Origin of the sequence: Spongiivirga citrea (assembly GCF_010671565.1) — a bacterium.
Taxonomy (GTDB): domain Bacteria; phylum Bacteroidota; class Bacteroidia; order Flavobacteriales; family Flavobacteriaceae; genus Spongiivirga; species Spongiivirga citrea.
Window position 1 is genome coordinate 115,343 of sequence record NZ_JAABOQ010000004.1, and the last position, 57,671, is coordinate 173,013.

At 33.4% G+C, this 57,671-nt stretch carries 62 protein-coding genes (2 of these 62 running past the window's edge); 57 read left to right on the plus strand and 5 right to left on the minus strand.

All coding sequences use genetic code 11. The features are described 5' to 3' along the window. Together fahA and GWK10_RS09905 are read left to right on the plus strand one after the other, a co-directional pair. Positions 1-1,181 carry the 3' portion of a fumarylacetoacetase gene (gene fahA / locus GWK10_RS09900; protein WP_164032135.1) on the plus strand. Its footprint begins 97 nt before the window's first position, so 1,181 of the gene's 1,278 nt are visible here — the last part of the coding sequence; its start codon lies off the left edge, out of view; it ends in the stop codon at positions 1,179-1,181. Positions 1,182-1,274: 93 nt separating this feature from the next. Next, positions 1,275-2,438, plus strand: a complete 1,164-nt coding sequence (locus tag GWK10_RS09905) for a hypothetical protein (RefSeq protein WP_164032137.1) — start codon at positions 1,275-1,277, stop codon at positions 2,436-2,438. Positions 2,439-2,661: 223 nt separating this feature from the next. Here the strand turns inward: GWK10_RS09905 and ytxJ are convergent, their stop codons facing one another. Beyond that, positions 2,662-3,054: a bacillithiol system redox-active protein YtxJ gene (gene ytxJ, locus GWK10_RS09910; RefSeq protein ID WP_164032139.1), complete on the minus strand. Its 393-nt coding sequence runs from the start codon at positions 3,052-3,054 to the stop codon at positions 2,662-2,664. A 307-nt stretch (positions 3,055-3,361) separates the two neighbouring features. Here ytxJ and clpB point away from each other — a divergent pair, with 307 nt between their 5' ends. From clpB to GWK10_RS10020, 22 genes are all read left to right on the plus strand, one after another. Continuing rightward, entirely contained in the window at positions 3,362-5,959 is a 2,598-nt protein-coding gene (gene clpB / locus GWK10_RS09915; protein ID WP_164032141.1) for an ATP-dependent chaperone ClpB, read from the plus strand. Between the two features lie 136 nt (positions 5,960-6,095). Beyond that, positions 6,096-6,470, plus strand: a complete 375-nt coding sequence (locus GWK10_RS09920; RefSeq protein WP_164032144.1) for a hypothetical protein — start codon at positions 6,096-6,098, stop codon at positions 6,468-6,470. A 112-nt stretch (positions 6,471-6,582) separates the two neighbouring features. Then, positions 6,583-7,776 (plus strand): tyrosine-type recombinase/integrase, encoded by a 1,194-nt coding sequence (locus GWK10_RS09925; RefSeq protein WP_164032146.1) that lies wholly within the window; start codon positions 6,583-6,585, stop codon positions 7,774-7,776. 50 nt (positions 7,777-7,826) lie between these two features. Beyond that, positions 7,827-8,333 carry a GNAT family N-acetyltransferase gene (locus GWK10_RS09930; protein ID WP_164032148.1) on the plus strand — a complete coding sequence of 169 codons (507 nt, stop codon included), beginning with the start codon at positions 7,827-7,829 and terminating at the stop codon, positions 8,331-8,333. A gap of 334 nt (positions 8,334-8,667) precedes the next feature. Continuing rightward, positions 8,668-8,991 (plus strand): helix-turn-helix domain-containing protein, encoded by a 324-nt coding sequence (locus tag GWK10_RS09935; RefSeq protein WP_164032150.1) that lies wholly within the window; start codon positions 8,668-8,670, stop codon positions 8,989-8,991. Between the two features lie 9 nt (positions 8,992-9,000). Further along, on the plus strand, positions 9,001-12,141 hold the full coding sequence (locus GWK10_RS09940) for an N-6 DNA methylase (RefSeq protein WP_164032152.1): 3,141 nt from the start codon (positions 9,001-9,003) through the stop codon (positions 12,139-12,141). Between the two features lie 375 nt (positions 12,142-12,516). Beyond that, a complete protein-coding gene (locus tag GWK10_RS09945) occupies positions 12,517-12,936 on the plus strand; it encodes a VOC family protein (RefSeq protein ID WP_164032154.1) in 420 nt (139 codons plus the stop codon). 173 nt (positions 12,937-13,109) lie between these two features. Next, positions 13,110-13,691 carry a DUF998 domain-containing protein gene (locus GWK10_RS09950; RefSeq protein ID WP_204263114.1) on the plus strand — a complete coding sequence of 194 codons (582 nt, stop codon included), beginning with the start codon at positions 13,110-13,112 and terminating at the stop codon, positions 13,689-13,691. A 169-nt stretch (positions 13,692-13,860) separates the two neighbouring features. Then, entirely contained in the window at positions 13,861-15,801 is a 1,941-nt protein-coding gene (locus GWK10_RS09955; protein WP_164032156.1) for a hypothetical protein, read from the plus strand. After that, positions 15,794-17,506 (plus strand): hypothetical protein, encoded by a 1,713-nt coding sequence (locus GWK10_RS09960; protein ID WP_164032158.1) that lies wholly within the window; start codon positions 15,794-15,796, stop codon positions 17,504-17,506. The genes GWK10_RS09955 and GWK10_RS09960 overlap by 8 nt, the downstream gene beginning before the upstream one ends. A gap of 157 nt (positions 17,507-17,663) precedes the next feature. After that, complete coding sequence (locus GWK10_RS18460) at positions 17,664-18,299, plus strand: cyclic-phosphate processing receiver domain-containing protein (RefSeq protein ID WP_239540740.1); 636 nt, start codon at positions 17,664-17,666, stop codon at positions 18,297-18,299. Positions 18,300-18,472: 173 nt separating this feature from the next. Further along, on the plus strand, positions 18,473-19,336 hold the full coding sequence (locus GWK10_RS09970) for a hypothetical protein (RefSeq protein WP_164032160.1): 864 nt from the start codon (positions 18,473-18,475) through the stop codon (positions 19,334-19,336). A gap of 298 nt (positions 19,337-19,634) precedes the next feature. Further along, positions 19,635-20,111, plus strand: coding sequence for a hypothetical protein (locus GWK10_RS18295; RefSeq protein ID WP_204263115.1), 477 nt, complete (start codon positions 19,635-19,637; stop codon positions 20,109-20,111). A gap of 259 nt (positions 20,112-20,370) precedes the next feature. Continuing rightward, on the plus strand, positions 20,371-20,745 hold the full coding sequence (locus tag GWK10_RS09980) for an ArsR/SmtB family transcription factor (protein ID WP_164032162.1): 375 nt from the start codon (positions 20,371-20,373) through the stop codon (positions 20,743-20,745). Further along, positions 20,742-21,341 carry a mercuric transport protein MerTP gene (merTP, locus tag GWK10_RS09985; RefSeq protein WP_164032164.1) on the plus strand — a complete coding sequence of 200 codons (600 nt, stop codon included), beginning with the start codon at positions 20,742-20,744 and terminating at the stop codon, positions 21,339-21,341. Before GWK10_RS09980 ends, merTP begins: the two co-directional genes overlap by 4 nt. Continuing rightward, positions 21,341-21,547: a GDCCVxC domain-containing (seleno)protein gene (locus GWK10_RS18465; RefSeq protein WP_164032166.1), complete on the plus strand. Its 207-nt coding sequence runs from the start codon at positions 21,341-21,343 to the stop codon at positions 21,545-21,547. The genes merTP and GWK10_RS18465 overlap by 1 nt, the downstream gene beginning before the upstream one ends. Before the next feature lie 189 nt (positions 21,548-21,736). Beyond that, a complete protein-coding gene (locus GWK10_RS09995) occupies positions 21,737-22,372 on the plus strand; it encodes a CPCC family cysteine-rich protein (protein WP_204263116.1) in 636 nt (211 codons plus the stop codon). A 130-nt stretch (positions 22,373-22,502) separates the two neighbouring features. Then, entirely contained in the window at positions 22,503-22,991 is a 489-nt protein-coding gene (locus GWK10_RS10000; protein WP_164032168.1) for a hypothetical protein, read from the plus strand. Between the two features lie 2 nt (positions 22,992-22,993). Then, on the plus strand, positions 22,994-23,578 hold the full coding sequence (locus GWK10_RS10005; RefSeq protein ID WP_164032170.1) for an NAD(P)H-dependent oxidoreductase: 585 nt from the start codon (positions 22,994-22,996) through the stop codon (positions 23,576-23,578). A 135-nt stretch (positions 23,579-23,713) separates the two neighbouring features. Beyond that, positions 23,714-24,190, plus strand: a complete 477-nt coding sequence (locus tag GWK10_RS10010) for a DUF6252 family protein (protein ID WP_164032172.1) — start codon at positions 23,714-23,716, stop codon at positions 24,188-24,190. A gap of 149 nt (positions 24,191-24,339) precedes the next feature. Further along, positions 24,340-25,473, plus strand: a complete 1,134-nt coding sequence (locus GWK10_RS10015; protein ID WP_164032174.1) for an OmpA family protein — start codon at positions 24,340-24,342, stop codon at positions 25,471-25,473. Positions 25,474-25,663: 190 nt separating this feature from the next. Then, positions 25,664-26,221 carry a hypothetical protein gene (locus GWK10_RS10020; RefSeq protein WP_164032176.1) on the plus strand — a complete coding sequence of 186 codons (558 nt, stop codon included), beginning with the start codon at positions 25,664-25,666 and terminating at the stop codon, positions 26,219-26,221. A gap of 305 nt (positions 26,222-26,526) precedes the next feature. On the opposite strand, the gene GWK10_RS10025 is transcribed toward GWK10_RS10020, so the two are convergent. Genes GWK10_RS10025 through GWK10_RS10035 form a run of 3 tightly spaced genes read right to left on the minus strand, consistent with a single transcriptional unit; the run spans position 26,527 to position 28,956 of the window. Next, a complete protein-coding gene (locus GWK10_RS10025) occupies positions 26,527-27,363 on the minus strand; it encodes an RNA polymerase sigma factor (protein WP_164032178.1) in 837 nt (278 codons plus the stop codon). A 12-nt stretch (positions 27,364-27,375) separates the two neighbouring features. Further along, positions 27,376-27,963 (minus strand): hypothetical protein, encoded by a 588-nt coding sequence (locus GWK10_RS10030; RefSeq protein ID WP_164032181.1) that lies wholly within the window; start codon positions 27,961-27,963, stop codon positions 27,376-27,378. Between the two features lie 6 nt (positions 27,964-27,969). After that, positions 27,970-28,956, minus strand: coding sequence for a quinone oxidoreductase family protein (locus GWK10_RS10035; RefSeq protein WP_164032183.1), 987 nt, complete (start codon positions 28,954-28,956; stop codon positions 27,970-27,972). A gap of 543 nt (positions 28,957-29,499) precedes the next feature. Here GWK10_RS10035 and GWK10_RS10040 point away from each other — a divergent pair. From GWK10_RS10040 to GWK10_RS10200, 33 genes are all read left to right on the plus strand, one after another. After that, positions 29,500-30,942 carry a serine hydrolase domain-containing protein gene (locus tag GWK10_RS10040; RefSeq protein WP_164032185.1) on the plus strand — a complete coding sequence of 481 codons (1,443 nt, stop codon included), beginning with the start codon at positions 29,500-29,502 and terminating at the stop codon, positions 30,940-30,942. A gap of 155 nt (positions 30,943-31,097) precedes the next feature. Then, positions 31,098-32,042, plus strand: a complete 945-nt coding sequence (locus tag GWK10_RS10045) for a hypothetical protein (protein WP_164032187.1) — start codon at positions 31,098-31,100, stop codon at positions 32,040-32,042. 148 nt (positions 32,043-32,190) lie between these two features. Further along, the gene (locus GWK10_RS10050; RefSeq protein ID WP_164032190.1) at positions 32,191-32,676 is read left to right on the plus strand and encodes a hypothetical protein; all 486 of its coding nucleotides are present in this window, start codon (positions 32,191-32,193) and stop codon (positions 32,674-32,676) included. A gap of 338 nt (positions 32,677-33,014) precedes the next feature. Next, entirely contained in the window at positions 33,015-33,455 is a 441-nt protein-coding gene (locus GWK10_RS10055) for a VOC family protein (RefSeq protein WP_164032192.1), read from the plus strand. A gap of 246 nt (positions 33,456-33,701) precedes the next feature. Further along, positions 33,702-34,475: a DUF6090 family protein gene (locus tag GWK10_RS10060; RefSeq protein ID WP_164031931.1), complete on the plus strand. Its 774-nt coding sequence runs from the start codon at positions 33,702-33,704 to the stop codon at positions 34,473-34,475. A gap of 127 nt (positions 34,476-34,602) precedes the next feature. Further along, entirely contained in the window at positions 34,603-35,106 is a 504-nt protein-coding gene (locus GWK10_RS10065) for a hypothetical protein (RefSeq protein WP_164032194.1), read from the plus strand. A 152-nt stretch (positions 35,107-35,258) separates the two neighbouring features. After that, positions 35,259-36,752 carry a S41 family peptidase gene (locus GWK10_RS10070; protein ID WP_164032196.1) on the plus strand — a complete coding sequence of 498 codons (1,494 nt, stop codon included), beginning with the start codon at positions 35,259-35,261 and terminating at the stop codon, positions 36,750-36,752. A gap of 378 nt (positions 36,753-37,130) precedes the next feature. After that, a complete protein-coding gene (locus tag GWK10_RS10075; protein WP_164032198.1) occupies positions 37,131-38,576 on the plus strand; it encodes a serine hydrolase in 1,446 nt (481 codons plus the stop codon). Between the two features lie 167 nt (positions 38,577-38,743). Then, positions 38,744-39,442: a hypothetical protein gene (locus GWK10_RS10080; RefSeq protein ID WP_164032200.1), complete on the plus strand. Its 699-nt coding sequence runs from the start codon at positions 38,744-38,746 to the stop codon at positions 39,440-39,442. A gap of 10 nt (positions 39,443-39,452) precedes the next feature. Further along, positions 39,453-39,869 (plus strand): VOC family protein, encoded by a 417-nt coding sequence (locus tag GWK10_RS10085; RefSeq protein ID WP_164032202.1) that lies wholly within the window; start codon positions 39,453-39,455, stop codon positions 39,867-39,869. Positions 39,870-40,013: 144 nt separating this feature from the next. After that, entirely contained in the window at positions 40,014-41,105 is a 1,092-nt protein-coding gene (locus GWK10_RS10090) for a ligand-binding sensor domain-containing protein (protein ID WP_164032622.1), read from the plus strand. 126 nt (positions 41,106-41,231) lie between these two features. Next, complete coding sequence (locus tag GWK10_RS10095; protein WP_164032204.1) at positions 41,232-41,735, plus strand: GNAT family N-acetyltransferase; 504 nt, start codon at positions 41,232-41,234, stop codon at positions 41,733-41,735. A gap of 120 nt (positions 41,736-41,855) precedes the next feature. Then, positions 41,856-42,650 (plus strand): cation transporter, encoded by a 795-nt coding sequence (locus GWK10_RS10100; RefSeq protein ID WP_317164681.1) that lies wholly within the window; start codon positions 41,856-41,858, stop codon positions 42,648-42,650. A gap of 258 nt (positions 42,651-42,908) precedes the next feature. After that, a complete protein-coding gene (locus tag GWK10_RS10105; RefSeq protein WP_164032205.1) occupies positions 42,909-43,376 on the plus strand; it encodes an MGMT family protein in 468 nt (155 codons plus the stop codon). A 157-nt stretch (positions 43,377-43,533) separates the two neighbouring features. Next, on the plus strand, positions 43,534-43,791 hold the full coding sequence (locus GWK10_RS10110) for a hypothetical protein (protein WP_204263118.1): 258 nt from the start codon (positions 43,534-43,536) through the stop codon (positions 43,789-43,791). Positions 43,792-44,080: 289 nt separating this feature from the next. Then, positions 44,081-44,299 (plus strand): hypothetical protein, encoded by a 219-nt coding sequence (locus GWK10_RS10115; RefSeq protein ID WP_164032207.1) that lies wholly within the window; start codon positions 44,081-44,083, stop codon positions 44,297-44,299. A gap of 160 nt (positions 44,300-44,459) precedes the next feature. Further along, complete coding sequence (locus tag GWK10_RS10120) at positions 44,460-44,837, plus strand: DUF2200 domain-containing protein (RefSeq protein WP_164032210.1); 378 nt, start codon at positions 44,460-44,462, stop codon at positions 44,835-44,837. Positions 44,838-45,086: 249 nt separating this feature from the next. Further along, positions 45,087-46,727, plus strand: a complete 1,641-nt coding sequence (locus GWK10_RS10125; protein WP_164032212.1) for a carboxypeptidase-like regulatory domain-containing protein — start codon at positions 45,087-45,089, stop codon at positions 46,725-46,727. Positions 46,728-46,872: 145 nt separating this feature from the next. Continuing rightward, positions 46,873-47,466, plus strand: a complete 594-nt coding sequence (locus GWK10_RS10130) for a Crp/Fnr family transcriptional regulator (protein ID WP_164032214.1) — start codon at positions 46,873-46,875, stop codon at positions 47,464-47,466. A gap of 53 nt (positions 47,467-47,519) precedes the next feature. After that, positions 47,520-48,164 (plus strand): hypothetical protein, encoded by a 645-nt coding sequence (locus tag GWK10_RS10135; protein ID WP_164032216.1) that lies wholly within the window; start codon positions 47,520-47,522, stop codon positions 48,162-48,164. Between the two features lie 22 nt (positions 48,165-48,186). After that, positions 48,187-48,642, plus strand: coding sequence for a DoxX family protein (locus GWK10_RS10140; RefSeq protein WP_164032218.1), 456 nt, complete (start codon positions 48,187-48,189; stop codon positions 48,640-48,642). Beyond that, positions 48,642-49,181 carry an NADPH-dependent FMN reductase gene (locus tag GWK10_RS10145; protein WP_164032221.1) on the plus strand — a complete coding sequence of 180 codons (540 nt, stop codon included), beginning with the start codon at positions 48,642-48,644 and terminating at the stop codon, positions 49,179-49,181. Before GWK10_RS10140 ends, GWK10_RS10145 begins: the two co-directional genes overlap by 1 nt. A gap of 175 nt (positions 49,182-49,356) precedes the next feature. Continuing rightward, positions 49,357-50,010 carry a DUF2306 domain-containing protein gene (locus GWK10_RS10150; protein ID WP_164032223.1) on the plus strand — a complete coding sequence of 218 codons (654 nt, stop codon included), beginning with the start codon at positions 49,357-49,359 and terminating at the stop codon, positions 50,008-50,010. Between the two features lie 145 nt (positions 50,011-50,155). Then, positions 50,156-50,902, plus strand: a complete 747-nt coding sequence (locus tag GWK10_RS10155; protein WP_164032225.1) for an amidohydrolase family protein — start codon at positions 50,156-50,158, stop codon at positions 50,900-50,902. A gap of 215 nt (positions 50,903-51,117) precedes the next feature. Then, a complete protein-coding gene (locus tag GWK10_RS10160; protein WP_164032228.1) occupies positions 51,118-51,825 on the plus strand; it encodes a TIM barrel protein in 708 nt (235 codons plus the stop codon). A 93-nt stretch (positions 51,826-51,918) separates the two neighbouring features. Further along, entirely contained in the window at positions 51,919-52,311 is a 393-nt protein-coding gene (locus tag GWK10_RS10165) for a DUF1428 domain-containing protein (RefSeq protein ID WP_164032230.1), read from the plus strand. Between the two features lie 213 nt (positions 52,312-52,524). Continuing rightward, the gene (locus GWK10_RS10170; RefSeq protein ID WP_164032232.1) at positions 52,525-52,950 is read left to right on the plus strand and encodes a VOC family protein; all 426 of its coding nucleotides are present in this window, start codon (positions 52,525-52,527) and stop codon (positions 52,948-52,950) included. A gap of 83 nt (positions 52,951-53,033) precedes the next feature. Beyond that, positions 53,034-53,384 carry a ribose-5-phosphate isomerase gene (locus GWK10_RS10175; RefSeq protein ID WP_164032234.1) on the plus strand — a complete coding sequence of 117 codons (351 nt, stop codon included), beginning with the start codon at positions 53,034-53,036 and terminating at the stop codon, positions 53,382-53,384. Between the two features lie 176 nt (positions 53,385-53,560). Further along, complete coding sequence (locus GWK10_RS10180) at positions 53,561-54,436, plus strand: glycoside hydrolase family 16 protein (protein ID WP_164032236.1); 876 nt, start codon at positions 53,561-53,563, stop codon at positions 54,434-54,436. A 220-nt stretch (positions 54,437-54,656) separates the two neighbouring features. Continuing rightward, a complete protein-coding gene (locus GWK10_RS10185; protein ID WP_164032238.1) occupies positions 54,657-55,070 on the plus strand; it encodes an EthD family reductase in 414 nt (137 codons plus the stop codon). Between the two features lie 267 nt (positions 55,071-55,337). Further along, positions 55,338-56,030, plus strand: coding sequence for a cyclase family protein (locus tag GWK10_RS10190; RefSeq protein ID WP_164032240.1), 693 nt, complete (start codon positions 55,338-55,340; stop codon positions 56,028-56,030). Positions 56,031-56,051: 21 nt separating this feature from the next. Next, the gene (locus tag GWK10_RS10195; protein WP_164032242.1) at positions 56,052-56,558 is read left to right on the plus strand and encodes a DUF4440 domain-containing protein; all 507 of its coding nucleotides are present in this window, start codon (positions 56,052-56,054) and stop codon (positions 56,556-56,558) included. A gap of 52 nt (positions 56,559-56,610) precedes the next feature. Continuing rightward, positions 56,611-56,850, plus strand: a complete 240-nt coding sequence (locus tag GWK10_RS10200) for a DUF1059 domain-containing protein (RefSeq protein ID WP_164032245.1) — start codon at positions 56,611-56,613, stop codon at positions 56,848-56,850. A 60-nt stretch (positions 56,851-56,910) separates the two neighbouring features. Here GWK10_RS10200 and GWK10_RS10205 read toward each other — a convergent pair whose 3' ends face one another. After that, a protein-coding gene (locus tag GWK10_RS10205) for a PorP/SprF family type IX secretion system membrane protein (protein ID WP_164032247.1) crosses the window boundary here: on the minus strand, positions 56,911-57,671 show its 3' portion. Its footprint extends 661 nt past the window's final position; only the last 761 of its 1,422 coding nucleotides appear in the window; its start codon lies beyond the right edge, outside the window — the gene reads right to left on this strand; it ends in the stop codon at positions 56,911-56,913.

Sequence of the window (57,671 nt, forward strand, 5' to 3'; positions counted from 1 at the left end):
TAACGCCAGATGATGTAATTACAATAGGAACTAGAATCGGAAATCACGCCATTGATCTAGGTGCATTACACCAGCTAGGTTATTTTGATGAAATTCCATTAACGGATGATATTTTTCTTCAAGACACCCTTAATGATTTTATATCGGATGGCAAAAAGACATGGCGTTTAGTGCGAAATCGGATTGGTGATATCTTTGATAGGGATAACCCTGCACTGCGCGACAATAAGGTTCATAAAGACATTATCATCTTTAGGATGGATGAAATAGAAATGCAACTACCTGTTCAGATTGGTGATTATACCGACTTCTATAGTAGTAAGGAGCATGCAACTAATGTAGGAACTATGTTTCGTGATCCTAAGAATGCATTAATGCCCAATTGGAAACACCTTCCTGTAGCATATCACGGTCGAAGCTCATCAATTATACCTTCAGGCATTCCTGTTCATAGACCCAATGGTCAAACCATGCCTCTAGGCGCCGACACGCCGGTTTTCGGTCCTTCAAAACGAGTAGATTTTGAACTAGAAATGGCATTTATCACCACCGATGCTAATAATTTAGGAGAACCCATTTCTGTAAATGAAGCTGAGGACTATATTTTTGGGGTTGTGTTATTTAATGACTGGAGTGCACGCGATATTCAGAAATGGGAATATGTACCATTAGGTCCGTTTTTAGCGAAGAATTTTGCTTCATCAATTTCTCCATGGATTGTAACATTAGATGCTTTAGAACCATTTAGAGTCGCGACACCAGAGCAAGACCCTAAACCAATGGAGTACTTGCAATTTTCAGGAAAGAAAAGTTATGATATTAACCTAGAAGTTTCCCTACAGCCCGAAGGAGCAAAGGAAACCGTTGTTTGTAAATCGAACTTTAAATATATGTACTGGAATATGTGTCAACAATTGGCACATCATACCGTAAATGGTTGCCCTGTAAATTCTGGTGACATGATGGGGTCTGGAACAATTTCTGGTCCTACACCGGACTCCTACGGTTCGATGTTAGAACTAAGCTGGGGTGGTAAAAACAAAGTAATCTTAAACGATGGCTCCGAACGCACTTTTATTGAAGATGGTGATACTGTAATTATCAGAGGATTTTGCCAAAATGAACATGTTAGAGTCGGGTTCGGAGAGGTAAGTACTAAACTATTACCTCCATTTAAATAAATTTTAATATACTGATTATCAATTATTTATAAATTAATTTTCAGTTTGGCATCCTATTTGAAAGTGTAGCTGAATAACTTAAACTAAAAAGAGATGAAACAACTATTACTCCTTTTCGTAACTGCTAGCCTAATTGTGGCATGTAGCAGTGTGAAACAAACCGAAAAGGCGGTTGCGACTGGTAATTATGACCAAGCGATCGAGACGGCTTTAAGAAATTTAAGAACAAACAAAGACAAGAAGAGAAAGCAACCTTACATTGTGTTGCTTGAAGATGCATTTGCAAAAGCAGCGTCAAGAGATCTTGAACGAGTTAACTTCTTGACACAAGAAAATAACCCTGCTAAGCTAGAGGAGTTGTATAACACCTATTTGAGGTTGCAGTCAAGACAGGATAAAATAAGACCTATTTTACCACTTGCTGGTGCCAGTTTTAAGATGGAAAATTATACCAATAACATCTTAAATACCAAAGAATCACTTGCATCGTATTTATACGGTAATGCCAATAAGCTTATGCAAACCAATGATAAATTGGATTACAGACAGGCATATGAAGATTTTGAGTACTTAAACAAGGTTAATCCTGGTTACAAAAATACTAGGGAATTAATGAAGGAAGCCTTACTAAGAGGTAGAGATTATGTATTGATCAAGATGTCGAACGAGTCTGATGTTGTGATTCCTCAGCGATTAGAAGAAGAGTTGATGAGTATCGACACCTATCAGTTAAATGATCTTTGGAGCGAGTATCATAATGAAAAGCAGAAAAACTTTAATTATGACTACCAAATGGAATTGGCTTTTAGAAATATCAACATTAGCCCTGAGCAAATTAAGGAAAGACAGCTGGTTCAAGAAAAACTAGTTCCAGATGGATATGACTATGAATTAGACGGCAATGGAAATGTAAAAAAAGACAGTTTGGGTAATGATATTAAGGTGGAAAAATTCACTAAAGTAACATGCCAGTATTATGAGTTTACACAATTTAAAGCAACGCAAGTTACAGCTAACGTAAACTTTACTGATCTTAATACAAAGCAACTAATTGAGAGTTTTCCTATAGCAAGCGAATTTATATTCGAACATATTTATGCTAATTATCAAGGTGATAAAAGAGCACTTGCTACTGATTTGTTGAACTATATTAACGCAAGATCAATTCCTTTCCCAAGTAATGAGCAAATGGTTTATGATACAGGAGAAGACTTAAAAGCGAAATTGAAGAGTATATTGAATCAGAAGCCGATTTAATTCGGTGACAATTAGAATAAGGAATGGGTTATTGAGCTATTTAATTAGCTTGATAACCCATTTTTAGTTTGGTGATTTTTGTTGGGATATTATTTATTAATCTGGGGTGGGATCCCTCCGTCTCCGATAAATCGGAGCCACCTCCCTTTACTTAAGGGAGGAGTTTTTAGATAATTGGAAGAACAATATTATTTACTGCCTACTGCTAACTGAATACTGAAAACTAAACTCGTTCCGCTAGCTGCTGTGTGCTAATATCGCCGTGTGAGGTATGGAATACCACTTCACCGTTTCTAAAAATAAGGAGTTGTGGTGACTGGTGAAAAACACCAAATCTCGATGCTATCTCATTAGATATCGGTCTAAATTGTAAAAGATCTAAGTAATACACGTCGGCTACGTCTTCGGGAATATCATAGCTACCCTCAAACTGACGAATAACCATACTGCTTATACCGCATCGGGTTGAATGTTTAAAGATCGCTACGGTTTTGGTTTTAGAAGCCTCAACAATCTCGTCTAATTGAGTCATATCATTAAGAGGTATCCAATTAACAGATTTTGCACTTCGCTCACCACTGTCGTCAGAATTAAACAATTTATTAAAAAATCCCATATTTTTATTTTGTATTACCAATCACAAAAATAAAGAAGTCTCTCTTATTTACGGTTGCAATTCTATTTTCCTTTTAGTTGAAGTAAGTTTTAAATTATTGGGCTTTTTGCCATGAAAAAGCTAATTAATATCCCTATATCAAACCAATTAAACCTAGTTTTATAGGTGCGATAGTCGACATTACTATTTAGACCTTACAAAGCGACAAAAAGACAGTTTTTTCAAGACTTTAACCGTCATTTTGTCCTGTGGGTTGTATTGGTACAAAGATTGACCTAGGTTGTTTGAACGATAGAATTTTAAAACTATGAACTTAAATAATTTCACTATAAAATCACAAGAGGCCATACAGCAGTCGCAACTTATTGCGCAAGAACATGGTCATCAACAAATAGAGAACGAACACCTTTTTAAGGCCATTAGTGAGGTCGATGAAAATGTGCTGCCATTCCTGTTAAAAAAATTGAATGTAAACCCAAGCTTGCTTAATCAAATAATTGATAAAGAACTTGATAGTTTTTCTAAAGTAAGTGGCGGTCAACTTATGCTATCTCCCGAAGCTGGGAAAACAATTAACGAAGCGACCATTATTGCCAAAAAGCAAAATGACGAATATGTTTCTATTGAGCATCTAATTCTTGCCATTTTTAAATCTAAAAGTAAAGTAGCACAGATATTAAAAGATCAGGCGGTTACTGAAAAAGGATTAACAGCTGCTATTGAAGAATTACGCCAAGGAGAAAATGTAAAATCACAAAGTGCTGAAGACACCTATAATTCACTTAACAAATACGCAAAAAACTTAAATCAGCTAGCCAATGATGGGAAACTAGATCCTGTTATTGGACGCGATGAGGAGATACGTCGTATTCTTCAAATTTTATCAAGAAGAACCAAAAATAATCCCATTTTAGTCGGAGAACCTGGTACTGGTAAAACGGCTATTGCTGAGGGATTAGCACACCGTATTATTCAGGGTGATATTCCAGAGAATTTAAAAGATAAGCAGATATTTGCCCTAGATATGGGTGCCTTAATAGCTGGTGCTAAGTATAAAGGTGAATTTGAAGAACGCTTAAAATCAGTTATCAAAGAAGTTACCAAAAGTGATGGCGATATCGTATTGTTTATTGACGAAATTCACACCCTAGTCGGTGCTGGTGGTGGCGAAGGTGCGATGGACGCGGCAAACATTTTAAAGCCTGCCTTAGCTAGAGGCGAGTTACGCGCAGTCGGGGCCACTACCCTAGACGAATATCAAAAATACTTTGAAAAAGATAAGGCGCTAGAACGTCGTTTTCAAAAAGTGCTCGTTGATGAACCGGATACTGAAAGTGCTATCTCTATCCTAAGAGGAATTAAAGAGAAGTACGAAACACATCATAAGGTACGTATTAAAGATGAAGCAATCATTGCTGCCGTAGAACTTTCGCAGCGTTATATCACCAATCGTTTTTTACCAGATAAGGCTATTGACCTTATGGATGAGGCAGCATCAAAACTTCGTATGGAGATCAATTCAAAACCAGAAGAATTGGATGTACTCGATAGAAAGATCATGCAATTGGAAATAGAGATTGAGGCCATTAAGCGAGAAAAAGATGAAAGTAAATTAAAATCGCTACGCGCCGATCTTGCTAACTTTAAAGAAGACCGAAATGAGATCAACGCCAAGTGGATGAGCGAAAAAGAATTGGTCGACAACGTTCAAAAAACAAAAACGGCGATCGAAGATTATAAACTAGAAGCTGAAAGAGCGGAACGTGATGGTGATTATGGTAAAGTAGCTGAAATTCGGTATGGAAAAATAAAAGATGCGCAAGAACAGTTAGAAGAACTTCAGGTGGAGTTGTCTAAAAATCAAGAAAACTCCTTGATTAAGGAAGAAGTCACGAATGAAGATATTGCGGAAGTAGTAGCCAAATGGACGGGAATTCCAGTCACCAAAATGCTACAAAGCGAACGTGAAAAATTATTAAAGCTCGAAGATGAATTGCACAAACGTGTGGTTGGTCAACAAGAAGCTATTATTGCCGTAAGTGATGCCGTACGACGTTCTCGAGCTGGTTTGCAAGACATCAAAAAACCAATAGGTTCTTTCTTGTTTTTAGGAACTACGGGGGTTGGTAAAACGGAGTTAGCAAAAGCACTAGCATCATACTTATTTGATGATGAAAATGCGATGACCCGTATTGATATGAGCGAGTACCAAGAACGTCATTCCGTTAGCAGATTGATCGGTGCACCTCCTGGTTATGTGGGCTATGATGAAGGCGGACAACTTACTGAAGCAGTAAGACGCAGACCGTATAGTGTTGTATTGTTAGATGAGATCGAGAAAGCACATCCTGATACTTTTAATATTTTGTTGCAGGTGTTAGATGAAGGACGACTTACAGACAATAAAGGTCGGGTTGCCGATTTTAAAAACACAATTATCATTATGACCTCTAATTTAGGAAGTCATATTATTCAGGAAAAGTTTGAAAATATCCCTGATGTTGACACTGCAAGTGAGGCCGCTAAGGTTGAATTACTAGGGCTGCTTAAACAATCAGTACGACCAGAATTTATAAATCGTATTGACGACATCGTACTGTTTACGCCTTTAACGCAAACAGATATTAAGGCCATTGTAAAATTACAGTTACAACAGGTTATTAAAATGGTGGCAAAACAAGATATCACATTAGATGCGACTGAACAGGCCATCGAGCATTTGGCTGAGCTGGGCTTCGATCCGCAATTTGGCGCTAGACCGGTAAAACGAGTCATTCAAAAACAAGTGTTGAATGAGCTGTCTAAATCTATTTTAGCTGGTAGCATTACAACCGATAGCATTATTTTGCTAGATGCGTTTGACGGTAAACTAGTATTTAGAAATCAGGCTGTAGAAGTTTCATAATACAGATCAATAAAGAGAGAAAATCCCATTTCAAATTGAAGTGGGATTTTTTTTGATTCAGATACTTACATAGGTGTATATTCCATTTCTACGCAACCGTTTGATAAAAGTCGCGTCACCTATTAAACTAGAAATAATGAAAGCTATAATTGGTGTTTTTATCATGACAACGCTCCTATTTTCATGTAATAGTGATGATGATACTACTGCCCTATTCAATTGCGGATCGAACACCACTTTAGAGGACTTAGATTGGCTTAGCCAAGAAATAGAACGAAGAGAGCAAAGTGACTCACCCGATATGCAATATTGTTTTATTACTCAGGCCCTTTTAAACAATGCTAGTGTTTTTCTATATCATGATTGTAATCCGACTATAACCAAGGTAGTTCAGGTGCTAAATTGTGGAGGCGAGCCTATTGGTTTTTTGGGTTTAGAGATTGATCAAGGTGCTATTAAAAATGAACGTGTTATATGGAAGCCCGAGGATTTTGCGTGTGCTGTTGATTAATAGTTGCCCCTAACATAAATTAAACTGGTAACCGTTATTTAGTATTTCAAATTAGTTATACTGTCTTGCTATTGACAAATATAGTTGATATCTTAAGGGATTATTTTTTATTATGTCAACAGTTTATCTTAAGCCACTATATCATCGTGGGAAAGCGCAAATTGCTATTCAGTACGGCTACGACCAAGACTTTATAAACCATCTCAAACAGCTTTCTATTGTAAAGTATAGCACCACACATCGCTGTTTCTATTGCGAATTTAACACCCATAATAAAACTAGCTTATTTGAACACTTAAGGCTCAAAAAATTGTATGTAGATTATAGCGCCTTGATTCAAAAAAGGTCTAGGAAAGTGGTTAAAAAGAAGTCAAATAAGGTGGCTAAACAAGTATTAACTACTGAGATGTCTTTGGTATATCAACAATACTTGAGCTATTTAAGAGGAAAACGTTTAAGTTATAATACAATTAAGGTTTATGGTGGTTTTGTCTTCAATTTTCTAAACTATTTAGATCAAAAACCTCTTGCTACTGTTACCAATAAAGATGTGCGTTTGTTTATTGAAAATGAGATAAAAAACAAACATTACGCAATAAGTTCTCACCGCCAATTAGTTAGTGCACTAAAACATTTAGGTGATTGTTTTGTTGAAATTAATTTTTCTGAAATTGAAACATTTCGTCCTAAAAAAAGTAAGCATTTACCCACTGTTTTGTCTAGTGAAGAAATCATAAACATATTGGTACATACTAAAAATTTAAAGCACCGTACCATTTTGACATTTTTATACGCCTCTGGATTGCGCATAGGAGAATTATTATCATTAACCCTATCTGATATCGATATTAATCGAAAGCAAGTTTTTATTAGTAACGGAAAAGGGCGAAAGGACCGATATGTCTCCTTGGCTGATTATTTTTTACCTCTTTTACGTGATTATGTAGTCACCTACAAACCGCAACATTATTTTATTGAGGGGCCTAAAAACAGCAAATATTCTGCGAGTAGTATTCGAAAATTTTTAGCTCGTTCCTGCGAAGCTGCCGGAATTACTAAAAGAGTTACACCACATACACTACGACATAGTTATGCTACCCATATGCTCGAAAATGGGGTTGCTCTTCGATATATACAAGAATTATTAGGGCATAGCAAACCAGAAACCACAATGATCTACACTCATGTAGCACAAAAGAATTTGATGCAGGTAGAAAGCCCTTTGGACTCGCTAGTCAAAAAAATAACAAAAAACGCTAAACAGGAACAAAACTTCCTGTTATCCGGAAATAATGATGGGATATAAGGTATATTTATTCCTGATATAACAAGTTGGCAGCAATTAATCCAGAAACAATGGAAATAAAAAATAGCGAACTAAATGATATTTCAAAAATTTTTGAATTGTATCGAATTGCTACGAATTATATGAAGTCAAAAAATCAGGTCGCTTGGCCTGAATTCTCCAGAAAATTGATTATCGATGAAATTAATGACCAGAAACAATGGAAACTTCTAATTGATGAACAAATAGCTTGTATTTGGGCGACAACTCCTAACGATGAATTGATTTGGGGAATAAACAATGAACCCTCAATATATATTCATAGAATTGTTACCAATCCTGATTTTCGCGGACAAAAACTCGTTAACCAAATCGTAAATTGGGCTGACAAATATTGTATTGACAATAACTTGGAATATATAAGAATGGATACTGTCGGTTTAAATAAAGGACTAATCGGACACTATGAAAAACTTGGTTTTGAATTCATAGGAACAAAAGAGATTGAAAACACTGATGGATTGCCTGACCACTACAAAGAAGGTCCTGTATGTTTATTTCAAAGAAAAGTAAAATAACAGCTGCCAACAACGTGTATAATTAATTGCTGCGGAATTTCCCTCTCGGAAATTCACTTGAATTAATTAACTTGCCCATACCGCGGAAAATCGTAACGGATTTTCCGCAACTAATCATACACAAACCGTTGTAAGTAATGCGAAAATCCAGCTGAAATTCAACATTTGAACTATAGAAGCCAACACACAAACAGCACATTTATTTTTTCGCCGACACATTAGCCAACGCTAAAAAAAATAAAAGAGCTGTTTTCCCAATCCCAACGTTAGTAATCTAAAATATTTTACTAAATTGCCAATTAATTAGCAAGTTAATAATTGGCAAGTACAAGTTATGGCAACTTTTGGTGAATTTTTGAAAAAGGAAAGAAAACAGAAAGCTCTAAATCAAAGTGATTTTGGACAAATATTTGGCATAATTATGACAGATATTAGTAAAATAGAAAACGGACACAAAAAATTTCCTTATGCAAGCCTTGAAAAGCTATCAAAATTTTTAAATAAAGACTATTCCGAAATTAAAAATCTATTCGTTGCCGATAAATTAGTTGAAGAGGCTCACAAATATGAATGCTCTGATGCGGTATTTTCAATCGCAGAAACTCAATCAAAATACATAAAAAGTAAAAATGTTAAACAAGGAAAATTAGCTATTTAACACGTAATTATGAGCGAAGAATTATTACAAAAAGACCTTATTAAAAACCCAGCCAAAATTGGCAAATGGGATTTTTATAATATTGGAGCTACTTCTGTAAAAAACCTAAAAGAGTATGGAATTATTCGAAACGTAAATTACGGGAAAGAAGAAAAGAAAAAAGTTGATGGACTTATTGTCCAAAGCAAAAACGTGATAGCTGTAATCGAGTATAAGAAACCTTCAGAGTTTAAAACCAAAGCACAAAAAAACAAAGCAATAAAACAAGAACTTCAAGTTGCTAAAAAACTTGGAGCACATATTATCATTGGGACCGATACATTAGAATCTATTTGGGTTAATGTTTTAACTGGCAAAAGAATAAAAGATGAAAATGGGAAAGAATTAACCGTTAATTTTGACCCATTAGACAGTAAAATTCCTGCTTTAATAGAAAAAGTAAAATTTTCAATTAATGAGTTAAATGACCAAATAAAACCAAAAGAATTAGTAAATCCTACGGATTTAGCTAAAAGCATATGGCAAGACATCTGGTCTGTAAGTGGTGAATCCCCAACTAACTGTTTATATACTTTTGTAGAACTATTTATTTTCAAGTATTTAAGTGATTTAAAAATATTAGGTCAAGGTTTCAATTTTAAATCTTTAATGGAAAGATTTAACTATGATACCGAAAACCCCAATGAAGAAGCTTTAGACTACTATGCAAGGAATATTCGACCAAAAATTAAGAAACTCTTTCCTAATAATCCAATAGATAATACCACGATAATTAACGGAACCGTTTTTGTAAATAAAGACGACGAACCTGTAATTGGTTATAGTACCGCATTTAAAAAAGTTTTAGATAAATTCAGAAAATATAACAAAGGGAAATCTCTTGAGAATATAGATTATGATTTTAAAAGTCAACTGTTTGAAGTATTTTTAAAAGAAGGAATAAGTAAGAAAAATTTAGGACAGTATTTCACACCTCTAAAAGTGGTTCACGCTATTTCAGAAATGGCTAAAGATGAAATAAAAGTCGGAGCAAAAATTTGTGACCCAGCTTGTGGTGTTGGAAAATTCTTATTGGAACCTATTGCGACAAAGCTAAACCAGTTTTTCAAAGTTGAAAAAGGGGAAATTATTTCCAATATAACGATTCACGGTTTTGACAAAGGTTTTGATAAAGATGAACAGAAAACAATCATACTTGCTAAAGCAAATATGTTAATTTACTTTTCAGATTTAATTAAAGAAAACCCAAGTCTAACTTCAGAATTTTCTAATGTATTCAATCAAAGTTTTAATCTTAAAACTAATTCTATTTTAGGAACATTATCTGACCCTGTAGAAAATGAATATGACCTAATTTTCACAAATCCACCTTATGTTACAAGTGGCAGTAGCAATTTAAAAGATGAAATAAAAAATAATGGTGTCCTTTCTAATTACTACAAGATTAATGGAATGGGTGTCGAGGGTCTTTTTATGGAATGGATTGTACGAGCATTAAAACCTAATGGGAAAGCATTTATTATAGTTCCAGATGGTATTTTTAATAGACAAAACGACAAAAATTTAAGGCAATTTATTATTGATGAATGTTATATTGATGGAATAATATCTTTACCATTAAATACATTCTTTACCACAAATAAAAAAACTTATATTCTTTGCTTAACCAAAAAAGTAAATTCAAAAGATACTCAAAAAGACCCAGTATTCACATATTTAACAAGTGAAATTGGGGAAAGTCGTGATATTTATCGATTTGATATTGAAGAAGATGATTTGAGTGAAGCTGTTACTTTATATTCATTTTTTAAAGGGAACAAAAAAAGTTTTAGTAAAATTAATTCTGATAAAAGATGTAAAATTTTTCCAATTGAATTGTTTGACCCAGAAAAACATTGGTCAATCGATAGATGGTGGACACAAGAAGAAAAAATTGAGATTGGAATAATTGAAGAAAACAAAAGTATTTCGACAACTGAATTTGGCGATTTTGTAGGAGAAGTAGCTGACTCCTTATTGGAGTTCAAGGAGTTACTACAAGAAGTAAATCAACTAAAAAAAAAAGATAAAAAATTAATTAAGAAAATATTTTTATCGGATAAAAAATTATTTGAATTATTTATTGGAAAACGACTTCTAAAAAGAGATTTAGTTAAGATAGAAGGCGAAATTCCTATTTTTAGTGCCAACGTTTTCAAACCTATTTCATTTCATAATAAAAGTAACATATCAGATTTTAATAATGATTTTGTGCTTTGGGGAATTGATGGAGATTTTGAGTTCAACTTTATAAAAAAAGGCGAAAAGTTTGTAACAACAGACCATTGTGGAGCAATTAGAATTAAAGATTCAAATATTCTTCCTGAATATTTAATAAGTCAATTATATTCAGTTAAACATAAATATGGTTTTGATAGAGCTTTGAGAGCTTCATTAAAGAATATGAAATCGATTGAAATTGAAATTCCGATTGATGAGAATGGAGAGTGGGACGTCAATACACAACAATCCGTTGTTGACAAATTCACATTAATAAAAGAATTGCGAAAAGATATTCTTGTTCACGAAGAAAAGCTCGCCAAAATTAATGTTACTCTTGATTCCGATAGCACTTTAAAAGAGTTTCCTCTAACTAAATTATTTTCGATAGAAAGAGGTAAGGGAAAATATACTAAAAGTTATGGCAACTCAAATAAAGGAGAGAATCCAGTATACTCTGCTTCAAACAATGCACCACTTACATATTTAAACACATTTGATTACGATGGTGAATTTTTAACTTGGGCAACAAATGGATTTGCTGGTTATATAAAAATAATTAATGGGAAATTTTCAATAAATGCAGATAGAGGTTTATTAAAGCCTCTATCCAAAAACATCGATATTCAATATGTAAAACACATCTTGGAACCAGTTCTTCGTGATTTAGCCAAAGGAAGGAAAGGGGAAAAAGGTGAAGATGAATTTACTAAAGTATATCCAACTATGCTTGAGAAAATTAAAGTAAAAATGCCTTTAGATAAAAACGGAAAAATTGATTTAAAACAACAGAAAAAAATTGCTTCTGAATATCGAAAAATCGAAGACATTAAATTGGCTATTAAAAATGAACTTGATAAAATTACATCAATAGAAATTGATTATGAATAGCCAACGCTCAAAGCCATACACATTCGCAATTTGCTACAGCCAACGCTACGCCAAAAATTGCAAAAGAGTATGTCTTGCCAACGCTCACATTTGAACTAAATAACAAACATCGTAAAACCAAGCAGAACGTGAAAAGCACTACTTACAACAACGTGTATAAAACATAGCTAATATAGGCTTTCCGAGAGGTTTTTGCTTATTTAAAAGGTACGCCAAATTTTTTATTTGGTTATAGTTAGAAAAGAAAATTAAACATAAAAATAAAAAATTCGGCTCGTGCTAAATCCGAAAAGTTAGCGTTTATTTATACGCTACGTTTCATACACAAGACCGTTAGCAGCAAGTTTAAAATACGCCTGAAATAGAATAAATATTATGGACCAAAGATTGACAATTATTACGTTAGGCGTTTCTGACTTGAAAAAATCCACTGACTTTTATGAAACAAAATTTGGATGGAAAAAATCGGAATTTAGCAACGAACATATTTCATTTTTCATTCTCAATGGAATTCAACTCGCAATTTATGGTCGGAATGAGCTGGCCGATGACGCCACTGTTGACTCTAATGGTAATGGATTTAAAGGATTCACATTGGCTTACAATACCAAGTCTGAAAAAGAAGTCGACCAACTGATTGAAGAATTAAGAAAGAAAGGTGTTGAAATTGTGAAAGAACCTCAAAAAGTAAATTGGGGTGGATATAGTAGCTATATTGCGGATATAGATGGAAATTTATGGGAAATTGCCTTTAACCCTTTCCTCGAACTTGATGAAAGAGGAAATGTAAAATAATAAAACCAACTGCTAACAACGGCTATAATTCATTGCGGCGGAATTTCCTAAACGGAAATTCTTATCTCGCAATTATGGCTAGTGTTTCTCGGAATGTCCTTGCGGACGATTCCGCAAGGAAACCATCGCCAAACCGTTGTATGCAATTTGAGAACTAAAAACAGAAAATAAAATTGACCGAAAAAAATATTGGGATTTTTGGACTTTTATCAGTGTTGACTTTAATAACAGCACTGTTGGTTTTTGGTCTATTGAATTCTGATTTTAGTTTTTGGGAAGATTTTATAAGCAAGCTTGGAGCAAAGGGGGAACCAAATGCTTTTTGGTTTAATATAATAGGATTTGTAGTAGTGGGGATATTACTTTTTGTATTCGGGCTTTTGTACGGAAAATTACTGAATGACAAACTGTTGTCAATACTATTGTCCTTATTCGGATTAGGATTTGCTTTTACAGCAATACCAATTGATATGGAATTTTCCAGAACATCTGTTTCTAAAGCCCACATAGTAGCCATTTGCCTAGGATTGGCATTTTGGTTATTCGGACTTTCGAGACTTGGATATAACCAAAACTTGAAACAAAGAATTAGAAAACGAGCGAATTTGACGGCCATTATTCTAGTCTTGTCAATGATTGGTTTTGTTTTTGGGTTATGGTCAATGCCGATTACACATAGGTTAGTATTTACGATAGTTTTTGGTTGGACTGCAATTACTTCAATCGAACTGATGAATAAAAAAACCAGCTGCTAACAATGGCTATAAGTAATTGCTTGTTCTTGCCTACTTCTGAAAATCCTCACGGATTTTCAGTTTTGCGTGTACTTGCTAAGTTTAATACTAAACCACGCAACTACTCATAGCCGAAAGCGTTGGCGGTAATGTAAAACCAACCTCAAATTAAAAAGTGAAAACTGAATTTATGAACAAAAAAATAAGCTCGTTTATCGATTCAGTTATCGAACAAAAAAAACTACAATTTTCAAAAGCTGAAAGTGATTTTGACAAGTTGTTATTTGAAAGAAATATTCTTAAATCAGAAAATGATAAAATATCAATAATTGATTATCACTTAATTTCCTCACCGTTTCTTGACAAATATATTGAAAAACTTGACTTTATAATTGGTAAAGATTTTCAAGAAAATGCTGATTTTATAAATAAGGTTAAGGAAGATTTCTTATCTAATGGCTACGTTCACGACTACCACATATTGGAAAAAGAAATTTGGAAATTAGTTACAAAAGAATCTAATTCTAAATTTAACTGTTCTTTCAATGATTACCTCAATTCTGTAGATTTAGACAACAAAATTGAAGGATTATTCAGTTTCATTGATGCATATTCAAAATTGTTACCTGAATTAAACTTAACAGATGAAATAATATTTGATAATGCACTTATCCTAACAGAAATAACTAAAAGTGATGCACAATATAATATTCCATTAGGTAATGTCCTAAATGGCATTAAGAATAAGTGTAAATCCGACTATGATTTAGGTTTAGAATTATTAAGAAAATCGATTTCCTTAAATGAGGAGAAAGAAAATATAATATCTGCAATCGTCTCTGGGCTCTATGAAAACAAAAAATATGAATTCTATGATTCAATCTTAAAAGATTTAATTCAAAAGGGAGACAAACTAAATGCTTTTTTCTTTGGACTATCAAATGTCTCTGATATAGAAATTACCGAATGTGATTTATATAAAGAAATTATAAAGAAATATATCAAAGAGGATTCTTTAGTAATATCAATACTATCACTTGTATTTTCAATTCTAAAATCCAATAATTCAAAATATCACAAATTCTGTTTTAAAGAATTGGATTCAGCTATCGAAAATGAAAAAACGGCTTACTACATTTTAAATAATTTAGACCACCTAAACAATTACAATCAAGAAAAAACTGATATTATAGTTAAATTAATAAATCAAGATTACTTTTCTATTGAAAACTATATAAACCCAATCAGCAATGTCTTTTGGCACTTAAAAAAATTTGAATCATTCAAAAAGGTTGTATTAACTATTATTGAAAGGAAACCTTTTGAAAATTTTATAAAAAGCTTTCAGTCCTATTTGCATTCGGTTGATAAAATTGAATTAGACAAATTCACAATAGAACTTTTGACAGGCAACCAAGCAAGCAAAAGAAACATTGGTATTGACATATTTAACTATCTATCAAGTCACAGTCCTTATCAATTTGAATTTAACATTTTAGATTTATCTCATATTTTACAATATAAATTATGGGTTTCTTTAACTCAAGATTTTCACGAACCAAAAAATAGACTTGTTGCTTTACTTCCATTATTTGATTCAAAAAGTGATTTGATACGAGAGAGTTTCATCTGTAAGTTAGAGGAGATATCAGAAGATTACGGAGGACACATTACTAAAATAATAGAAAGTAACTTTGACAAAAAGAATCCAAATTATTTACCTGTAATTGAAAGAATTAAAAATTACATTGAAAATTATTACGCTAAGAATATTGATTTAAAAAATTCCGTTTCTGAATTGAATCCATATCATACTCATTATAAATTCATAAAGGCATTTGACGAATCTTTCTCTAAAAATATGAGTAAATCTGTAGATAAAGGTGCTAGAGAAAATAGTCTTCTTTCAATATTAGGCACAAAGACTGTACAACTATCTAAAGGTGGTGGTTGGCGTTTTGGTGCAAAGAAAGAAATTTCACAACTTGGTAAGGTCGGAACTAGTTTCACAATGCCTAGAGGTTATTTTATTAATCCGAATAAATTTGAACTTGAAAAAGGTTTTGTAATTAGACAAGACTGGACTGATGAAGAATTTTCAGGAATTAAAACTACTCTTGAAAATGAATAGCAACAGCATAATAGTCCGAGAATATCTTGCTTCATTAAAAGAAGATTCAGAATTAGATTATTTATTTCCGATTCTTTTAAGTCTTATGGGATTTAGAATTGTACAAACAGCAAAAGAATCAAAAGGTCAGTCGCAATATGGTAAAGATATTATTGCTGTCGGAAAAGATGAAAACGGTATCAAGCATAAATGGTATTTTGAATTAAAAGGTTATTCAGATAAGGACATAACTCAAGCTAACTACTCAAAACCAGACGGAATAAGAGAATCAATTATAGAAGCAAAAGATACATTTTTCAAAGATTCAACCATTCCAGGCTTTAATGAACTACCTACAAAAATTGTAGTTGTCCATAATGGTGTTTTAAAAACTAATATCAGAGATACTTTTGAAGGTTTTATATCTAGAGAATTCAAAGAAGGTGAGTTCGAGCGTTGGGATATTTACTATTTGACAGATATTTTTAGCAAATATCTTTTTAATGAATACTTACTATCAGATGATATTAGCAATAGATTATTAAAAAAGACATTAGCCTTTTTAGATTCGCCAGACAATGAATATTTAGAATTTAAAGAATTAGTTACTATTCAATTCAACAAAGTCGAAAACATTAAAAGCAGAGCCTTTAAAAAACTTTTTGCGACATTAAATCTATTAAACTCAATAATATTTCATTATAGTAAAGAAAACAACTATTTAGTACCGGCAAAGGAGTGCTCTAAGTTTTTAGTTCTAAAAACTTGGCATTGGATTTTAGGAAATAATCTACAAAATAAAAAATCTGTTGTCAAAGAGTTTAAGAAGTTACTTAAAGGGCAGTTCGAAATATTTGATAAATATTTTCAGAAAACGTTTCCAATTGCAAGAACTGAAAATGGATTGTTTTCTGAATATGGTGCTTTTTATGAAAAAATCGGATATCCATTAAGATGCTTTGAGTACTTAGATGACATAATTTATTACTGCCGTTTAAGAAATGTCGTTTACAGTTCTAAAAATATAGAACGGATTAAAAACAAACAAAAGGACTTAATTATTGAAATAATAGAGAATAATAGTGGTTTTAGCCGTCCTTTGTTTGATAACCACTCAATACCAATAATCCAATTGTTTTTGTTTTTTTCTGACAAAACCTGTTTAAGACAAAAAGATGTTGAGTTTTTATTTAGCTTTTTCCAACTTACAATACAGAATCTTAAAATTGAAAAAATAAGACATAATAGGCAACCTGAATTACACAATAATATTGACCTAATAATTGAATGTTTTGCCACAGGAAATAAACCAGAAGAATACTGTGACAGTTCTTCTATCTTAATTGCTATCCTACTCGAAATTTGTCTAATATTCGATAATGAGAGCCTGTTTAAAGAAATCCTATCATTTATTGATGACGATTTAAGTTTGCAGATAGTTTCTATTGATTCTAATAAATTTAATGTTGAACAACTACTGTTTGAAAAAAACTTACATAACGAATATTACGTTGACTGTATAGAAAGAGTTGATAATGGGCTAAAGCTCTTAAAAAATGAAGCTGATTTTAAAGAATTCAAAAAATCTGTATTAGAAAAAAAAGAAACACCAAATCAGTATGAAACAGATAATCTAGGTCTCTCCTGTATAAGGTATTTAGCTCATAGCTATTTTAAAAATGAAATTTTACCTGAGGAATGGAGGGAATTAATAGAAGAGAAATAAAACACTACCGCCAACAACGTATATAAAAAATAGCGGTTTAATCGCTTAATCGAAAGAAAATGAATAAATTAAAGGTCATTTACAATCCGAAAAGTTAGTGCATAAAATCCGCTACTTTTCATATACAAAACCGTTAGGCACAATTAGAATAAATGCTATGAGAATTAGATATTGCTGGAGATGTGAAATGGATGTTCCAATGTTGGAAGGTGAAGAAAGTACTATCGCTTCACGACTCTACGCGGAAGGGTTTAAGATACCTGAAAAAGACAGACAAAAGCGATTTAAAAAATTACTTGATTATTACAATGATTTAACCGGGTTTGGGGAAACGGAGCCCAATGCAATCGTTCACCATATTGCCGATATTTATGGCCCTGACTGTGAAAATTGCGGAAAACCATACAGGACCCACAAAGCAAAATTTTGCGCCGCTTGTGGAAATAAAAGGGAAATGAAAAAACTCTTTTTAGATGATGTTCGGACAATTGATATGATTTATGACAAATCTATGGAATCCGAGTTTGACATTGTTCGGACTTTTGACGAATTTGTTGCCTACATCAATAAAAATGGACTTCCGAATTATATAAGTTTTGACAATGACCTTGGACTTGGAGAAGACGGAAAGATAGCTCCTGATGGTTTGGCTGCTGCAAAATGGTTGGTTTATGAATCTGGGCTTGATTTAAAAGATTTGGAATTTTATGTGCATTCTGCCAATCCTGTTGCTGCAGAACAAATAAAAGGGCTGTTGACAAATTATATAAAACACTTAAAAGCAACGGAATAAAAAAACTGTGCCTAACAACGTGTATAGTTCATTGCTTCGGATTTTCCCTTCGGAAAATCACTCGCAAAAGAACTATCGCAAGTTTTATTTATTAAATTAGTCGCTAAACCTAACGCAACGCACCATACACAAACCGTTGTGCGCAAAATTGAGCTAGAACGATAAAACGACTAATGATCTCAGAACTCAACGAAAATAAGATTATTCAGATAAGAGTTCATCTCAAGATTATTTTAGAGGAAGGGTTTAAAATAATCGAAGAGAATAATGATAAATTCAACGTTTATCAAAGCCTTTATAAAAGATATATTTATTGTTTTGATTCCTTAAGCCTTTTACTTAAAGAATTTGGAGATGATAAAATTTATAGAACCAATTCAATAGCAATAATTTTAAGAGCAAGTCTACTTGATTATCTAACAACAATCTATTTGAGGACTTTTCAATTGGAGATGAAGGCTGGATTAAAATCCAATTATACTGAGGAGCTAAAAAAACTGCTTTCAGAACAAATTCGACGTTTTTTAATTGTTCGTGAGGCAGATAGAAAAACGCCCAGATACGATCATGAAAGTTTTTGCAGCATGGTGAATAAGATCTATTTGGAGTTTGATTTTTTATTTGACAAATCAGTTCCACTTGATTACAATAAACCTATTAAATCCTTAAAATATAGTAGACAGGATGATATCAGTTCTCAAACTATAAGAAAACGATTGGATAGTTTTTCTGAGAATCTTAAAAATATCGATTACCATCATGTATTTGAGCTCTACGACATTTTTTCAAAATATGACCATTTTGGAATTATCTCAATGTTTCTAGAGGAATTGGAGATAAATGAAGTCTGCGACTATATCTTTTGGTCTATCTTTCATATTGTTGATGGAATTACATTTTGTGAAGAGCTATTGAAAGATGAGGTAAATAGTAAGTCAAATTTTGAAAAAATTGGTTATGAACTGTCCTCCTTAAAAGGAACAATTTATACAGAATCTCTGTATTTAAGCGAGCAGTATAAATCTGAAAATAAATAAATTCTGCGCACAACACCGTATAAAAGCAATAAGGCGGATTGACATTTTAACCAACATTCTAGAAATAGCACACCATTTTAAGTTTTTATAATCTGCACTGTTTTCTAGCCGAAAAACAACAGCCGGTCACGCAGCCGAATGGCTAAATGGTGTCCTATTTTTAAACATCGAAGTCCGCAAGCACTTTAATTTTTTTCGCCCACGCAAAAAATCAAAAAACTTGCTCAGTAATTTTTAGTAAATTTCCGCTAGAAAGCCTTACTGCTTTTATACAAGACCGTTGGCACTAATACCAAAAATGAACCATTTCGACCTGATACTGGAATTCAAAGAAGTTATTCGGGACAGAATATTTATCACAACCGCAACAGACCAACTTGAAACAGAAATTGAATCCAATTGTTGGTCATTAAGTTTGTCCAAAGAACAAGCTGGATTTGTTTCCACCCATGAGTTTGCTGCATTGTTGGACTTGATCAAACAAAACCGAACCGAACAACTCAATAATTCAGATTACGATGTAAATCTGATTTTTTACCTATGGTTTGACGAACAAGCTGGGCAAATCAGGTTCAATCTTATCAATGAAAATCATTCGAAATTACCTTTTACTTCTAAGGTGGAGTTTGCTGAAAATCAAAAGATCATTATATCTGATTTCCTAGAATCAGAATACCTGAATGGAATACCTTTTTCAGAACTAGACGAAAAGAATCTGACCATCGACAGGGAAAATATAACAAAGGTCTATAAAGAATTATTGGTCAAAGAATAAGGTACGTAGTGCCAACAACGTGTATAGTTCATTGCGTCTGATTTTCCTTTCGGAAAATCCTCGCTGCTAAACAAAGGGTTGTCGTCTTTTTGCTATCTTAGGTCTCACGCAACGAAACCATACACAAACACGTTACCCACAAGCTTAAAATCAACCTCACATTTTAGCACTTTCGTTTTTTTTAGACATACAAATCTAATGTTTGAAAAATATATATTTAAGTATTTGCTTAAATAATAAATAATTGTAATTTTGTTTTATGGAAAATAATTCTTGCATAAGACAAAAAGCCGATATTGAACAAATAATTCGTTGCAAAGACACCGTTTCGAAATTAAACGAATCCTTCGATTATCTAGCGAATGGACTTTCATTGGTCGGAAATAGCGTTCGACTTAAAATCCTCTACCTAATCTTCGAGGAAAAAAGACTCTGCGTTTGTGATTTAAGTGATATTCTTGGAATGAATATTTCTGCTATTTCTCAACATTTAAGGAAAATGAAAGACCGAAATCTTTTAAAGACCGATAGAGAAGCACAAACAATTTTTTACTCACTTACAATTGAATATGAAATCCTATTAAAACCATTTTTTGAAATACTTGATAAAAACAAAATTTTAGAAACAGTATGAGAAGTGAAAGCAAATTCATCGGAGCAGCTTTACTGACAGCATTTACAGCCTCTTTATGCTGTATAACTCCGGTTTTAGCTCTAATCGCAGGAACAAGCGGAATTGCTTCTGCATTTTCTTGGATTGAACCTTTTAGACCTTATTTAATCGGACTGACAATTTTAGTTCTTGGTTTTGCTTGGTATCAAAAACTAAAACCTCAAAAAGAAATTGACTGCGAATGTGAGACGGACGAAAAACCAAAATTTATTCAATCAAAAAAGTTTTTAGGAATCGTAACTGTATTTGCAATTGTAATGTTGGCTTTTCCATACTATTCAGGAATATTTTACCCAAATACAGAAAAGCAAATAATCATAGTTGACAAATCGGACATTAAAACGACTGAATTTAAAATAAGCGGAATGACTTGTGCGAGTTGTGAAGAACACGTAAATCACGAAGTCAATAAACTCATCGGAATCGTTAACTTAAAAGCGTCCTACGAAAATGGAAATGCAATCATTGAATTTGACAAGACCAAAACAAATGAAACTGAAATCGAAAAAGCAATTAACTCCACAGGTTATAAAGTAACCGACAAAAAAGACAAATAATGGAAGTCCAATTAAAGTCAGAAATCACTTGTCCAAACTGCGGATATAAAAAAGTAGAGGAAATGCCAACGGAGTCTTGTCAATTCTTTTACGAATGTGAGAATTGTAAAAAAATGTTACGGCCAAACGAAGGCGATTGTTGTGTATATTGCAGTTTTGGTTCAGTAAAATGTCCTTCTATACAACAGAAAGAAACATGTTGCTAAAAAGCCAGTGTTGAAAACCAAACTGAACGAAAATAAGCCAGTGGGTAACAATGTGTATAATTAATTGCTGCGGATTTTCACTTCGGAAAATCACACGCATTAATTATCTTAGCCAAAAGCGGAAAATGACTTACGCCATTTACCGCAACTAATCATACACAAACCGTTAGGCAACATTAAAAACAACACTTGGAAAGACAACAAGCAATAGAGCAATATTCGAAATTCAAACTAAAACAGCTTTCTCAAAAAGAAAGAGCTGAACAATTAGAAGTTATGACTTTAGAAGATTGGAGCGATTCGAAAGGTTGGAATTCCTTGCCAAAATCTGTTAGGAATGAATTTGAGCTTGGAGAAGAGATTGAAAATCCTGAATTGGAAAAGTATGACCAAGTACTAATGATTTGGTTAAGATATCGACTTGAATCTGTGACAAATGAATTCCTGTGTGAAAAACTGAATATTGACAAGATTATTGGAGAACCGATTAAACTCGAATCTTGTCCTTGTTGCGGATATAGAACAATTGGAGAACGTGGAAACTACGATATCTGCAAAGTTTGTTGGTGGGAAGATGATGGACAGGACAATCAACATTCTGAAAGAATAATGGGCGGACCGAATTACGGAATTAGTTTAGTAATGGGTAGATACAACTATCTAATTTACGGACTTTATGACCCGAAACGAACTGACTTAATGGAATTGAAAGCAGAAGAAAACGAATTTGAAAAAGGCAGAATATTTGAAATCGTTGACAATGAGTATCTGATTGAAAAAGGAACTGATTGGAAATGGAAAATAACATTGCCTAACAATGTATAACCGCAATTACGGCGGATTCGACTACGTCCGAATCCACTCGGAATTGCTAACGTCTGTGCTGAAGCGAAAATTAACGCATATTAACCCGTAACTGACGGTTATACGAGACCGTTGTAGCCAATTAGACAAAATGAAAGTGCTAAATATTCATAAACGAAAAATTAGAAAACCTGCACAAAATATTCTTGGACTTTTTACCACGCTTTCAACAAAAAATGATATGATTTGGCCTATTGAGAATTGGCCACGAATGAAATTCAAAAATGGACTTGTTATTGGTTCAAATGGCGGTCACGGCCCAATACGATACCAGATTGTGAATTTCGACCCTAAAAGTCATATTGAATTCAAATTTCAAAAGCCAACTGGATTTAATGGAACTCATAAATTTGAAATAATTGAATTAGATAACGAAATAAGCGAAGTCAAGCACACGATTGAAATGACAACCTCAGGAATAGGAACAATAAGTTGGTTATTGGTTATCAGATGGCTTCACGATGCATTGCTTGAAGATGCTTTTGATAAAATAGAGAACCAATTGACCCAATCCAATTTGAAAACGGAATGGAGTATATGGGTTAAATTCTGGCGTTGGGTATTAAAACCAAAGAATTAAGAATGAATAAAATGAAAATTTTAATCATAAATGGACACCCTGACAAAGAGAGTTTCAACTACGGACTTTCTGATGCTTATAAAAACGGAGCTGAAAAGTCAGGTGCTGAAATTAGAGAGATTAATATATGTGAACTCGATTTTAACCCTAATCTTCAGTTTGGATATAGAAAGCGAACTGAACTTGAACCCGATTTATTGAAAGCCCAAGAAAACTTGAAATGGGCAGACCACATTGTCTGGGTTTATCCTGTTTGGTGGGGTTCGGTTCCCGCAATTATGAAAGGGTTTTTGGACAGAGTTCTTCTTCCAGGTTTTGCATTTAAAAAAAGAGAAGGCTCGGTCTGGTGGGATAAGTACTTTAAAGGAAAAACTTCACGATTGATTTGTACAATGGATCAACCAACGTGGTATTACAGACTGATAAACAGAAGCCCTTCTCATAGTGCAATGAAAAAGTTGACGATGAATTTTATTGGGGTAAAGTCTGTGAAAATAACCTCAATTGGACCATTAAGATTATCAAAGGAAGAATGGCGTAAAAAATGGTTGAAAAAAGTTGAAAGAATTGGTGAACAAAACAAATGATAACTGGCTACAACAAGGTATAACAAATCATAGCCGCCTATCGGCAGGCTACGCTTGTTATACTAAACGTTGTAAATAATTTTTGACGCAACTTTTTTTGAAAAAATTCATCTTCTTTATTAAACTAGTCGAATCATGAAAAAATTTTATTCAAGTTTGATTTTCCTATTGCTCCTGACACTTGGAATCATTTCCTGTAATAATGATGATCAACTCGAACCCGACTTTATCTCAGCGGAAATAAACGAGAAGAACTGGAATGGAATTCCTGAAATTAATGTTAATAATGTAAATGACACATTAACACTATTAGGGTCCGGTAATGAACAAGTTGTTTTTTTCAAAATTAAATATAACGGAGAAGGTGTCTATAATTTATCGGGAAGTCAAGCTAATTTTTATACAACTGTTAGTGGAGATGTAATTACCAGTTTATATACACTAGGTGAAAATACTTCTTCTCAAATTACTATCACAGAACACAATTTAGAACAAAATATATTAAAGGGAAATTTCCAAATATCACTTATTCAAAAATGGAGTAATCCTGAAAATAATGTTAATTTACTTAGTTTTACTAACGGCCAATTTAAAGTAACTATTACTGAATAAAAAAAACTATTTACAACAACGGCTATAATTCATTGTGGCGGAATTTTCTAACCGAAAATTCCTATCTTTAAATCATCGCTTGGTTCTCGTGGAATGGTCCTCGCGGACAATTCCACAACGAAACCATAGCCCAACCGTTGTGATTAATTATGAAGAAAATTGTGACCTACATTAAAATTTTCATTCCAATATTTTCAATTCAGGCTTTTTCTCAAAATTTAGTACTAAATCCAAGCTTTGAGAATACCAAAAGATGTACCGAATTGATTAGTAATTTTAGTCACAATGTTACCAATTGGTCTACACCAACGTTCGGAACAACTGACTTATTTAATTCATGCGAGAAAGGAACTGTTGGCATTCCATATAATTATAATGGAATGCAAAAGCCAAAAGCTGGAAAAAATTACGCTGGTTTTTATTTACATTCAGATGAAAACTATCGTGAATATGTTCAGGTCAAATTATCTAAAAAATTAGAAAAGGATAAAAAATACAGAATATCATTTTATATAAGTCTTGCAGAAAAATCTGATTTTGCCATAAAAAATATTGACTTTATGCTAACCGAAAATGAATTGAAGACAACAATTTGGAGGGAGTTATCAGAAAGACAATTAATGAAACAGGACATTAAAGACTTTTCATTTCACAAGATAGAAAATAACAGATTTTATGACAATGATAGCGATTGGACATTAATCTCAAAAGATTTTATTGCTAATGGTAACGAACAATTTTTGACAATTGGGAATTTTATTAAAAATTCAAAAACGGATAAAATACTTGTATCAAATATGAACAGGTATAATATGTCTTACTATTATATAGACCTTGTGAGTATAGAAAGGACTGATTTACCAAAAACACTGGTGAAGAAATCTAACAAATTAAATGAGGAACCAACTAAAGAGCTCGAATTAAAAGAAATTACACTTAACAAAAATCATACGTTTAAGAACGTGGTTTTCAACTTTAACAGTACTAAATTATCTGCAAGTGCAAAACTTGAAATAAATTCTCTCTACAAATTTCTAAAACAAAACCTTGATACTGAAATATCAATAGCAGGTCATACAGATAACGTTGGAACCATTGAATTTAATCAAAAGCTCTCAGAAAAACGAGCCAAATCAGTTGCTGACTATTTTATATTCTTGGGTTTAGAAAAGAGCAGAATTTCAGCTAATGGATACGGAGACACAAATCCAATATCAACGAATGAAACCGATGGGGGAAGAAATAAGAACCGAAGGGTTTCATTCAGGATCGTGAAAAAATAACTAAGCACAACAACGGCTCATAACACATTGCGTCTGAGTGGATATGTTTCGGGAGTTTTCCTTACATTTAACAAAACAACAAGCTGGACGCTGCGTTTCCGGTTTTGCTTACCGCGGAAAAGCCAACGCTCGGCAAAACCTTCACAAGCGCAACGTGTTATAGCCGAAACCGTTAGGGTACATTTCAAAAATGACTAAACAAATTCTACTTCTCTTATTTTCAGCTCAATTCATTTCTTGTCATGATTGTGGTTTTGAAATGGATAAAAATTTGGTTGTAGATTTTAATAGCTATGAAAAGGGACAGATAATTTACTTTGAAAGTAACCAAGCGGACTTGGACACAATAAAAATTTCAGGAACTGACTCATACGAAGTTTGTCACTCCTTCATGGTTCAGGACTATAAAATAGCTGATGTTAGAATTGAACACTTACCAAAAAACAAATGGAAATCGAGCACCTCAAAATGGGACGATGAGAAAAGAGAGAATTCCGACCAAAACCAATCAATTATAAATGTAGATATGCAATTTGACCCAGACGGACCGAAATACACAAAATGGATTGAGTTTCGCGACTTCTTTGGAGAAATTAAGGTTAAAAATTCAAAAGAAGAGGTAATCGACACAATTTTGACGGACTCAAAACAAGCAGAGATTACAAAGGTGTATTGGTCGAATATAAATGGACTGGTTGGTTATAAAAAATCTGACGGACAGGTGTATCAGTTAAAAAACGTACCCTAACAATGGCTATAATTCAGCTTTACCCCTAAACCAAAAACAAAATTCCTAACTTTAAATCAGTTCGATTTCTTACTTGAAAAATCCTATCGGATTTCCCAAGCCGAAATCATAGCCGAGACCGTTGTACACAATATTCAAAAAAACCGCAATCTGAACAATAAACATTTTGGAATTGAACCCTTTTAAGAAACATTCTGCAATAAAAGTTTTCAGAAAATTTTGGATTAACTTCCCGTAAGAGTATAAAATTTTGCCCAACTCATCTGCCAACCACAAAATTTTATACACTTACTACATCTTGACTTTTATTCAACTTGAATTTCGCCCATAGCCATCTGATTACATCTTAATAAAATATCCTGTAATTCAAAACCATCAGATTTTAATGGGTCGATAGCTTTGACCAAATTGGTTCTCAATTTATATAATTCTTCTCGATTATACTTTTTGGACTTTTTGACCAATTGCAATTTTGAAATTGCTTCTTGTTGGTCTTGTTTTGGATTGAACCAACCGTTCAGTTCTGAACATTGGTTACAAGCACCATTTTTATTGACCAATGCACAACGATTATCAAAAATATCGGTCATTGAACCTCGTGCATTTTGTAAAAGATACTTGACAGTTCCTTCGCTTTTTTCGATTATCAAACAAATATCGTTTACCGAAAAATCATAAATATCTTTAAGTATCAAGGCTATTTGATTTTCAATTTGCAAATTTTTGGAAATGCAGGTAAAACAAGTATCAATATGTTCTTTGATTTCATATTTCCCATACTCGGAAGTCTGTGCCACTTTTACAATTCTGCCCGCTAAATCAGCATTACTCTGAACCAAATTCTTTGCTTGTTCAGAAACATCTGGAACCCATCTTTTTCTACGTTTCAAATAATTATAAGCAATGCTTGTAGCTATTTGAAAAACCCAAGTTTTTAATGATGCTTCACCTTTAAAAGTTTTCAGTTTATCGTAAGCCTTTATAAAAGTATCGTGGGTAATATCTTCTGCATCATTTCTATTTGCTAATAAACGATATAGATATGATTTGAGTTGCGATTGGAATTCCGCAAACAGAGATTGAAATGCGTTGATGTTTCCATTCAACGCATCCAATAACAAATCTTCATTAGATTTTTTCATCTTCTAATATTATTAAATTTTAACAACTGCTGGTGTTAATGATTTAGGTCTTTTATCCTCGCTACACATATCATTATCTGGTGGTCTAACACCAAAATACAATTTTCCATCGGCATCCAATTTCAATAAATCGTGGTCTTCCGAGCATTCTGCTACTGATTTCCATAGTGAACAACCACTTTGGGAAATATCCTTTTCCACGTCTTTGGTCAAATCACAACTTGAAAAGCCAAAACCTTGAATTACATCTGGAATATTGGTTTTTAAGGTAACGAATTTTTTATCCTCAATGAATAGTGCATTATATGCATCGTTAACGAATTTAGATTTATCCAAAACAGAATACGTTCCAACTGTTCTAAAAATAAAAATTTGACTTTTCATTTGTGGGTCAAAAGCCAGCGTAAACTTTAGTGACCATTTACCATTCTCAAAGGTAAATTCACGCTTGCCAAATGTTCCTTGTCCCCAATCGACACCCTGTTGGTCAACATAAGTGCCTTTTAGATTTTCTAAGGCCTTTTTATCTTCACTTTTTGAATTCTGCGCACACGCTACGCTAAAGATTGCTAATGTGCAAATTAAGATTATTCGTTTCATCGTTTTTTAGTTATTTGTAGTTAATATTACCTTTCCTATGGTTTTTCTATTTTCGATAGCTTCGTGAGCTTCAGCTGCATCTTCCAAAGCATATTTATGCGCAATTTCTACCTTCAATTTATCTTGCATTAAAAGTCCAATTACAGTTTCCAATGCTTTCTGCCAGAGTTCCATCCTATTATTAATAAAATATGCCAAATTGAAACCTGATTGTGTGATGTTCTCATCGACAAAAAATTCAGGATGAATAGTTCCTTGAATACCACTTGCACAACCAAAGACAATAATCTGACCGCCTTGACTCAAGCTTTTTAAACTTTGATTATACACTTCGCCACCGACCATTTCAAAAACAATATCGACACCTTTGCCTTCTGTAAACTTTTTGACTTCATTTGACCATTCAGATTTGGAATAATTGACTATAAAATCAGCACCCAATTTTTTAGAGATTTCCAGCTTTGCATCAGAACTACTTGCGCCTATTACTTTAGCACCGTTCAACTTTGCTAGTTGTACCAAAATTGAGCCAACACCACCTGCTGATGCGTTTACAAGAACAGTTTTTCCTTCTAAATCATTGGCGACTTGCGATATCATTAATTGGGCTGTAGTTCCTTGAACGAAAATTGCAGTAGCTTTTTCTGGATTCATTTCTGGTGGTAAGGGAACACAGTATTGGGCAATAGCAGTAACGTATTCGGAATATCCACTTGCCTGTGGTAAAATTGCCAATACCGTTGTGCCGACAGCGTAAGGAATAGTTACACCTTCGCCTACTCTGACTATTTCGCCAACAGCTTCCGTGCCTAAAACAAATGGCAACGGCGTTTCTTGAAAATAAGTGTTCTTTCTACGAAGTATGTCGGAATAATTGACACCAATTGCCTTGACCTTAACTAAAACTTCCCCAGCGTTTGGGGTTGGGATTTCGGTTTCAACCAATTTTAAAACATCTGGAGAGCCATAATCTTGCATTTGGATTTGTTTCATTTTGTTTTTCATCTTGAATATAATTTTTTGGTTTATACTCTTTAGACAATCGAACAGACAGAAACGGATGAAAAAACTTCAATAAATTTAGAAACATCAATAAAATCAACACTTTGCTTGCTATTGCCATTCCACACACTTTTACACCAACGCTAAAGCCAACAAATAAAAGAGTGTTCCATTACATTGAAGAAGAAACATTTTAGAAGAAAACTTTTGAACGACTTTATAGCTTGTAAGTATAGGTTCAGAAATACGAAAATTGAGCAGGTGAATTACAAAAAAGCAAAGCTAAAAACGAATGAAAAAGTATCTATGTCATTGGTTTAGGAAATAAATACTGTGTACAACATTGTGTATAATTCATTGCTAGTTAAGGCTTACTTACGAAAATTTCGCTACAATTTTCTATCCGTGATTATTTATTAACTTTAGTGCTTAAACACGCAACGAAATCATACACGAGACCGTTGGCTGTAATTGCGAAAGTGTAACCTGGTAAAGATAATTGTCGTCTTACCTGAAAACTATACTTTTTCAATTATGAATAACACTCTTAAGTTTGCTACAATTGCTCTTTTTCTTTGTATTAACACTTTCGAAATTGTAGCTCAGGAAAATCATTCCATCCTTGCTAAAAAAATTGATGCCTACCTAAATAAAGGTGTCTCAAACGGGTTTAATGGAGCAGTTCTCATCGAGAGAAATGGAGAGGTAATATTGAACAAAGGTTATGGTAAGGCAGATAAAGTCAAGAATATTTCAAATACACCAAACACCATATTCGATATTGGATCGAATACAAAACAATTCACTGGAGCTGCAATATTAAAACTTGCCGAACTACATAAGTTAAAAGTTACTGATTCTTTACATACTTTCTTTAATAATTTACCTGATGACAAAAAAAATATCACAATTCATCAACTACTAACACATACAGGTGGATTTCAAGAATCTTTAGACGGTGATTTTGAGCTGATTTCAACACAAGATTTTTTTCGCAATGTATTTAATAGTAAGTTATTTCAAGAACCTGGAACTAAATTCAATTATTCTAACTTAGGATATAGCATCTTGGCTAGAATAATTGAAATAACCTCGAAAATGAATTATGAAAATTTCTTGCAAGAGTTTTTATTTAAACCTTCAGGAATGAACCAAACAGGTTATCTCTTGCCGGAATGGAATGCTGAAAACCTGGCCAACGGCTATAATAGAAATATACTAGATCAAGGAACAACGATAGAACGCTATAAGGAAGATGGACAAGTGAGCTGGAATCTAAAAGGTAATGGAGGAATTAATTCCACTTCAAATGATCTTCTTCTGTGGAAGAAGGCAATAAATTCTAATAAAATATTACCCCAAGAACTGACAGAAAAATGGATTCAACCATACACCCTTGAAATCAATCATTACTATGGTTATGGCTGGGGTATTTATAACACTGCTGACAAAATAATTTACCATAATGGAGGAAATGGAGCTTTCACTCATACGATCATTTGGAATATGGCAAAGGATTATTTTATCATCTACTCTAGTAATTCAAGCAGTCCGAAGATAGAAAATGTCGCTTACGAAATAGAACAGGCATTAACAAATGACTCCTATGTACCCAAAGAAATTGAAAAAAACCCATACTTCTTTGTAATGAGCTTTATAGAACAGCATAATATTAACGATTCTGATAAACTACTGAGATTAATAATAGATAAATATAGTGCTGATTTTGGCACTTCTGAGGTGCTAAATAGATTAGGTTATATAACAATGAGATCCGAAAACAATTCGGAATGGGCCATTAAACTATTCAAGTTTAATACAAGACTATTTGAAAATGAAGCTAATGTTTGGGATTCTCTAGGAGACGGACACTTAGCAATAGGAAATAAAGAAGAGGCTATTATTAACTTTAAAAAAGCAATCAATTTGGGAAGCGAAGAAACATTGAAGAAACTAAAAAAGCTGCAACAAAATTAATAGCAACTACAGCCAACAACGTATAACAACCATTGCGGCGGATTTTCCTCAGTGGAAAATCCTTGCAAAGCTCAAATCCAAGATTTTTAACTAACTTTCCTATTAAACAATCCGCAACGGATTGTTATACAAACCCGTTGTAGGTAATTAACTAGATGAAAATATACCAATTAATATACGATTACAATCGGTCAAATGATTCTGAAAAAGATGCATATCACATTCCATTCGAGCATAGCAATATAGCTTCCTCTATCTTTTTAAATAAAAAACATACTGAAAGATTACCCAAAAAAATTTATTTCAGATCAAATCTTAATATCATTACTAAAACTGATTTTCCTCTTAACGATTTACGTATACCCATAATGAGTGATAGACTAATTAAGTTAATAAAATCAATTGGAGATATAAATCTAAAAGAAATTCCTGCTATAATGCTCGACGACAAATTTTTAGAAAGTAAATTTGATAGTTCGGGCTCACTAATAAATGAAGTCAAATACGTTGATAATTACAAAGCAATAATGCTATTGGATAGAATTGATTGTTTCGATTATGAAAACTCAATTTATGAACCTGGTGAATTGAATCCAAATATCCCGGGTTATATTAGAAAATTAGTGTTAAACATTTCTGATATAAATCTTCCACCTATATTTAGAATAAAAGAAAGCCCTTCTCGTATATTAATCACGGAAAAAGTAAAAAAATTAATTATTGACAAAGACATTAGTGGTTGTTTATTTGAAAATGTGGAAACTAAAAAAGAATTAAAGAACACAAGACAAATAGGAGGAATATTAGGGAAAGAATATTTTGAATTAGGACGCGGCAACAGAAAAGTTTCTGAGAATTATTTACGTCCATATATATTAGGATTTAACATCAATAATAAACAAAAGCCATTTGTTGTTGCAATGGGTGATAACCACTCTGACACAGTTGCCACGAAACTAAGTATAGCTGAATTGGTATCAGGTAAATGGGACGAACATATTAGACTTTCTAATTCTGAAAAATTTGTTGAAAGTTTAAAAAAGGCATTGAAAAATAAAGAAGAATTTCCTCAAAAATTTATATTGGAATTGATAAAATAACTACCTACAACAATGGCTATAAGTAATTGCTGGTTTTCGCCTACTTCTGAAAATCCTCGCGGATTTTCAGTTTGGTGTACTTGCAAGGTTAAGTGCTAACCCACGCAACTACTCATAGCCGAGACCGTTACCTACAATTTGAAAAAAAATGACGCAAGATTTGAATTACTGGCTTTGTAACAAAGGAACTACTTGTGATAGTGATGATTTTGAAGATGGAAGTAGTGTCGAATTTATAAAAGAGGTTAGTTTAATAAAATTAAAAGACGGTAGATACCAAATATCTGAATTTGGAACTTTCAGAAACATTCTTGACGGATTTGGATATTCATTAATTGACAATGAAATAGCTGAAGTTCTCAAAAAATATGTTTTTGACCAAATTGAATTGAATCCAATAGTCATTTTCAGACGTGCAACCGATGAAGAATGGACAAACTATTCCGAATTGAAAATGAGAAACCAAATAGAATTTAAAGATTACTATAAAACGGAATCAATTGGTCTTAAAATTTATGGAATATTAAACGGACTTATTTATGTGTCGGCTGAATTGAAAAGTATAATCGAAAAAGAATTAACCGATTTAACTGATATCGAATTTAAAAGAGGATTGCCTCTTATGGCAGGATAAAAACTGTAGGTGACAACGCATATAATTTATAGCTCACTCAAGCTGAATCCAAGTCTCCCCTATTTTATATAACTTAGTCTTTCGGAATTAACCGAACATGCGGCTCTGCCATAGCTTCTGATTCGCACGCCTTTTGGTCCCTTCGAGAACCTCAGGGTCCAAAACGCTTCCGGCTCGCCCACGCGACCCTCTTGCCGAATCACACAGCCGCCAGACCGCTGCAAATCATATACGAAACCGTTGTACTGCATTAAAGAAAACGTTTATTTCAAAAACCAAGTGGGTTTCAATAAAATGAGACACAATAGTCTAATAAAAATCATAACTTTCAATTAAGTATGGACTTATCAGAATTTCCAATGCCAAAAGAAGGCTTTGTCGTAACCCAATTCTTAACAGTAAAAGATGCAATTAAATCCGCTAACTATTATGCTCAGGTTTTTGGTGGTAAAGTACTACATGAAGGACATCCATCATTTGTAAAACTTGCAAACACATGGTTAATATTGAATGAAGGTGGGGGGCCTACAGTAGATAAACCAGACTATTCTCTAGAAGCTCCTACACCAGAATCGCGTACTTTTCGCAGTTTTCTTAACATCCGCGTGGCGGATATTAAAGAATGTTATGAAGAATGGCAAAAAAGGGGTGCTAAGTTCCTAACCCCACCACAAGATATGGGTGCAGAATGGCGTAGCTATATTAAAGATCCTGACGGCTATATCATAGAGGTAGGACAAGCGAAACTGGATATGCCGAAATCATTGTCCAACAACTAAAAACGCAGTACAACAACGTATAACGCCAATAAGTTTTGGACAGTCAATAAAAATTCTAGAAAATAGAGCGCTCAGCAAGTTTGCGGTTCGGTTCGCGCACTATTTCTGTCAACGGAAGAGCCAAGCACTTTGCTTCTCATGGCAAAGAGCTTGTTTTGCGCTTTTTTACTACATTTATCAATGCCGGATGAAACTTACTGGCGTTATACAAACCCGTTGGGCTTCATTATCAGAAACCGCTAACCAATGATAAAATTCTTTAGAAAAATTAGACAAAAATTACTCTCTGAAAATAAATTCAGTAAGTATCTGATTTATGCAATTGGTGAGATTGTGCTAGTCGTTATCGGAATTCTTATTGCTTTACAGATTAATAATTGGAATCTTACACAACAAGATAGAAATACAGAGAAACAAAACCTTATAGCGCTTCAGAAAGAATTTTCAAAAAACAAAACTAAAATTCAAGAAGTTATCGAGCTAAATAATGAAAATATTTCAGGTGCAGAAAAGATGATGCAGTCTTTTAGTAATTCATCAAAAGACACTATTACAGAGCTGTCATTAGCTAATTATGCTAGTGACACCTTTGGTACAGAAATAAATTTTGAGCCTGAAACTGGCGTTCTTACAGAAATCATAAGCTCTGGTCAATTAAAACTTATCCAAAACAACGAGTTAAAACATAACTTGGCGGGATTACAAAGCAAGATTGATGAAATTAAACAACAAGAAAAAGAAGTTCTCGATTACCGACTGATGGCTATTAAAAAAATGATAAATGAAGGAAATATGGAAAGGGTTTATGCAGATATAGGAATCAGAAAGTCATATGTAAATACCTCTTTTGAAAATACGGGCATTAAATCAATGCTTAACTCTTTACCTTTTTTAAACCAGATCGTTTTATATCAGTCTAGCTCAAATGTCACTAATCGGGCCTTTTACGAGCCATTGAATAAAGAAATGGACATAATACTGGAATTAATAGCTAATCGTCTAAATGAACTTGAATTATAAAAAATAACGAAAGCACAACAATGGCTATAAGTAATTGCTTGTTTTCGCCTACTTCTGAAAATGAAAAAAATCGCCACAAGCAAATTAATGATTTGAACTTTTAATAATAGAATTAAAGAAGATAATTATGAAAGAAATACTTGAAGAATATGCTTTGATTGCTGAAATCATATCAGCCCTTGCTGTTATCATTTCATTGATTTTTGTTGGGTTACAAATAAGGAGTAATACTAAAGCAACACAAGCCTCAACTTTTCATGAGATTGCGGCCCTAGATATTCATATACTTCTGAGTTTAGGTTCTTCAAAAGAATCATCAAGAATAATTTCAACTTTCCGAGTGAATCCAGATGCCTTAACCGAAGAAGAACATAATCATGGTTTTCACTTGTTTGCTGCGGAAATTAGGCACGTTGAGAATCTATTTTTACAGAACGAAAACAAAATGTTGAGTAAAAAAAATTGGGAATCTAGAAAATCATTAGTTGATGGAATGTTACTAACCCCTGGCTTTGGAGCACTTTTAGAAAGTCCGAATAAACAATTTTTTGACGGTTATTTTATTCAATACGCAGAAAGTTTAAGAAAAAAACACTTAAAAAAGGATGACGATTTTGAAAATAAAAACTAAGCACAACAATGTATAACCGCAATTACGGCGAATTCGACTACGTCCGAATCCACTCAGAATTGCTAAAGCTTGTGCTAAACCGAAAATTAACGCACATTAACCCGTAACTGACGGTTATACGAGACCGTTAGGGCACAATTAAAAAAACGTCAATGAGAATCTATATAATCATTTTATTATCAATCTTCACGCTTACTTGCAAGGCGCAAAATGAAACAGAATATCTAACAAGAAGTGAAATTGAAAATGATTTAAAATTTTTAGACGATTTTATACAAAACCAATCTTCATATCAAGGATTAAACGGATTTGATTATCGTAAAGATTTTCACAAATATTTAGAACAAATAGATGGCAATAAAATATCAAAATCCGATTTCGGAATATTCTTAACTAAAACTATCGGTAAATTTGGCGACAGACATTCTTACATCAGAGGTTATGACTTGCCAAATAATTTATTTCTTCCATTTGTGGTTGCACCACTCAATGACAAAGTTGTTGCCTTAAATTACAACAAGTCGAAAAAAGAATATAATTTGCTTTATCAAAAATTTCCATTTCTAAAAGCAATAAATACTATTCAAATAGATGACTTTCTAAAAAAGATTATTCCAGAAGACATCAACGCACCTGAAATTGCATTACGGACAAGAAGTGTAAAACAATTAAAATATATGGCATACAACTACGCCATAATGAGAAAAACAATTCCAGAAAACTTCAAGTTTACGTTTACAAATGGGAAAACAGATACTATTGTTAAAATTCCACTTGAAAATAAGAGAAGTACATATATCACTTGGGATGAAAAATTTGCTCGTGTAAATAATCCAAGAAGAAAAGACCTTAATAAACCTGAATTAATCAAAAATCTATTCCATATTGATGAAGATGATATTGCTTATTTGAGAATCCCAAGTATGGTTGACCAAGAAGATGCTTCAGTATTTTTTCAGACTATAAATGAATTTATGAATAAGGCAAAATCAAGTGTGTCATTAATAATCGATGTAAGAGGAAATGGTGGTGGAACACGACATTTAATTAAAGAATTAGCAGGTTATTTTGTCCATCCCGATTCTACTTATATTGTAAATGCAACACGGCAAAGAGGAAAACTTCCTTTAAACGAAGACCTTAAAGATGATTTACACAATCGATTCTTATTTTCAAAAAACGAGTTGGATTACAAAGAACAAAGTTTAGTCGATAAATTTATGTCCACTTTTGTTCCAATGTATAATTTAGATGATAATAAATATAGTTTGTTTCATTACTTTATGTTAAATGGCAAAAAACTCACTAAAGACAAATACCATTATGATAAGCCAATTTATATATTGGCAAATGAAAAAAGTTTTAGTGCGGCTTCAGTTTTCGCTTCAGTTTTCAAAGGATTACCAAACATAAAATTAGTTGGAGTAAACACAGATGGTTCAAGCGGAAATAGTGAAAGATTTGAATTGCCTAACTCTAAATTACGTGGGAAAATAAGTACTATGGTTTCTTTTCAAAAAAATGGTCAGATTTTAGATGGAATTGGAACAGAGCCAGACATTAAAATAGAAAGGAATTTAGAACAAATTTTTTGGAAAGAAGATTACCAATTGAATAAACTAAAGAAACTAATTAGGGAGGAATAAACTGTGCCTAACATTGTATAAAAATAATAGCGGTTTAATCGCTAAAACAAAAGTGAAATATATAAATCAAACAACAGCGTCAAGCGGAATGGTAAGTGCATAAAAATCCGCTACTATTCTTATACGATACCGTTAAATCACATCTTCAACTTTACTCGTATATTTGGTTCATAAGCGTGAACTCCACAAGAAACTGCACACAACTAAGTGTATAGCACATAAGACTCGATTTATGACTCACGGTTAGGCCCGGCCATACGCTGTGGACGTTAGCCTTCATTAAAACCAAACCACAATTTTACAGTTAATTGACATTTTTTTTACAAATCAAAAGTTACAAGTTGGAAAAAAACAAGTAGGTTTAGTAAAACAAAGAATATGAAATTATTACATAAAATTTGCTTACTGTTTTTGGTAAGTTCTTGTTCTGGTCAATCCAATTCAAATACTGACAAAGGCGTAAATAGCAAGATTGATCAAATTGATAAAATCATCAGTTTGTACTCTGATTATGATCGTTTCAATGGAGCCGTTGCCATATCGCACCATGGAGATACTTTATATACAAAAGGATTCGGTTTTGCCAATATGGAATGGGATATACCCAATGAAACTGACACCAAATTTCAAATTGCTTCACTAACAAAATCGTTCACAGCAATGCTAATTATGCAATTGGTTAATGAAGGTACATTAGATTTACAAAAGCCAATTTCTACGTATTTACCCAATTACCCTAAGGATAACGCCAATAAAATAAACATTCATCAACTATTAACGCATACCTCTGGAATTCCGAATGCAAAAAGCGATAAAAAAGTAAATCGCCCAGAAGATTTGATCAACCAATTTGCCAATGAACAGCTTAATTTTGTTCCAGGTACAAACTTCGATTACAGTAATTCAGGATACACTTTATTAGGTTTCATCATTGAAACAGTTACAGGAAAACCCTATCAAAAGGTTTTAAAAGAAAAGATTCTTAATCCGCTAAAAATGGAAAATAGTGGGTTTTACAAACATGCGCCAATCATCAAAAAAATGTCTTCAGGTTACACAACGTGGTATCCAGATTATTTCGACGTCGACAAATCCGATGAATCTTCTGCATATTCTGCAGGCGGATTGTATTCGACGGTGGATGATATGTTGTTGTGGAATAAGGCTTTAACCGATGAAAGTTTATTGCCTAAAAAATATATGGATATGATTTTAACCAAACACAATCTAGATGGCGATGGTCATTACGGTTATGGTTGGGAATTGAAGAAGATGCGTATCGGAAACACTTCTAATAAAATAGAAACGATCGGTCATAGCGGTAGCATTTCTGGCTATCGAACATCAATTGTTCGTATTCCGAAAACGAATTCTTGCATAATACTATTTTGTAACAGCAGCAATTCATCTTTATATGGAATCATCAAAACTATTTTAGCAATTTTAAATGACAAAACCTACGACTTCCCATTGAAACCAATTGCACTATTTATGGATAGAATTATTGAGAAAGAAGGAATTGACGATGGAATTGCATTTTACAAAGCCAATAGTAACAATAGGGAATATTTCGTTTCCGAAGATGAACTCATTCTTTCTGGTTATCATTTTCTTAAAACCGACAATTTCAATGAGGCTCTAAAAATTTTCAAATTGGCTACAGAAACTTTTCCAAATAAATACAATCCGCATCACAGTTACGCCGAAGGTTTAATGAAAATTGGCAAGAAAAAAGAAGCCCTAGTGAGTTATAAAAAATCATTGGAACTTAATCCAAATAATGGAAGAGCAGCACGAATGATTGAGAAGTTAGAAAATGAATGAAAAAATAACGAAAGCATAACAACGTGCATAATTAATTGCTTGGAAGGCTCTAATGTTTACTCAAGAATTTCTTCCGAAACCCCCATTGCTTCTCCCCTTTTTACTATCTTATTGCTTAAAGCAACTAATCATATACAAACCGTTAACGGTAATAAAAAAAAGAGCACATGAAATTAAATACGATCGTTGGAATATTAGCTATCGTGATTGTTTGGTCCTGTACTCAGCTTAAACCAAAAAATGAGAATTCGAATACCCAACAATTGAAATTCAAATACGAACTAAAGATTGAAAATGGAACTAATCGCGGAACAAGCTATACTGATTCGAAAGGGACAGATTACATTATACGATATATCCCAATTACGGTTACAAATACCGATTCTGTTCCAATCCGTATTCAGCTTGACTTCTCTGAAGAATATAGTAGCCTGAAGGGAAGTAATAACAATAAAGTACTTATCCTTCCAGAAGTATTTGCTCTAGATGGAATAACATTAACTACCAAAAACCAAATTCTAATAGACAGTATGCAAATTGAATTACGGAAATACCTGGAAAAAAAATTAAGTGATCCTTATCAATTGGATAAGATTCTTCAACCCAATGAAAACATTTTAATAGCGGTTGGAATCCAATACAAACCAAATCAATCTGTACCTTCACCCCTTCCAAATGAGCTGTTTTTTCAAAGTGAAATATCCAACTATACAGAATGTAATAATCTAAACAATTACGCAGGTACAAGCAACTCTCAAATGTCTTTATGGCTTAAACTTAATTTTAATCAAGGAAGATCAAATGAAAATTGTATAATAATTCCATGCGGTCAAATTTCTTATCTAAAAAAGAAAATAATAATCTAAAATAAGCTCTATGACAAGGATGAATCCATACATTTATTTTAATGGTAATTGTGAAAAAGCATTCAACTTTTATGAAAGAGTTTTTCGCAAAGAGATTTCATACATTGGGCGCTATAAAGATGTTCCAAAAAAGGACAGACACATTTTCCAAGAAATGGACTTAGAAAAAATTATGCATGTTACTTTGGATATTAGTGCAGAAACAAGTTTGAATGGGGCTGACTATACAGAAGGATATGAAGAATCAAAAGGATATAGCAACTTTGGTCTTATCATCCACACAGACGGTAAAGATGAAGCTGACAGGCTATTTAACGAACTCTCCGAAGGTGGACAAAAAACATTGCCAATGCATACGACATTCTGGGGGTCTTATTATGGTAATTGCATTGACAAATTTGGCATTACATGGAAGATTACTGCGTAATTAATTAGACCTACAAAAAACGAATGCACAACAAAATATAGCGTATAAGACACTATTTATTGCTAACAGTGAGTCGCGCCTCACTTCGCCCTACACAGTGGACGTTTCTGGTAATTTGAAAAACCGTGTCCCCATTGAAAAAAAATGAATATTAGTCAAATAAAAATATTTCTATTAATTATAATTTCCGGCACCTTCTTATCGTGCAAAGGACAGGAAAAAACTGAATCAAAAACAATAGAAACCAAATCGTTAGAAATTGGAAAAACGGTTCTTAAACTCGACGACAGCATTTGGGTTGTATTTCAAGATACAAGCAATAATTATTGGTTCGGTAGCAATGGAAAAGGGCTTTACCATTTTGATGGAAAAATTTTAAGACTAATTACCTCAAAAGATGGACTGATTGACAACACGATTCGAGGAATACAAGAGGATCAAAAAGGTAATATTTACATTGAAACACCAGATGGAATTAGTCAATTTAATGGAAAAACATTTACAACATTGAAGGTTGTAAAAACAACTAAAAATCAGTGGAATCTTGAACCATATGACTTATGGTTTGGATATAACGCCAATGACTTATATCGTTTTGATGGAACTTCACTTTTTGAATTAAAATTACCAAGAAAAGATCTTAAAAAAGCCTTCGGAATAGAAACAGAAGATGTTCAATTTGAAGGAAACAAAAATAGTCCTTATGATGTTTTCGGGGTTAACAAAGATAAAGATGGTAATATTTGGTTCGGAACGGAAACTGCTGGTGCTTTTCGTTATAATGGCAACTCTTTTTTATGGTTTAGCGAGAAAGAACTTTCAACTCTTTCTGACGGACGAGTACCGGGTGTGCGTTCTATGATTCAAGACAAAGATGGGTATTTTTGGTTAAGTAATTTTTACAGCAAATATAAAATCAACCCAAGCTTAACTACAGGTTATGAAAAGCTGAAAGCTGTCGATTTACCCGAGGATATTGTGGAAGATAAGATACTCTACTTTAATTCGGGATTAACCGACAAAGAAGGAAACTTATGGATGACAACGTATGGTGGCGGAGTCTGGAACTATGATGGTCAATCAATATCAAATTACGAAATAAACAACGGGAAAGAAGATGTTTTACTAATTTCAATATTTCAAGACAATAATGGAATTATTTGGCTCGGAACTGATAATGATGGGGCTTATACATACGACGGAGAAACATTTAAGAAATTTGAACCCATTAGATAAAAAACTACTAGCAGCAATGCGTATAGCAAATAAGACCTGATTTATGGCTCACAATGAGGCGCGACTCACTTCGCTATACACACTTGACGTTGACAGTAAATAACACTGAATAAGAAAACAGCATTGATGAACATTCAATTTTCTCAAATAGAAATTACCGAAAAGAAAATAGTTTTAGACTTGTTTAAAGAAGCAGCTTTAAAAATCGAAAAAATGAATATTGACCATTGGCAATATTGGAAAAACCCACCTAAAGAAAAGATTGAATGGATACAAGAAGGAATAAAAAATAAAGAATTTTATTTTATAAAAAACACTGATTCTACCACTATCGGAATGGTTAGGATTTTGAAGGAAGATTTGTTGTATTGGGGTAAACAAAAGGAAAAATCTCTTTATATTCATTCATTGGTTGTTAAAGACAACAATGAAAATAAAGGAATAGGGAAAATCATACTTGAACAGATTAAAAATGATGCAAAAAATAAAGGTTATAAATATTTAAGACTTGATGCCGATTCTAAAAACTCAAAACTTTGCTACTATTATGAAAAACAAGGATTTGAAAAAGTTGGAATAAAAGAATTACCTCTTTCTATAAATAATCTTTATCAAAAGGAATTGAAATAAAAAACTACTGCCAACAACAGGAATGGAGAATAAGACGCGATTTATGGTTCCCTATAGGCGCGCCTCACTTCGCCATGCGCCATGGAGGTTGTAAGTAATGCTGGAAAACCAACAATCCAAGTGAATAAGACAATATTTGAAATTACCCAAATGGACTGTCCTTCAGAGGAAAATCTAATCCGAATGAAATTGGACGGAATTTCGAGTATTGCGAATTTGAACTTTGATATTCCGAATCGAAAATTGACCGTTTTTCACAGCGGAGAAATTGACCAAATCGAAAAATCCGTTATCGAACTAAATTTAGGCGGAAAGAAAATCTCAACTGAACAAACCGACCAAACAGCATTTAAAGAAAATAAAAATCAGAAAAAACTACTTTGGTCTGTACTTGCCATAAATTTCGCGTTTTTCATAATCGAAATGACGACTGGAATAATTTCAAAATCTATGGGATTGGTTGCCGACAGTTTAGATATGCTCGCAGACAGTTTTGTATATGGAATTAGTTTGTTTGCAGTTGGCGGAACAGTAATAAAGAAAAAACGGATTGCAAAACTTGCAGGATATTTTCAAATAACACTTGCAATTATTGGATTTGTAGAAGTGTTAAGGAGGTTTTTTGGAGATGAAAAACTTCCCGATTTTTTCACAATGATTGTCGTTTCGATTTTTGCACTTATCGCAAACGGAATTTGTCTTTACATTTTGCAAAAGTCCAAGAGTAAAGAAGAGGCACATATGAAAGCGAGTATGATTTTCACCTCTAATGACGTGATAATTAATTTAGGTGTAATAATCGCGGGGCTTTTCGTGAATTGGTTGAATTCGAGCAAACCTGATTTGGTTATTGGTACGATCGTATTTACTTTAGTCATACAAGGAGCATTCAGAATATTGAAATTAAGTAAATGAATAAAATAAAGCACTAACTACAACAATGTGTATAATTAATTACTACCGATTTTCACTTCGGAAAATCACTAGCATTAATTATCTTAGTCAACAGCGGAATGTTTCTTGCAAACCATCCCACGAATAACCATGCACAAACCGTTGAGATGCAATTACGTGAGGTACGCCTCACTTTGCCATACACAGTGTACGTTATGCAACATCACTTATATATTATCATATTTAACAAAAAAATAAAAGGCATTATTAAAATTAAACATGAAAAAATCTTGGCGTGAATATATTAATACTGTTGAAGAGAAAATTCATGATATAACTCCTGAATGGGAAAGTAAAATGGGAAAGGGTAAAATTTTAATTCCTAAACCATTAGACATCGAACGAATTATTAATCGTACTAAAAAGGGAGAACTATTAACAACTGATATAATTAGAGAGCAATTAGCTAAAGAAAAAAATGTTAGGTTAACAGCCTCCGCTCCAACCAAAATTTATTTAAAGCATATAGCATTCGCTGCGGAAGAAGAAATTGCAGAAGGAAACGATAATATCACTCCGTATTGGAGAGTCTTATTGCCGAAAGGCTTAATCAATGAAAAATTTCCTGGAGGATATGAAAAACAGCAGAAATTATTAAAGTCCGAAGGCCATAAAATAGAACAGTATGGGAAAAGAAAAAAGATTCCTAAAGTAGTTTCTTTTCAAGAATCATTAATAAAGTTTTGAAAAATAACGTTGTACAACAACTACTATAATTCATTACGGTGGAATTTCCTAAACGGAAATTCTTATCTTTCAATGATGGCTTGATTCTCTCGGAATATCCTAACGGACGATTCTCCATCGAAATCATAACCCAACCTTTAGTCTTCATTACCAACCAATGATAAAATTCTTTAGAAAAATTAGGCAAAAAATGCTGAATGAAAACAAGTTCAGTAGATATTTAGTTTATGCTATCGGCGAGATACTTTTAGTTATCATTGGTATTTTAATTGCCATACAAATCAATAACAAAAACACAGAAAGAATTGAAAGAGAAATCTTCGAAAGCAACTTGCAGTATGTGCTTGAGGATATAGAGAAAGATAAAGCAGATTTATTAGTAATAAAAGAGAGAAGGGAGATTGTAAAGAATTAAATTTATTCTGAATGCAGTAAAAGATAATAAAACACTTACCCCTATCGAATTTAGGAATCTTCAATTGGCAGTATTACCATAGAAATAACAGCGGGTTCGAAAGAATATTATCGAGTAATTTATATGAATCGGATGAATTTTTCGAGGTAAGAGAAAAAATCAAGGCGTATGATGAAATCAATAATGGCTATAGCGATACTGAAAAAAGATTAAATGAATTTCTTGAGGAAATGGAAATTGAAATGTTTAAGGAGGGTTCAAATTTAGAGTATCTTGAATATATTAATCTATGCAAAGTGTTAACTGGAAACCTGACGCTAAAACGCAAGTTGAAATTGATAATTTCAAAATAAATTTCGATCAATTTATTACTAATAACCCAACAATGCTTTCTGCATTGCGACGCAGTTTAGTAATTATTCCTAGTATGATAACCATTTCTGATATGACTATAAATTCGGGTGAAGAAGTGAGGCTAGAGATTGAAGGTTATTTGAAGAAGAAATAACAAAATGCTAAAAAGGCGCATAGTTAATTGAGGCTGAATTTCTAATCGGAATTTGTTCCCTACTAAACAATGGTCTCTTCCTCTTTTATTATCTTAGTTGCTAATCGCAACTAACCATGCGCAAACACCTTAGCAGCAATAAATTAAAAATCATATAAAAATGAAAGTTACAGCCGAAAAAAATGAAAAAGTCGCTAAAATGATATTTGCATCCATTTATCCGCTTTACCTTAATAGATTGGAGAAAAATGGTAGAACAAAAGAAGAACTCAACCAAGTAATTAAATGGTTTACTGGTTTTGATCAAGATGCTTTACAAGCACTTATTGATGAAAAAGCAACTTTTGGAACATTTTTTCAAAAAGCTGAAATACATCCTAACGCACACTTAATTAAAGGAGTCGTTTGTGGTTATCGAATTGAAGAAATAGAGGACGAATTTGAATTATATAAACAATGCAGACAAATGGAGAAGCTGATTGATGAATTGGCAAGAGGTCGTAAAATGGAAAAAATTTTGCGTGAAGAAAAAAAGTAGAAATTGGTGTTAACAGCGAGTATTCAATGCTTGGGTATAAGCTTCATTTAAAATTAAATCCTTGAGAAATTGAAAATCCTATTTAAAACACATTGGGATTTCTAGGTAGATTTGCTCAAATGTAATTTGCTCGAAATAAAATAAAATTCTAAACTCCAAGGTTTACCTATTTTTATTATATCGCAGAATCTTCGGACTCTACGCTATATGGTTGATTCAAATAAGAAAAAAACCAAAAACCTTTTAGCCATGAGAGAAAAATTGCCAATTCATTTGTTTTTTCTTTTGCTATTTCTAGGAGCAAATTCTGTTTTATCTCAACGGTCTGAATATATTATTGGTAAGCTCGTAGATTCTACAACTCAAGAGCCTATTGCCTTTGCCACCATCCGAATAAAGGACCGATCTTTAGGTATTATCTCGAATACGGATGGTAGTTTCAAAATTCCATTAAGATATAAAGAGTACGGTAATATTATCGAGATATCCTCTATGGGATATCAGACAAAAGAGATCTTGATTGAATCTTTTTCAGTCGACGAATTGAACAATGTGAAACTTCAACCGGCGACATTAGAATTGGAAGAGGTCGTAGTATTCGCGAAGAAGAAAAAGCAACTTACTGCAAGACAAATAGTTCGCAGAGCCTTACGGTCTATACCTAAAAATTACCCAGTCGAACCTTTTTCTACCATAGGTTATTATCGTGATTACCAATTAGACAGTTTGCGATATGTAAATCTCAATGAGGCCATATTAGAAGTATTTGACCAAGGCTTTAATACCACAGATTCCGTTAAAACTAAAGTTAAGATTTTCGACTTCCTAAAGAATACTGACTTTAAGAGAGACTCCTTAGCAATGCTATCGTACGACTATCAATTCAAAGAAGGTCGCAAGGTTATCGATAAGGCTTTTTTATCGTCTTATGGCGGTAATGAATTTACTATTTTAAGGGTGCACGATGCTTTGCGCAATTATAAAATCAATTCTTACTCTTTTGTACATCGCCTTAAATCTGACTTACTTTCTGAACACAAATTCAAAAAAGAGCCCGATACTTTTCTAGATGACGAGCCATTTTATACTGTTAAGTTTGAGAAACTAACTTCGGACTATAGTGCCTATGGCACAATGTACATTTCGAAAAGAAATTTTGCCATCCGCAAGATGGAATATACTACCTATGACCGCACAAGAAAGTTGCCTAATGGCATTATCAACAAGCACAAAACAAATAACCAACTGATTTTTGAGATTATCACGGAATATCACCCTACAAATGAAAAGATGTACCTTAATTACATCTCTTTTCATAATGTTTTTCAGCTTTGGGATCCACCAAAGTTCGTTTTGGACTACACAAGTGTAGACATCGATCAAAAGCGTTTTATGATTTCTTTTAATCGAACACCCGATTTGCAAGCCGCTTTAAACAAGGATAACTATGTATTTAAATACAAGGAAAAAGAAATAGATTTCACAAAAATTAAACTTGATATTAGTGATAAAAATAGAAAAACGCTGTTCTTATACCCCAAGATGAGCCGTGACAAGGCTGAAAAAATGTTTAGCTCAATAGCTGCGGCTGCTAGAAAAAAACCTATCGATTCTTTGTTATTAAGTGTTCAAGCATACAATATAAGAGATTTGGACGGCAATTTGATTAATGAATGGACTTCTAGAGACTACGATCAATTTCGGGAATTTTTTGTTCAAGAAGTAAAAACGAATGTAAAAAGCCCAAGTCAATTGGATAGTCTATTTATGGATAAGCGAAGGCCTATATTCAAAGACCAACCAATAACAAAACCTGATAATTTTAACGATTATTGGATGAATACGCCTCTTCAAAATGTAAAAACTAAAGGCTATTCAAGGAATAACTAGTTTAGAAACTTAAATAGGGACATAAGCACTAAATTTCAAGGCTTGAACCTGTTTCCCAAGCCTGCTAAATAGTATTGATAGGCGGTACTGCTTTGTTATTTACTATTAATTATTTAAATTAAAATCATTAATAATTAAGACCGAATTGATTTACAAAGAATCACATGCACTAATACTTAATAATATAGCTAGGTTTATTGATTTAACCGAGTTAGAAAAGCAAAAATACCTCTCTTTACTAACTGATATAAAAGTTAAAAAGAAGGCATTTTTAATGCAGGCAGGTGATTTCGCCAAATATGAGTATTTTATAATAAAAGGATGCTTAAAGGTGTATACGTTAGATGAAGATGGTGCGCCCTACATTTCCATGTTTGCTGTAGAGGATTATTGGACCGGAGACATGGCTAGCTTTATGACCAAAGAACCAACACCTTATTTTATAAAAGCTACAGAGCATTCAGAATTATTAGGTATCTCTAGGGCTAATTATGATTTACTGTTTCAAGAAATACCAAAATTTGAGAGGTTTTATCGTATACTATATCAAAGGTCGCTTGTAAGTTATATAAGACGTTCTAATCATGGTATATCTTTAACTGCTGAGCAAAGATATATCGAGTTCAAAAAGAAATATCCAAAAATTGTCAATAGAATTACCCAAAAAGACTTAGCTGCTTATATTGGTATTACGCCAGAATTTATGAGTAAAATTATTTCGAAAGTCAACAGAATGTAAAAGTCTTAAACTAGTTCATTTTTTTTCATGTGCTCTTGGCGGAATTTTGAAGCATGAGAAAAATAATATTCATCGTTTCACTTATTTCCATTGGGCTTGTTCATCACTTGCAAGCACAATTTACACAAGTAGAACTGTTTTCTGGTTTTGATAAAACAGATTTTATATTCCTCTCAAGTTCTACTCTAAATGCCCGCCAAACGCTAAGCCTAAATACGCTAGCTTTCTTTCAAAGGTTTAAAGATAAAGAAAGTCAAGGCTTCGATGAGATAGGTGTACAGCCAACACTATTCTGGAATATTAGTAAGAATATAGCAATTGGTCCATCATTATATTACAACAGCTTTGCTGGTTATTCGGAACGTTTGTCAGCAAAGTTCGCACTAAAAAATTCACACGTATTATTTGTAATTATTTCTACAGTTGCCCATTCTGAGAAAACGGGCACTAGCTATGCCGAAGCCTTTGCACAGTTTCAATTAAACATACCAACAAACGATAAAACATGTCTTTGGTTAAATGGACAGTTATTGACTGTCTGGAATGAATTTAAAACCCATTCAAGGAGTTATCAGCAATTGCGGGCAGGTGTGTCATTTAGTGAGCATCAATTTGGTATTGGTCTAGACTTTGACCAGTATGGACTTAAACCTATAGAAAAATCATCATTTGGCATGTATTACCGAAAAACTTTATAAATCATTTTAAATCCTAAACATTATGAGAAATACAGTAAAAAAACTTTTAACAACGCATCCAAATATTGGATTTAGCATTGCACGATTAACGCTTGGTTTAGTAATATTTCCTCATGGTGCACAAAAATTATTAGGACTCTTCGGAGGTTATGGTTATTCAGCAACTATGGAATCATTTACTACACAAATGGGTTTACCAAGTATGGTAGCCTTCTCAGTAATAATGATTGAGTTTTTCGGCTCTATATCGTTGGTCCTAGGATTCTTTAGTCGATTTTGGGCAGTCTCAATTGCAGGAATGTTCATGGGTATTATTACTACGCAATTAGAAAATGGCTTTTTTATGAATTGGTATGGCAATCAAGCGGGCGAAGGTTACGAATTTTCTCTTCTAGTAATCGGTCTTGCCTTAACAATAGTAGTTAATGGTGGTGGGAAATGGTCCATGGATCATCTAATCTCTAAAAAACAGTCATAATGAAAAAAATAATCACAATAGCAGGCAGTAACAGCCAAAAATCTATCAACAAAAGTTTAATATCCTATACCACTAGTCTATTGGAAAACCTTGAAATTATTTCAATCGACTTAAACAATTATGTTTTACCAATATATGGAGTTGATTTTGAAGCCGAAAATGGGATACCAACGGCAATTAAAAGGCTAGACGAGTTATTCAACGAGGCTGACGGTTTTATCATATCTCTTGCTGAACATAATGGATCTTATACGGCTGTATTTAAAAATACTTTAGACTGGTTGTCTCGCGCAAGTATGAAAATATGGAGAGAAAAACCAATGCTATTAATGGCGACTTCACCTGGTGGTAGAGGCGGTACAACAGTATTGCAATCGGCTAAGGCATATTTCCCATACTTAGGGGGTAATGTAATTGCAGATTTTTCATTGCCAAATTTCTATGATAATTTTTCGAAAGGTGAAATTTTCGATAATGCATTAAAAGAAGAATTGAGCCAGAAAAAACTTCTTTTTGAACAGCATTTGAATACTAAATAGGTTGAAAAATACCTAAGACTTAAAACGAAACGCACCTCTGAAAAGTATCAACAATTATAAACCCTTAAAACTCAAAAATTAAGTATCTTCACTAACAAACAATTACGAATCGCGAAAACAAAGCATACCAGCCAAAACACCTTGAGGGCTTTATGCGGTGACCACTGCAAGCTGAATGAATAAGTTAATAACCAACATATTAATCGGAATTTCAGTTCTATTGATTTTATTTGCCATAGGCGAATCAATTGGAAGAATAGGTGACTTACAATTAGCAAAAGTAAACCCCAGCATTTTTGAACCAAATTCTCACGACTTACATTATGCAGAAAATGCTGCAATAATGTATATACACGTGATTGCGGGTATGATTTTTTTGCTTACTGGTTCTTACCAACTTATTCCTTACCTGAGGCGAAAATATATTCATATTCACAGGCTCATCGGAAAATTATTTTTGTTGATTAGCTTTATCGTTTCGATATCTGCTATTTCTATTGCAGTGCTAATTCCTTTTGGTGACATTTTAGAAACAATTTCTAATTTGATTTTTGGAACCTATATTCTGTATGCAACAATTAAGGGATATACTACAATTAGAGCAAAGAAGGTTATTGAACATAGTCATTGGGTGCGAAGAATTTTCTTCCTATCACTCTCTATTGCAACAATAAGACTAATTATGATTACAGGAATTGTAATTAATGGACTAAGTATAAAAGAAGTAATGGGAGTTTCATTTTTACTCGGTTTCTTTTTACACTTTGTAGTTATTGAGCTTTGGATAAATAAACAGAAGAAAATAAGGCTTAATAGAGCTAGCATCTAAAAATATATAGCCGCAATTATAATTGCTTAGGCTGCATCAGAATCCACATGGAATTGATAGCGCGACTTGTAAACCGAAATTCAGTAACTTTTACTCCGTAACTTATCGCACACACAAATATTAAATCTTGGCGGTAGTTTAAAAAATGAAAATATTTGACTCCCATTTTCACATCATAAATCCAAAGTTTCAACTGGTGGAAAACAATGGGTATCTACCTCCCGAATTTACGGTTGATAATTATAGGAAAGATATCAAAGATTTAAAAATTATTGGCGGAGCGATAGTCTCAGGGTCTTTTCAAATGTTTGATCAAGAGTACTTGTTAGAAGCTTTAAATATACTTGGAGAAAACTACTTCGGGGTAGCTAATATTCCAATCAGTTTAAGTTCAGATAAGTTAAATCTATTGAATAAATCAAATATATGTGCAGTAAGGTTTAATCTTAAAAGAGGGGGCTCAGAGAGCTTGGAGAATTTGGTAGAACTTTCAAATAAGCTTTATGATACTTATGGTTGGCATACTGAACTTTATGTTGATAGCAATGACTTAAAAGAGTTGAAACCTATCCTTGAGCAAATTCCTAAATTTTCAATCGACCATTTAGGATTGTCAAAAAATGGACTGATGGAATTATATTATTGGACTGAAAAGGGTGTGAAAATAAAAGCTACTGGATTCGGACGGCTAGACTTTGATCCCATTAGCGTAATGAAAAAAATTCATTCAATTAATCCGAATGCTCTAATGTTCGGAACAGATTTACCCTCTACCAGAGCGAAAGTTCCTTTTACAGTCAAAGATTTAAAATTGATAAAGGACAATTTTTCAGAGAACGAACAAAAACGAATATTTTACGAAAATGCCACTGAGTGGTACAGAAAAGACTAAAGCCGCACATGGCATTACATTCTTGAGAACAATGATTTAATAATTACAAACAAGGGATGAAAAACTTAATTAAATTAATCTACTGCTTTCTAATATACTTGGTTGTTTGTTCATGTGCTAAACATGTCGAAAATTCAAACAACCTCAAGGATCTAACTCCTTGGTGTATTGTTAACTTCGACTCATTAGAAAGATCCCCAAAAGAGCGTATTAAAATGCTTAAGGAAATGGGCTTTACGAAATACGGGTATAATTGGGATAATAGGCATTTGCTCGAAATGAAAGATGAATTTAAACTCGCCAAAGAAAATGATATTGAAATAGTGTCCATATTCCTATGGCTTAACGCTAAAAGGGATAGTATAGGAAAATTGAGTCCATCCAATGAAAGAATGTTATCTATATTAAAGGATGTTGAGAATAAGCCCATAATATGGCTTAGCTTTAGCAATAATTATTTTGAAGATCTAAACCAGGAACAATCCATTTCTTTGGCCATTGAATTCATTAAATTCATAAAACTTAAGGCGGATACAATAGGCTGTAAAGTGGCACTGTATAATCATCATGGGTGGTTTGGCAATCCGCATAATCAAGTTGAGATTATAGAATTACTGCCTCAAGACTCTTTGAGCATGGTTTATAATTTTCATCATGCGCATCAATATGTAGATGAATTCCCAGAAATTGCAAAAAAAATAAAGCCCTATTTGTCCTATGTTACTATTAATGGAATGAAAAAAGAAGGCCCAGAGATTCTCACCATTGGCGAAGGAGATTACGAAAATGAGATGATTAATATTTTATTGGATGAAGGATTTGTAGGTCCTTGGGGCATTTTGGGACATATTAAATCAGAGGATGTTCAAGAGGTTTTAGAACGTAATATCAACGGATTAAAATCACTTGAATTAAGTAAATAAGAGGCGATTCATGGCTAGCCCTAAGGCAGTGCCTATAATAATATGCTTTAGAGATTATACAACGGCTAAAAACTCAATAAAATAAACGATGATATGGAAAATTATATAGATGGATTTGTATTTCCGGTTCCAAAAATTCACCTAAACGAATACAAAAGTGTCGCCGAAAAGGTAGCCGAAATTTGGAAAGAATATGGGGCAGTTGCTTACTACGAATATGTTGGGGAAGACTTGACTTTAACCGGTACTCGCTCTTTCGTTGAAATTGTAGATGCAAAAGAAGATGAAGCGATTGTATTTGGTTGGGTTCTTTTCCCTTCCAAAGAGATTCGTGATGTGGCAAACAAACAAGTTCCTAATGACGCAAGAATAGCAGAATTGGTCGCGCCATTGTCCAACCCCAAAAGATTGATTTTTAATGCAGAAAGAATGATTTACGGAGGGTTCCAATCCCTTGTCCAGTCACATGGTAGCGGAGCTGAATAAACAGCTAATTTCACCTTTTAAATGTTAAACAAAGGTGGTTGCTTTTAAAATCGGAAAGTCTACAAGCATTTCTACTTCTAGCTTACTCAAAAATCCAAAACGCCTGCTTCCTCTTTTTTCGTAGCTTTATATAAAAGTAAAACTTACTGCTTTTATACAATGAGGCTATGATGAAATTACCTTCGGAAAATATGAACTCTAATTTCAAATAAAATGAAAATAACAACATTTCTAACATTTGTCGGCGATCAATGCGGAAAGGCTGAAGAAGCTATAAATTTCTACACTTCTGTCTTTCCCAATTCAGAAATAAAAAGCGTAGTAAAATACTCGGAAGGAGAACCAGGAGGAACACCAGAGCTTATCAAATTTGGAGTGTTCACATTAAATGGTACGGAGTACATGGTTTCCGAAAGCAATTACAATCACGCCTGGTCATTTACACCTGGTGTATCGCTGTTTGTTGCATGCGACTCGGAAAATGAGATAGATACTTTGTTTGAAAGACTTTCTTCGAATGGTGGCCAAATCATGGTTCCTTTGGACAACTACGATTCTGGAGATTATGGTTTCGGTAAAAAGTTCGGATGGTGTGAAGATAAATATGGTATTTCATGGCAGCTTAATCTTTCGGAATAAATACCCATTATAATTTAGACTGTCCAACTCAAAGATATAAACGAAATAAAAGTGAAGACGGATTAGAATAACCTTGAATAGTCATGCCAAAAGTCCAGTATAGCATATATGTAATAGAGTTATCTAAGCGAGTTTTTACTGAAAATTCTAGGTTTAGGGCTGCAAATCCTCAATTTAATGGCGTTTTACAATGCCTATATGTTGGCATGACGAGTAAGACTCCGAAAGAAAGATTTCTACAACATAAAACAGGATATAGAAACAAGAAAGGTTATAAACTGTCTTCAAACATTGTCCAGAAGTATGGTATGTACTTAAGACCAAGCCTTTATAATCATATTGATCCATTACCCACAAGATCAGAAGCCTTGAAAATGGAAGAAACGCTTGCGTTAGAATTAAGAAGGCAACGATATGCCGTATGGTTTAATTAAGGGTAAGTTCGCAATAATAGTTATAATACATTGCCACTACGCTACTCTAATAAAAATCACTACTTTTAATTGGTCAGATTTTCTGGCATGAAATTTCTGACGAGTTCTCCACGAAAGAATAATTTCATAACCGTTGGTAGCACCAGAATAAAATAACTAATAATATTGAATTATTAATGAATAAACGAGTAAGGGCATATGCACTATCGATTATAGGACTAATTTTACTATCATATCTTTTTTTTAGCTTTTTTAGAAGTAATCCAAATGTTTATACTGATAGTAAAGCAACAGGTTTAGATTCAGAATTTAATTCTTTAGTATGGTCTGATGAATTTGATGGCGAAGGCGCAATTAACCAAGAAAAATGGTTTCATCAAACACAGCTTCCGCCAGGAGGTAGTTGGTGGGGAGGAATCATTCAGCATTATACCGACAGAGAAGCTAATTCATACTTAAAAGATGATTACTTGAATCTTGTTGCTAAAAAGGAAACATTTGATGATCAAGGGGAGATAAAACAATATACTGCGGCGAGATTAAATTCAAAATTTGCTTTTACCTACGGTCGAATAGAAATTCGTGCAAAGCTACCAACGGGCACAGGAACCTGGCCAGCTATATGGATGCTTAATACAAATATTGATGAAGATGGCGCGTATTGGGATAATCAAGGTTTAGGAACAACAAAGTGGCCTTCATGTGGTGAGATCGATATACTGGAACATTGGGGTAAGAATCAAGATTATGTTTCGAGTGCCTTGCATAATGCTTCAAGTTATGGCGACCAAGTCAAAAATGTTGGCGGTCAAAAAATAGATGATGCTTCAGCTAAATTTCACGACTATTCATTCGAATGGTCCGAAGAAAAAATGATATTTAGTGTTGATGGGGTTGAACATTTTAGATACCAACCAACAATCAAAAATGCTGATACCTGGCCGTACGATTCTGATTACTATTTAATACTAAATATTGCCATTGAGCCCGGTATTGATCCCGATTTCGTCGAAAGCTCTATGGTGGTCGATTATATCAGGATTTATCAATAATCAATAAATTTTGTAGGTAATAGAAAACTAGGGAATTTCAACCTGAACAATTAACTAGCCTAACAGATTGACTATAGCTGGTCTCTTCAGGTCAGCAATACCCAGCCCCCTATTCCCCTAACGTTCTGATTCCTTTTGTTAAATTAGCTGTGAAACTATCACCATAAAACATAACAAAATGTTGTCCCTTACTTCAAAAACCTCCTTAAATTAACAAAATATGAAAACAAAAATTAGCACCCTACTCGTAGTCATTGGATTCTTTCTTAGCTGTCAGCAAAATACAACGCAAGACAATTCTAAAATCAAAAAAGGAATGATTAAGGTAGCGATCTTCTATCCAAATGGTGAGGATAAAACATTCGACATGGATTATTATGCTAATAAACATATGCCTATGGCGGCTAGTTTATTTGGTGATTCATTAAAAGCAATGTCAATCGATAAGGGGTTAGCAAATGGGACTCCTGGTATGCCTATTAAATATTTAGCAATTGGATATTTTTACTTTGAAAACATGTCATCTTTTGAAAATTCCATGGGACCAAATTCGGAGAAACTTAAAGCTGATGTTCCGAACTACACGAATATTAAGCCCATTATTCAAATTAGTGAGGTGCAAACAGCGGAATAAATAACTTTCAAAATTCAGATTAGTTTCTACTCAATCACCTAGCCTATAAAACAGAAAAAATCGCAGCTATTTGTAATAGGAGCTAATTATATATAATTCGGCGTAAAATCTTTAACATGACTAGAAGGGCATTCTAAAAGCACGTCAAAACAACGACTCATGTGAAAAGCTCAAGTTCAGTCGTTTAAAAGTTAATTAGTATTTTTTTACTTAAACCACTACTTTCCATATACCACTCAAGTGGTATTAAATTGAAAATGATATCGTATGACAGAAATTATTGATTTAAGTCAGGAAATTTATGAGGGGATGCCTGTTTATAAAGACCTCCCCCAGGTAAAAATGACAATTCATAATTCGCACGAAGAATGGAATGGCATCAAAAACCCGACCACCAAAACGCCTGCGGTCCATAAATTAGAACTTGGTGAACATACGGGCACACATGTCGATGCTATAAATCATATGGCGAAAGAATATAATGGGCAGTCAATTGATACGATGCCACTTTCTACGTTCTATACTGAAGGGATTTGTCTTGACTTCTCGCATAAAGGTTTAAAGGAATTAATCTCTGAAAATGAGATTAAGGAAGCCTGTATCTCATCCAATTTAATCATTAAAGAGGGCGACACCCTGCTGTTTTATACCGATCATTATCGAAGATATTTTGAAACTGATAATTGGAATAAAGGTCCTGGTCTTACGGCTGCTGCTGCGCGGTGGTTAGGAGAGCAGCGTATAGCTGCTTTTGGTGTAGAGACCATGTCTCCTGGGGTTCCAAAAATTTCCAACAAAGAAATACACCACATCTGTGGGGAACTCGGCTTTACACATTACGAGAATATGATCAATTTACATAAGTTAGTAGGCCGAGGGCGATTTCGATTTATTGGATTACCTTTAAAAATACGAGGAGGTACAGGGTCGCCTGTTCGTGCAGTTGCTATATTTGAATAAGTCTCTCTAAATAACTTCACCATGCGTTCATTTTTCATTTTACTATTCTTCTTAATCCCATTTTACACAATTGCACAGACAGATTCTACTGCTATTCAAAATGAAATTAACGATATTGTTTGGAAACCTTTTAAACAAGCTTTCAGTAAGCTAGATGCAGCAGCATTAAATGCCTTATACGCAAACGAAGTGCTTCGGGTTACACCCGATGGTATTGATACGGAGGAATTGTTTAAAACAAAAAACATCAAACGATTTAAAGAGTCAAGCTCTGCGGGTGTGAGTATAGTTCTTGACTTTTGGTTCGACAGTCGTCATACCAATAAACGCTATTCATATGAAGTAGGTTTTTATCGTATTGCTGCAACCCTAAACGGGAAAACGACCTATAATTACGGGCAGTTTCATATTGTACTTCAAAAAATAAATGGACAATGGAAAATCACACAAGATTGGGATACAACAACCATAAATGGACACACCATCTCTAAAATAGACTTCGGTAAGCAAAAGCCAATTACATTTTAATTAGAAATTATTACTTTTAACGTACTCATTATCAGTCACAAAATGAACTTTTATGAAAACAATGACCTGTAAACAATTAGGTGGTGCGTGTGATGCAACCTTTCAGGCGGAAACTTTTGAAAAGATCGCTGAATTAAGTAAAAAGCATGCTATGGAGATGTTTGAAAAAGGAGATGCCGATCATTTAAAAGCCATGGAAGAAATGAAAATGCTCATGCAATCTCCCGATGCAATGCAAGATTGGTTTGACAATAAACGTCGGCAATTTGATGCCTTGGCAGAAGACAAATAGTTTTAGTTCTAAAAAACCTTATCAATAGGGTTGAGACTAAATTGCTAACTCCACAATATTTTAAAGTTTATTAAGTACTCCTAAGACCCATGAATCTGCAGTATAGCGACCGCCATATTGTGACACTCTAGCCTTTTCCGCTTCGTCTTCATTGTCGTATTTTTCAAGATATACGTAATAAAACTTTCTACCGCTATCATAAAAGTATTTTGGTTGAAACTTTTTCTTTGCTAAATCGATTAAAAAACGATTTAAGTTTTGTTTCTCAGCAAAAACATTTACTACCAGATAAAAACCATCTGCAACACCATCTACAGGACGTAATTCCAAGGTCTCGGTTTTTTCAAATTTCGTACTCTTATTAGTTCTAAATCTATCAATAGTGTTAGCTTCTACTGCAGATTCAGTTTGTATTGAGTCTATTTTCACTCTCTCTTCAACTTCGTTCACTACCGCTTTTTCAGGTGTACTCGATGTTTTCGTAGGCTTTCTCCTCTTTTTTGGTGCATATCCGCGTTGTTTTTGTTTTTTCGAAACGAAAGAATAAGCAACGGTTATTTCATATGTTGGTCCCAATAAACTACTTACATTAGTTCCTTTTTCATAAACCATTCCTACAGCTAGCTCTGGACTCATTTTAAAACCCGCACCAACAGAATAGCCTTTAAACTCATTTCTAAACCCTGAAAAACCGTTGTAACCTGCCTGAAACCATCCATAACCAGGCATATCTAAGATCGCACTTGCTCCCAATTGAGAAGCATCAGAACCCTCAATAAGACCAGTAGCTACGATTCGAAGTGTTGATTCATCTAAAAACT

Bases quoted from the DNA above. Each gene is read 5' to 3' on its own strand.
- GWK10_RS09905 (WP_164032137.1), top strand. From the start codon at position 1,275: ATGAAACAACTATTACTCCTTTTCGTAACTGCTAGCCTAATTGTGGCA.
- ytxJ (WP_164032139.1), bottom strand. From the start codon at position 3,054: ATGGGATTTTTTAATAAATTGTTTAATTCTGACGACAGTGGTGAGCGA.
- clpB (WP_164032141.1), top strand. From the start codon at position 3,362: ATGAACTTAAATAATTTCACTATAAAATCACAAGAGGCCATACAGCAG.
- GWK10_RS09920 (WP_164032144.1), top strand. From the start codon at position 6,096: ATGAAAGCTATAATTGGTGTTTTTATCATGACAACGCTCCTATTTTCA.
- GWK10_RS09925 (WP_164032146.1), top strand. From the start codon at position 6,583: ATGTCAACAGTTTATCTTAAGCCACTATATCATCGTGGGAAAGCGCAA.
- GWK10_RS09930 (WP_164032148.1), top strand. From the start codon at position 7,827: ATGGAAATAAAAAATAGCGAACTAAATGATATTTCAAAAATTTTTGAA.
- GWK10_RS09935 (WP_164032150.1), top strand. From the start codon at position 8,668: ATGGCAACTTTTGGTGAATTTTTGAAAAAGGAAAGAAAACAGAAAGCT.
- GWK10_RS09940 (WP_164032152.1), top strand. From the start codon at position 9,001: ATGAGCGAAGAATTATTACAAAAAGACCTTATTAAAAACCCAGCCAAA.
- GWK10_RS09945 (WP_164032154.1), top strand. From the start codon at position 12,517: ATGGACCAAAGATTGACAATTATTACGTTAGGCGTTTCTGACTTGAAA.
- GWK10_RS09955 (WP_164032156.1), top strand. From the start codon at position 13,861: ATGAACAAAAAAATAAGCTCGTTTATCGATTCAGTTATCGAACAAAAA.
- GWK10_RS09960 (WP_164032158.1), top strand. From the start codon at position 15,794: ATGAATAGCAACAGCATAATAGTCCGAGAATATCTTGCTTCATTAAAA.
- GWK10_RS18460 (WP_239540740.1), top strand. From the start codon at position 17,664: ATGAGAATTAGATATTGCTGGAGATGTGAAATGGATGTTCCAATGTTG.
- GWK10_RS09970 (WP_164032160.1), top strand. From the start codon at position 18,473: ATGATCTCAGAACTCAACGAAAATAAGATTATTCAGATAAGAGTTCAT.
- GWK10_RS18295 (WP_204263115.1), top strand. From the start codon at position 19,635: ATGAACCATTTCGACCTGATACTGGAATTCAAAGAAGTTATTCGGGAC.
- GWK10_RS09980 (WP_164032162.1), top strand. From the start codon at position 20,371: ATGGAAAATAATTCTTGCATAAGACAAAAAGCCGATATTGAACAAATA.
- merTP (WP_164032164.1), top strand. From the start codon at position 20,742: ATGAGAAGTGAAAGCAAATTCATCGGAGCAGCTTTACTGACAGCATTT.
- GWK10_RS18465 (WP_164032166.1), top strand. From the start codon at position 21,341: ATGGAAGTCCAATTAAAGTCAGAAATCACTTGTCCAAACTGCGGATAT.
- GWK10_RS10000 (WP_164032168.1), top strand. From the start codon at position 22,503: ATGAAAGTGCTAAATATTCATAAACGAAAAATTAGAAAACCTGCACAA.
- GWK10_RS10005 (WP_164032170.1), top strand. From the start codon at position 22,994: ATGAATAAAATGAAAATTTTAATCATAAATGGACACCCTGACAAAGAG.
- GWK10_RS10010 (WP_164032172.1), top strand. From the start codon at position 23,714: ATGAAAAAATTTTATTCAAGTTTGATTTTCCTATTGCTCCTGACACTT.
- GWK10_RS10015 (WP_164032174.1), top strand. From the start codon at position 24,340: ATGAAGAAAATTGTGACCTACATTAAAATTTTCATTCCAATATTTTCA.
- GWK10_RS10020 (WP_164032176.1), top strand. From the start codon at position 25,664: ATGACTAAACAAATTCTACTTCTCTTATTTTCAGCTCAATTCATTTCT.
- GWK10_RS10025 (WP_164032178.1), bottom strand. From the start codon at position 27,363: ATGAAAAAATCTAATGAAGATTTGTTATTGGATGCGTTGAATGGAAAC.
- GWK10_RS10030 (WP_164032181.1), bottom strand. From the start codon at position 27,963: ATGAAACGAATAATCTTAATTTGCACATTAGCAATCTTTAGCGTAGCG.
- GWK10_RS10035 (WP_164032183.1), bottom strand. From the start codon at position 28,956: ATGAAACAAATCCAAATGCAAGATTATGGCTCTCCAGATGTTTTAAAA.
- GWK10_RS10040 (WP_164032185.1), top strand. From the start codon at position 29,500: ATGAATAACACTCTTAAGTTTGCTACAATTGCTCTTTTTCTTTGTATT.
- GWK10_RS10045 (WP_164032187.1), top strand. From the start codon at position 31,098: ATGAAAATATACCAATTAATATACGATTACAATCGGTCAAATGATTCT.
- GWK10_RS10050 (WP_164032190.1), top strand. From the start codon at position 32,191: ATGACGCAAGATTTGAATTACTGGCTTTGTAACAAAGGAACTACTTGT.
- GWK10_RS10055 (WP_164032192.1), top strand. From the start codon at position 33,015: ATGGACTTATCAGAATTTCCAATGCCAAAAGAAGGCTTTGTCGTAACC.
- GWK10_RS10060 (WP_164031931.1), top strand. From the start codon at position 33,702: ATGATAAAATTCTTTAGAAAAATTAGACAAAAATTACTCTCTGAAAAT.
- GWK10_RS10065 (WP_164032194.1), top strand. From the start codon at position 34,603: ATGAAAGAAATACTTGAAGAATATGCTTTGATTGCTGAAATCATATCA.
- GWK10_RS10070 (WP_164032196.1), top strand. From the start codon at position 35,259: ATGAGAATCTATATAATCATTTTATTATCAATCTTCACGCTTACTTGC.
- GWK10_RS10075 (WP_164032198.1), top strand. From the start codon at position 37,131: ATGAAATTATTACATAAAATTTGCTTACTGTTTTTGGTAAGTTCTTGT.
- GWK10_RS10080 (WP_164032200.1), top strand. From the start codon at position 38,744: ATGAAATTAAATACGATCGTTGGAATATTAGCTATCGTGATTGTTTGG.
- GWK10_RS10085 (WP_164032202.1), top strand. From the start codon at position 39,453: ATGACAAGGATGAATCCATACATTTATTTTAATGGTAATTGTGAAAAA.
- GWK10_RS10090 (WP_164032622.1), top strand. From the start codon at position 40,014: ATGAATATTAGTCAAATAAAAATATTTCTATTAATTATAATTTCCGGC.
- GWK10_RS10095 (WP_164032204.1), top strand. From the start codon at position 41,232: ATGAACATTCAATTTTCTCAAATAGAAATTACCGAAAAGAAAATAGTT.
- GWK10_RS10105 (WP_164032205.1), top strand. From the start codon at position 42,909: ATGAAAAAATCTTGGCGTGAATATATTAATACTGTTGAAGAGAAAATT.
- GWK10_RS10110 (WP_204263118.1), top strand. From the start codon at position 43,534: ATGATAAAATTCTTTAGAAAAATTAGGCAAAAAATGCTGAATGAAAAC.
- GWK10_RS10115 (WP_164032207.1), top strand. From the start codon at position 44,081: ATGCAAAGTGTTAACTGGAAACCTGACGCTAAAACGCAAGTTGAAATT.
- GWK10_RS10120 (WP_164032210.1), top strand. From the start codon at position 44,460: ATGAAAGTTACAGCCGAAAAAAATGAAAAAGTCGCTAAAATGATATTT.
- GWK10_RS10125 (WP_164032212.1), top strand. From the start codon at position 45,087: ATGAGAGAAAAATTGCCAATTCATTTGTTTTTTCTTTTGCTATTTCTA.
- GWK10_RS10135 (WP_164032216.1), top strand. From the start codon at position 47,520: ATGAGAAAAATAATATTCATCGTTTCACTTATTTCCATTGGGCTTGTT.
- GWK10_RS10140 (WP_164032218.1), top strand. From the start codon at position 48,187: ATGAGAAATACAGTAAAAAAACTTTTAACAACGCATCCAAATATTGGA.
- GWK10_RS10145 (WP_164032221.1), top strand. From the start codon at position 48,642: ATGAAAAAAATAATCACAATAGCAGGCAGTAACAGCCAAAAATCTATC.
- GWK10_RS10150 (WP_164032223.1), top strand. From the start codon at position 49,357: ATGAATAAGTTAATAACCAACATATTAATCGGAATTTCAGTTCTATTG.
- GWK10_RS10155 (WP_164032225.1), top strand. From the start codon at position 50,156: ATGAAAATATTTGACTCCCATTTTCACATCATAAATCCAAAGTTTCAA.
- GWK10_RS10160 (WP_164032228.1), top strand. From the start codon at position 51,118: ATGCTTAAGGAAATGGGCTTTACGAAATACGGGTATAATTGGGATAAT.
- GWK10_RS10165 (WP_164032230.1), top strand. From the start codon at position 51,919: ATGGAAAATTATATAGATGGATTTGTATTTCCGGTTCCAAAAATTCAC.
- GWK10_RS10170 (WP_164032232.1), top strand. From the start codon at position 52,525: ATGAAAATAACAACATTTCTAACATTTGTCGGCGATCAATGCGGAAAG.
- GWK10_RS10175 (WP_164032234.1), top strand. From the start codon at position 53,034: ATGCCAAAAGTCCAGTATAGCATATATGTAATAGAGTTATCTAAGCGA.
- GWK10_RS10180 (WP_164032236.1), top strand. From the start codon at position 53,561: ATGAATAAACGAGTAAGGGCATATGCACTATCGATTATAGGACTAATT.
- GWK10_RS10185 (WP_164032238.1), top strand. From the start codon at position 54,657: ATGAAAACAAAAATTAGCACCCTACTCGTAGTCATTGGATTCTTTCTT.
- GWK10_RS10190 (WP_164032240.1), top strand. From the start codon at position 55,338: ATGACAGAAATTATTGATTTAAGTCAGGAAATTTATGAGGGGATGCCT.
- GWK10_RS10195 (WP_164032242.1), top strand. From the start codon at position 56,052: ATGCGTTCATTTTTCATTTTACTATTCTTCTTAATCCCATTTTACACA.
- GWK10_RS10200 (WP_164032245.1), top strand. From the start codon at position 56,611: ATGAAAACAATGACCTGTAAACAATTAGGTGGTGCGTGTGATGCAACC.